This window comes from Cupriavidus sp. a3, from assembly GCF_051015765.1.
Taxonomy (GTDB): Bacteria; Pseudomonadota; Gammaproteobacteria; order Burkholderiales; family Burkholderiaceae; genus Cupriavidus; species Cupriavidus oxalaticus_A.
Genome location: NZ_CP170644.1, coordinates 790,740 through 848,410, shown reverse-complemented (window position 1 = coordinate 848,410; position 57,671 = coordinate 790,740). Strand labels below are relative to the sequence as shown.

39 protein-coding genes (2 of these 39 cut by a window edge) are annotated in these 57,671 nt (G+C 70.9%); 20 read left to right on the top strand and 19 right to left on the bottom strand.

The annotated features are described in order from the left end of the window. From ACAD63_RS25725 to ACAD63_RS25715, 3 genes are all read left to right on the top strand, one after another. On the top strand, positions 1-29 hold the 3' portion of the coding sequence (locus ACAD63_RS25725) for a Bug family tripartite tricarboxylate transporter substrate binding protein (RefSeq protein WP_133094446.1). The gene continues 1,006 nt to the left of window position 1, outside the view; the window shows 29 of its 1,035 coding nt (coding positions 1,007-1,035); its start codon lies beyond the left edge, outside the window; its stop codon occupies positions 27-29. A gap of 194 nt (positions 30-223) precedes the next feature. Beyond that, positions 224-1,123, top strand: coding sequence for an NAD(P)-dependent oxidoreductase (locus tag ACAD63_RS25720; protein WP_434034684.1), 900 nt, complete (start codon positions 224-226; stop codon positions 1,121-1,123). A gap of 144 nt (positions 1,124-1,267) precedes the next feature. Then, complete coding sequence (locus ACAD63_RS25715; protein WP_029046952.1) at positions 1,268-1,444, top strand: glycine zipper 2TM domain-containing protein; 177 nt, start codon at positions 1,268-1,270, stop codon at positions 1,442-1,444. A 121-nt stretch (positions 1,445-1,565) separates the two neighbouring features. Here the strand turns inward: ACAD63_RS25715 and ACAD63_RS25710 are convergent, their stop codons facing one another. Together ACAD63_RS25710 and ACAD63_RS25705 are read right to left on the bottom strand one after the other, a co-directional pair. Then, on the bottom strand, positions 1,566-2,396 hold the full coding sequence (locus ACAD63_RS25710) for a glycosyltransferase family 2 protein (RefSeq protein ID WP_135702877.1): 831 nt from the start codon (positions 2,394-2,396) through the stop codon (positions 1,566-1,568). Positions 2,397-2,424: 28 nt separating this feature from the next. Beyond that, the gene (locus ACAD63_RS25705) at positions 2,425-2,685 is read right to left on the bottom strand and encodes a phosphopantetheine-binding protein (protein ID WP_133094443.1); all 261 of its coding nucleotides are present in this window, start codon (positions 2,683-2,685) and stop codon (positions 2,425-2,427) included. Between the two features lie 477 nt (positions 2,686-3,162). On the opposite strand from ACAD63_RS25705, the gene ACAD63_RS25700 reads away from it, so the two are divergent. The 9 genes from ACAD63_RS25700 to ACAD63_RS25660 all read left to right on the top strand — a co-directional run bounded on the left by ACAD63_RS25700 (position 3,163) and on the right by ACAD63_RS25660 (position 13,082). Continuing rightward, positions 3,163-3,744, top strand: coding sequence for an acyl carrier protein (locus tag ACAD63_RS25700; RefSeq protein WP_255519724.1), 582 nt, complete (start codon positions 3,163-3,165; stop codon positions 3,742-3,744). Between the two features lie 22 nt (positions 3,745-3,766). Then, on the top strand, positions 3,767-5,482 hold the full coding sequence (locus ACAD63_RS25695) for an AMP-binding protein (protein ID WP_434034559.1): 1,716 nt from the start codon (positions 3,767-3,769) through the stop codon (positions 5,480-5,482). Continuing rightward, entirely contained in the window at positions 5,476-6,453 is a 978-nt protein-coding gene (locus ACAD63_RS25690) for an acyl-CoA synthetase (RefSeq protein ID WP_133094441.1), read from the top strand. Before ACAD63_RS25695 ends, ACAD63_RS25690 begins: the two co-directional genes overlap by 7 nt. A 116-nt stretch (positions 6,454-6,569) precedes the next feature. Next, on the top strand, positions 6,570-7,133 hold the full coding sequence (locus tag ACAD63_RS25685; RefSeq protein ID WP_434034683.1) for a LolA-related protein: 564 nt from the start codon (positions 6,570-6,572) through the stop codon (positions 7,131-7,133). A 14-nt stretch (positions 7,134-7,147) separates the two neighbouring features. Beyond that, positions 7,148-9,634 carry an MMPL family transporter gene (locus tag ACAD63_RS25680; RefSeq protein ID WP_434034558.1) on the top strand — a complete coding sequence of 829 codons (2,487 nt, stop codon included), beginning with the start codon at positions 7,148-7,150 and terminating at the stop codon, positions 9,632-9,634. After that, on the top strand, positions 9,631-10,515 hold the full coding sequence (locus tag ACAD63_RS25675) for a polysaccharide deacetylase family protein (RefSeq protein ID WP_434034557.1): 885 nt from the start codon (positions 9,631-9,633) through the stop codon (positions 10,513-10,515). Before ACAD63_RS25680 ends, ACAD63_RS25675 begins: the two co-directional genes overlap by 4 nt. Before the next feature lie 49 nt (positions 10,516-10,564). Beyond that, entirely contained in the window at positions 10,565-11,767 is a 1,203-nt protein-coding gene (locus tag ACAD63_RS25670; protein ID WP_135702881.1) for a beta-ketoacyl-[acyl-carrier-protein] synthase family protein, read from the top strand. Positions 11,768-11,776: 9 nt separating this feature from the next. Beyond that, positions 11,777-12,601, top strand: a complete 825-nt coding sequence (locus ACAD63_RS25665; RefSeq protein ID WP_434034556.1) for a beta-ketoacyl synthase chain length factor — start codon at positions 11,777-11,779, stop codon at positions 12,599-12,601. A 70-nt stretch (positions 12,602-12,671) separates the two neighbouring features. After that, complete coding sequence (locus ACAD63_RS25660) at positions 12,672-13,082, top strand: 3-hydroxylacyl-ACP dehydratase (protein WP_371704068.1); 411 nt, start codon at positions 12,672-12,674, stop codon at positions 13,080-13,082. Positions 13,083-13,100: 18 nt separating this feature from the next. On the opposite strand, the gene fahA is transcribed toward ACAD63_RS25660, so the two are convergent. The 4 genes from fahA to ACAD63_RS25640 form a co-directional block, all read right to left on the bottom strand. Then, a complete protein-coding gene (gene fahA, locus ACAD63_RS25655) occupies positions 13,101-14,381 on the bottom strand; it encodes a fumarylacetoacetase (RefSeq protein ID WP_434034555.1) in 1,281 nt (426 codons plus the stop codon). Positions 14,382-14,406: 25 nt separating this feature from the next. Beyond that, the gene (gene hmgA / locus ACAD63_RS25650; RefSeq protein WP_133094435.1) at positions 14,407-15,726 is read right to left on the bottom strand and encodes a homogentisate 1,2-dioxygenase; all 1,320 of its coding nucleotides are present in this window, start codon (positions 15,724-15,726) and stop codon (positions 14,407-14,409) included. Between the two features lie 42 nt (positions 15,727-15,768). Beyond that, positions 15,769-17,487 carry an FAD-dependent oxidoreductase gene (locus tag ACAD63_RS25645; RefSeq protein ID WP_434034554.1) on the bottom strand — a complete coding sequence of 573 codons (1,719 nt, stop codon included), beginning with the start codon at positions 17,485-17,487 and terminating at the stop codon, positions 15,769-15,771. 452 nt (positions 17,488-17,939) lie between these two features. Next, complete coding sequence (locus ACAD63_RS25640) at positions 17,940-18,326, bottom strand: helix-turn-helix domain-containing protein (protein WP_133094433.1); 387 nt, start codon at positions 18,324-18,326, stop codon at positions 17,940-17,942. Positions 18,327-18,663: 337 nt separating this feature from the next. Here ACAD63_RS25640 and ACAD63_RS25635 point away from each other — a divergent pair, with 337 nt between their 5' ends. From ACAD63_RS25635 to ACAD63_RS25625, 3 genes are all read left to right on the top strand, one after another. Continuing rightward, positions 18,664-19,269 carry a TetR/AcrR family transcriptional regulator gene (locus ACAD63_RS25635; protein ID WP_135702885.1) on the top strand — a complete coding sequence of 202 codons (606 nt, stop codon included), beginning with the start codon at positions 18,664-18,666 and terminating at the stop codon, positions 19,267-19,269. A gap of 187 nt (positions 19,270-19,456) precedes the next feature. Further along, positions 19,457-20,440: an alpha/beta fold hydrolase gene (locus ACAD63_RS25630; protein WP_135702886.1), complete on the top strand. Its 984-nt coding sequence runs from the start codon at positions 19,457-19,459 to the stop codon at positions 20,438-20,440. Between the two features lie 69 nt (positions 20,441-20,509). Beyond that, the gene (locus tag ACAD63_RS25625) at positions 20,510-20,779 is read left to right on the top strand and encodes a DUF2917 domain-containing protein (RefSeq protein WP_434034553.1); all 270 of its coding nucleotides are present in this window, start codon (positions 20,510-20,512) and stop codon (positions 20,777-20,779) included. 121 nt (positions 20,780-20,900) lie between these two features. On the opposite strand, the gene ACAD63_RS25620 is transcribed toward ACAD63_RS25625, so the two are convergent. The 8 genes from ACAD63_RS25620 to ACAD63_RS25585 all read right to left on the bottom strand — a co-directional run bounded on the left by ACAD63_RS25620 (position 20,901) and on the right by ACAD63_RS25585 (position 33,091). After that, a complete protein-coding gene (locus tag ACAD63_RS25620) occupies positions 20,901-21,242 on the bottom strand; it encodes a DUF3325 family protein (protein ID WP_135702887.1) in 342 nt (113 codons plus the stop codon). After that, positions 21,226-22,848, bottom strand: a complete 1,623-nt coding sequence (locus ACAD63_RS25615) for a PepSY-associated TM helix domain-containing protein (protein WP_434034552.1) — start codon at positions 22,846-22,848, stop codon at positions 21,226-21,228. The genes ACAD63_RS25620 and ACAD63_RS25615 overlap by 17 nt, the downstream gene beginning before the upstream one ends. Further along, positions 22,845-23,168: an iron uptake protein gene (locus ACAD63_RS25610; protein WP_135702889.1), complete on the bottom strand. Its 324-nt coding sequence runs from the start codon at positions 23,166-23,168 to the stop codon at positions 22,845-22,847. Before ACAD63_RS25610 ends, ACAD63_RS25615 begins: the two co-directional genes overlap by 4 nt. 69 nt (positions 23,169-23,237) lie before the next feature. Beyond that, on the bottom strand, positions 23,238-25,451 hold the full coding sequence (locus tag ACAD63_RS25605) for a TonB-dependent siderophore receptor (RefSeq protein ID WP_434034551.1): 2,214 nt from the start codon (positions 25,449-25,451) through the stop codon (positions 23,238-23,240). A gap of 161 nt (positions 25,452-25,612) precedes the next feature. Beyond that, positions 25,613-27,028 carry a lysine N(6)-hydroxylase/L-ornithine N(5)-oxygenase family protein gene (locus tag ACAD63_RS25600; RefSeq protein WP_434034550.1) on the bottom strand — a complete coding sequence of 472 codons (1,416 nt, stop codon included), beginning with the start codon at positions 27,026-27,028 and terminating at the stop codon, positions 25,613-25,615. A gap of 23 nt (positions 27,029-27,051) precedes the next feature. Further along, positions 27,052-28,134 carry a GNAT family N-acetyltransferase gene (locus ACAD63_RS25595; protein WP_434034549.1) on the bottom strand — a complete coding sequence of 361 codons (1,083 nt, stop codon included), beginning with the start codon at positions 28,132-28,134 and terminating at the stop codon, positions 27,052-27,054. Positions 28,135-28,187: 53 nt separating this feature from the next. Further along, entirely contained in the window at positions 28,188-29,867 is a 1,680-nt protein-coding gene (locus ACAD63_RS25590) for a cyclic peptide export ABC transporter (protein WP_133094424.1), read from the bottom strand. After that, a complete protein-coding gene (locus tag ACAD63_RS25585; protein WP_434034548.1) occupies positions 29,864-33,091 on the bottom strand; it encodes a non-ribosomal peptide synthetase in 3,228 nt (1,075 codons plus the stop codon). Before ACAD63_RS25585 ends, ACAD63_RS25590 begins: the two co-directional genes overlap by 4 nt. Positions 33,092-33,369: 278 nt before the next feature. Between ACAD63_RS25585 and fhuF the strand changes: the two genes are divergently transcribed. Continuing rightward, positions 33,370-34,104: a siderophore-iron reductase FhuF gene (gene fhuF / locus ACAD63_RS25580; RefSeq protein ID WP_434034547.1), complete on the top strand. Its 735-nt coding sequence runs from the start codon at positions 33,370-33,372 to the stop codon at positions 34,102-34,104. A 12-nt stretch (positions 34,105-34,116) separates the two neighbouring features. On the opposite strand, the gene ACAD63_RS25575 is transcribed toward fhuF, so the two are convergent. The 4 genes from ACAD63_RS25575 to ACAD63_RS25560 all read right to left on the bottom strand — a co-directional run bounded on the left by ACAD63_RS25575 (position 34,117) and on the right by ACAD63_RS25560 (position 53,736). Further along, positions 34,117-40,170: an amino acid adenylation domain-containing protein gene (locus tag ACAD63_RS25575; RefSeq protein WP_434034546.1), complete on the bottom strand. Its 6,054-nt coding sequence runs from the start codon at positions 40,168-40,170 to the stop codon at positions 34,117-34,119. A gap of 35 nt (positions 40,171-40,205) precedes the next feature. Further along, positions 40,206-43,286, bottom strand: coding sequence for an amino acid adenylation domain-containing protein (locus ACAD63_RS25570; RefSeq protein WP_434034545.1), 3,081 nt, complete (start codon positions 43,284-43,286; stop codon positions 40,206-40,208). After that, positions 43,279-52,536 (bottom strand): amino acid adenylation domain-containing protein, encoded by a 9,258-nt coding sequence (locus tag ACAD63_RS25565; protein ID WP_434034544.1) that lies wholly within the window; start codon positions 52,534-52,536, stop codon positions 43,279-43,281. Before ACAD63_RS25565 ends, ACAD63_RS25570 begins: the two co-directional genes overlap by 8 nt. 126 nt (positions 52,537-52,662) lie before the next feature. Beyond that, positions 52,663-53,736, bottom strand: coding sequence for a TauD/TfdA family dioxygenase (locus tag ACAD63_RS25560; RefSeq protein ID WP_135702898.1), 1,074 nt, complete (start codon positions 53,734-53,736; stop codon positions 52,663-52,665). 134 nt (positions 53,737-53,870) lie between these two features. On the opposite strand from ACAD63_RS25560, the gene ACAD63_RS25555 reads away from it, so the two are divergent. The 4 genes from ACAD63_RS25555 to ACAD63_RS25540 all read left to right on the top strand — a co-directional run bounded on the left by ACAD63_RS25555 (position 53,871) and on the right by ACAD63_RS25540 (position 57,240). Further along, positions 53,871-54,206 carry an MbtH family protein gene (locus ACAD63_RS25555; RefSeq protein WP_434034543.1) on the top strand — a complete coding sequence of 112 codons (336 nt, stop codon included), beginning with the start codon at positions 53,871-53,873 and terminating at the stop codon, positions 54,204-54,206. After that, entirely contained in the window at positions 54,203-55,027 is an 825-nt protein-coding gene (locus ACAD63_RS25550) for a thioesterase II family protein (RefSeq protein ID WP_434034542.1), read from the top strand. The genes ACAD63_RS25555 and ACAD63_RS25550 overlap by 4 nt, the downstream gene beginning before the upstream one ends. Beyond that, complete coding sequence (locus ACAD63_RS25545) at positions 55,014-55,751, top strand: 4'-phosphopantetheinyl transferase family protein (protein WP_167884546.1); 738 nt, start codon at positions 55,014-55,016, stop codon at positions 55,749-55,751. Before ACAD63_RS25550 ends, ACAD63_RS25545 begins: the two co-directional genes overlap by 14 nt. Before the next feature lie 64 nt (positions 55,752-55,815). Further along, positions 55,816-57,240 carry a diaminobutyrate--2-oxoglutarate transaminase gene (locus ACAD63_RS25540; protein WP_135702901.1) on the top strand — a complete coding sequence of 475 codons (1,425 nt, stop codon included), beginning with the start codon at positions 55,816-55,818 and terminating at the stop codon, positions 57,238-57,240. Between the two features lie 113 nt (positions 57,241-57,353). On the opposite strand, the gene aliA is transcribed toward ACAD63_RS25540, so the two are convergent. Next, positions 57,354-57,671, bottom strand: partial view of a cyclohexanecarboxylate-CoA ligase gene (gene aliA / locus ACAD63_RS25535; protein WP_133094413.1) — the end only. Its footprint extends 1,323 nt past the window's final position; 318 of the gene's 1,641 nt are visible here — the last part of the coding sequence; its start codon lies beyond the right edge, outside the window; it ends in the stop codon at positions 57,354-57,356.

Sequence of the window (57,671 nt, the reverse complement as noted above, 5' to 3'; positions counted from 1 at the left end):
TCCGGGAGGCGGGGGTGAAGCCGGAGTAGTCATTGGATGCAGTCCGAATACCCAGGACATGGGTTTTTCCGGGTTAGCAGTGACATGGGTATGAATGCCTCCCTCGTCACTCTGTTATGCCCCGCATTCCGCCCTGCTGTATCTGTGCCCCGCCTGCTCCCGCCCGTATACTCTGGGGGGCCGGGCGCGGCCCTAGCCCGCGCCTCACCGATTCCACAAACAGATCAAGCAACGGAGCAGCAGCATGCGTGTCGCATTTCTCGGCCTGGGCGTCATGGGTTTCCACATGGCCGGCCACCTCGCCGCCAAAGGGCACGAGGTCACGGTCTACAACCGCACCGCCGCCAGGGCGCAGGCCTGGGTCGGGAAGTTCGGCGGCAAGGCGGCAGCGACGCCGGCACTGGCGGTGCGCGACGCACAGGTGGTGTGCTCCTGCGTCGGCAATGACGACGACCTGCGCGCGGTGCTGACCGGCCCCGATGGCGCCTTCTTCGGCGCGCCGAGCGGCTGCATTTTCGTCGACCACACCACGGCCAGCGCCAATGTCGCGCGCGAGCTCTATGCCGCGGCCGGCGAGCGCGGCCTGCACTTTGTCGACGGCCCGGTCTCGGGCGGCGAAGTCGGCGCGGAAAAAGGCATCCTGACCATCATGTGCGGCGGCGATGCCGACGTCTACGCGCGCGCCGAGCCGGTCATCGCCGCCTATGCCCGTGCGGTGACCCGCATCGGCGAGGCCGGCGCCGGGCAACTGGCCAAGATGGTCAACCAGATCAGCATTGCCGGCCTGATCCAGGGCCTGTCAGAGGCCATCGCCTTCGGCGAGCGCGCCGGGCTGGACATGCGGCTGGTGCTGGATGTGATCAGCAAGGGCGCCGCCGGCTCCTGGCAGCTCGAAAACCGCGGCCCCACCATGATCGACAACAAGTTCGATTTCGGCTTCGCGGTGGACTGGATGCGCAAGGACCTGGGCCTGTGCCTGGACGAGTCGCGCCGCAACGGCGCCGCTCTGCCGGTGACGGCGCTGGTCGACCAGTTCTATGCCGACCTGCAGCAGATGGGATGCGGCCGCGCCGACACCTCGTCGCTGATCAAGCGCCTGCGCCAGCACGCGAAGGACGCCTGAGGTAGCGCCAGCACTACCTGCCGTCGTCCGATTCCTACAGCGATTTCGGCGCGTGCCTGAAAGGCCGCCGGCCGGACCGTGCCTAAGCTGGACGCATGGGCCGGTCCACCCGGGCCAGTCCGGCAATGATGCAGGAGACCCATCATGTGGAAACTCGCAGGCGCACTCCTGATAGGCGCAAGCATGGCGCTGGCTGGTTGTACCGCAGCGGGCGCAGTGGCCGGCGGCGTGGCCGGCCATGAACTGACCGACGGCAGCACGGCCGGTACCATCGGCGGTGCCGTGGTTGGCGGCGTGATCGGGCACGAACTGGGCAAGTAACTGGCCAAGTAATAGTCGCCAGTTTCGCGCGGATCGCTGATCGGACACGCGCAGGAACGGAAAGGCAGGAAGGCCGCATTGCGCGGCCTTCTTTGCTTTGGCCATTGGCCGGCGGCCGTGCTCAGCGCAGATGCCGGGGCGCCGCCTTGCCGGCAAGGCGCAAGCGCCGCCACAGCAGCACCGGCAGCCGCACCGCGCAACCCGCCAGCAGCCGCAGGTGCATCCCGGTCAGCAGCAGGTTGTCACGCAGGTAGCGGAAGTGCGAGACACCGCCTTCGCCCCGTGCAAAGTAGCGCACCGGTGCCGCCACATTGATGGGGCGCACACCGCGCCAGCACAGGCGGACCGCCGCTTCGGGATCGAAATCGAAGCGCCGCATCCAGCGCGTCTCGCGCATCACCGCGCGCAGCGGCGCGATCGGGTAGACGCGGAAGCCATAGAGGGAATCGCCGATCCCGGCCCAGAGGGTCTCGACATCGGCCCAGAAATTGGACATGCGCCGCCAGTAGACCCTTTCGCGGGGCGCGCTGGCGTCGAAAACCGGCCGGCCCAGCACCATCGCGTCCGGCTCGCGCTGCGACAGGGCCATGAACTCCGCAATCAGGTGGGCCGGATGCTGGCCGTCCGAATCCATGACCAGCACATGGGTGAAGCCCTCGGCCGCCGCGGCTTCGATGCCGTGCAGCACAGCAGCGCCCTTGCCCTGGTTGGTGGGCAGCGTCAGCACGCGCAGCGCCGGGTCGGTGGCGGCTTCGGCCCGCAGCCAGCGTTCGCTGCCATCGGTACTGCCGTCGACCACGACCCATACCGGCGCCCACGCCGCGCGCGCCGCCTGCAGCGTGCCGTGCAGGCGGGTGCCGGGGTTGTAGCTGGGGATCAGCACCAGGTGGGAACGGTGCGCTGCGTCGGCGCCCGGCGCGGGCGCAGGGAGTGGCGTGGCATGCTGGGGCATGTCGCGCTCCGGTTCCCGGGTGGCGGGGTTAGCTGGCGCGCTGCGCCGCGACGTAGCCGGCAAGGCTGCCGAGCGACGCGAAAATGGTCTTGTTGTCGGGGTTGTCCGAACGCAGTTCGACCCCGTACTTGCGCGACACCAGCAGGGCAATCTCCAGGATGTCGATGGAGTCCAGCCCGAAGCCTTCGCCGTACAGCGGCGTGTCGGCGGTGACCTCTTCCAGTCGCAGGTCTGCGATGTCGAGTTCGTCGATGATCAGGCGGGCGAGTTCGGTTTCAAGTTCGGTCATGTTGAAGCAGAGGGGGCCGCCGCGGCACGCAGCCGGTCCGGATCGTCCCGGCGCGCCGTGGGGGCCAGCCGATGCTACCAAAGGCCCCGATGGCGGGCTAGCCGAGAGAAGTTTGGTAACAACATCAACAGGGCTTTGGGGAATCCTGGCACCGCGTAGGGGGTCTTTTAAGGTATAAAGCGTTCGCTTCGCAGTCTGGCGCACACTCGCGGACTTTGGATTTCGCCGGTTTTCGGCCTCAGCCTGAAGCGCCGCTTGCTACACATGATAACGACACAAATGATGTCCTCGAGCCAATCGTCTTCCCTCCCCGCCCGTGCCCGGCCCGTCCAGGACGCACGGGTCGAATCCGCGAGTACGCCGCACGCCTCGGCCATCGGCGGCGGCCGTGGATGGCTCGTCGGGGTCGCCGGGTTCGTGATCTATGAATGCGCGCTGCATTATGCCGCGCATCGGCCGGGAGCAGAAGTCGTCGCATTGCTCCTGGGGATCCTCCCGTTCCTGGCGCTCGGTTTCCTGGCCGTGCTGCGCACCGCCGGACGCAAGCCGGCACTGTTCGCACTGGTCGCGGCATGCGTGGCGCTCTGGCTCTGGCGAGTGCCGCTGTCGCACCATTTTGGCTGGACATACCTGTTGCAGCACGCCGGCGTCAACGTGGCGCTTGGCGTGATGTTCGGCCTGACCTTGCGCGACGGCCACACCCCGCTGTGCGCACAGATCGCCACGGCCCTCCATGGCGAGCTGACGCCGGCGCACGCCCGCTATGCGCGGCGCGTGACGCAGGCCTGGACCCTGTTCTTCGCGGCCGTGGCCGGCGCCTCCACGCTGCTGTTCGTGCTGGCTCCAGTGGCGGCGTGGTCGAACTTCGCCAACCTCGCCACCCCTTTGCTGATCGCCGCGATGTTCGCTGCCGAAGCGGCATGCCGCCGCATCGCCTTCCCTGGCATGCGCCACGGAGGCCTGCTCGATGCGGTGCACGGTTACCGCGCCGTGATGGCTGCCCGGGCAGCCCGGGCCGCGCGCGCAGTGACGCCGGCCGCCACCGCCATGCCGCGCTGACGCGCGCCGCATCGCATCCGCCATGACTGCGATCCCGCTCGTCGCGCACGCCTCCCCTGCCGCCACCCTCGCGTGGGTGCAGGGCCGGCCGGTCACCGTAGGCAGGTTCCTGGCCGACGTGGCGCAGCTTGCCGCCGCGCTGCCGGCCGGCGGCCATGTCTTCAACGCCTGTACCGACCGCTATCGCTTCACCGTCGGGCTGTGCGCGGCGCTGCTGCGGGGCAAGGCTACACTTCTGCCGTCGTCGCAAACCCCCGAGACGGTGCGCCAGCTGTGCGCATTCGCACCCGATGCCTTCTGCCTGCAGGACCAGCCGGCCGCGCCGATGGCAATGCCGGTGTTCGACTACCACCAGGGCGTCGCTGCGGCCCCGGATGCGGCCGAATTCACCGACGTGCCGTCGCTTCCTGCCGACCGCGTGCTGGCCTACGTCTTCACCTCCGGTTCGACCGGCACCCCGGTGCCACACCGCAAGACCTGGGGCGCGATGGCCCGGGGAGCGCGCCACGCCGCGCAACGGCTGGGCCTGTGCGACGGGCGCGCATGGACGCTGGTCGGCACGGTGCCGCCGCAGCATATGTTCGGCCTGGAGGCCACCGTCATGCTGGCACTGCAGGGCGGCGCCGCTCTGGCGTCGGCACCGGCGTTCTACCCGGCCGACGTCCGCGACGCACTGGCCGGAGTGCCCGCGCCGCGCGCGCTGGTCAGCTCGCCGGTACACCTGCGCACGCTGGTGCACGCGGACATGGCCATGCCCGCCGCCGACCTGCTGTTGTGCGCCACTGCCCCGCTCGGCCGCGATCTGGCTGCTGCTGCGGAAGCGCTGTTCCACGGCCCGTTGCGTGAAATCTACGGCAGCACCGAGACCGGCCAGCTTGCCACCCGCCGCACCGCGCAGGAAGACATCTGGACGCTGGTGCCCGGCGTCCGGCTGCAGCCGCGTACGGCGGACGGCGCAGCAGACACCATGACCTGGGCCGAGGGCGGGCATATCGAGCAACCGGTGGCGCTCGGCGATGCCATCGAACCGCTGGATACGGGGCACTTCCTGCTGCACGGCCGCAAGGGCGACCTGCTCAATATCGCCGGCAAGCGCACCTCGCTGGCCTACCTTGACCACCAGCTCAATGCCATCGACGGCGTGCAGGACGGCGCCTTCTTCATGCCCGGCGACAGCCACGAAGGCGATGCACAGGGACACGTGGTGCGGCTGGTGGCAGTCGTCGTGGCGCCGGGCGTGACCCCGGCGGCGATCCTGCAGGCGCTGCGCGAGCGCATCGACCCCGCCTTCCTGCCGCGCCCGCTGCTGTTCGCCGAACGCCTGCCGCGCAATGCCGCCGGCAAGCTGCCGCGCGACACGCTGGCGGCGCTGGTGGCGCAGTTGTCCCGCGCGCGGGATGTCGCAGCGGCCCTGCCCGCCTTTGTCATCGACGCCGGCCACCCCGCCATGGCCGGCCATTTCCCCGGCAATCCGATCGTGCCCGGCGTAGTGCTGCTCGACCACGCCTTGCTCGCGCTCGGGTCCGCACTTGGGCGGCCGCTGGTGCCCACGCAGGCCGGGACGATCAAGTTCCTCAGCCCCGTGCGCCCCGGAGAACGGGTCGAAATCGAACACGACGCCGAGCCGGCCACGGACGGCAGCGAACGCTTGCGCATCACGCTGCGCAGCGCGGGACGCGAAGTGGCCAGCGGCACGCTGCAACTGCGCGCCGCTACTTCGGAGGGCGGGCCATGCTGACCTGGCTGTGGAAGCGGCAAGCGCCGGTGGAGGCCGCCGACTGGTCCCGGCACAAAGAGCGCAGCAACATCCCGCTGCTGCGCGTCATGACGTGGATCTCGCTGGCGCTGGGACGTCCGGCCGGGCGCGTGGTGCTGCGCCTGATCGCGGCCTATTTCACGCTGTTCTCGCCGGCGGCGCGCCATGCCTCGCGCGCCTACCTGGACCGCGCGCTGGGCCGCGAGGCCAACTGGATCGACGGCTACCGGCATGTGCTGACCTTTGCCTCGACCATCCACGACCGCATCTACCTGCTCAACGGCCGCTTCGACCTGTTCGACATCCGCCTCCACGGCGAAGACCTGCTCGAAGCCGCCATGGCGCGCGGCCGCGGCGCGATCCTGCTGGGCGCGCACCTGGGCAGCTTCGAGGTCGTGCGCGCGCTCGGCCGCCAGCATCCGGACATGGAAGTGGCCATCACCATGTACGAGGAAAACGCGCACAAGCTCAACGACGTGCTGCAGTCGATCAACCCCGCCATGCGCCAGGACGTGATCGCACTGGGCCGCTTCGATACCATGCTGCGCGTGCGCGACTACCTCGACCGCGGCTACATGATCGGCATGCTGGCCGACCGCACCCTGTCGCAGCGTGCCACCGATCCGGTGCAGCAATGCGATTTCCTCGGCGCGCCCACCGGGTTCCCGACCGGGCCGTTGCGCATGGCCGCCATGCTGCGCCGGCCGGTGTTCTTCATCACCGGGCTGTATCGCGGCGGCAACCGCTACGATGTCCATTTCGTGCCGCTGGCGGACTTCTCGCAGACCGCGCGCGGCCAGCGCGAAGCCGCGGTGCAGTCGGCACTGGACGGTTATGTGCGGCTGCTGGAGAAATTCAGCCGCAAGGCGCCGTACAACTGGTTCAACTTCTATGACTTCTGGCACGCCGGCCCGCCGCTCTCCGAGCAGCCGCCACCGGGCAACGAGCCATGAGCCATGACCTCCCGAGCGTTGTGAAAGCCTTCGACACTGATCCGATCTGTTCCGCCAGGCGCGTTGTCCGCCGGTTGCTGCCGCTGCTGCTGGCAGGCGTTGCGTTCGGCATCGCGATGCCAGGCAGCGCAGCCGCACCGCCCGCGCCTGCCGCGGCACAGGCCGCGCCCGCCTTCGGCGTCGACCAGCTGATGTCCACGCTGGCGCAGCGCAAGTCAGGCCGGGTCCGCTTCACCGAGACCAAGTACCTGGCGATGCTGGCCAAGCCGGTGCAGTCTTCCGGCGAACTGCTTTTCACCGCGCCCGACCACCTGGAGAAGCGCACCGTATCGCCCAAGGCAGAAAACATGGTGCTCGACGGCGACATGCTGACGGTGGAGCGCGACGGCAAGCGCTTTACCATGCCGCTGCAGAACTACCCCGAGCTGGCGGCCTTTATCGAAAGCATCCGCGGCACGCTCGCCGGCAACCGCCACACGCTGGAACGCTACTACAAGCTCGGCCTCGAAGGCCGCGCCAGCCGCTGGACGCTGACGCTGACGCCGGCGGACTCGCGCATGGCGGCAGTCGTCAGCCAGGTGCGCATCGACGGCAGCCAGGACGCACTGGACCGTGTCGAGATCCGCCAGGCCGACGGCGACCGCTCCGTCATGACGATCCGGCCCGCCGGCCGCCCATGAGCGCAGCCTCCGGCATGCCCCCCTCGTCCCCCACGCCACCCACGCCCCCCTCGGCCCCGCGGCGCTTCACGCTGCCCGGCGCGCGCCTGGCGCTGGCGCTGTGGCTGGTCGCGCTGCTGGCGTGCGCGGCGGTGGTCAGCCGCACCAGCTTCACCGCCGACCTGTCCGCCTTCCTGCCGCGGCTGCCGAGCGCCGAGCAGCAGTTGCTGGTCAGCCAGTTGCGCGACGGGCTGGTCTCGCGGCTGATCCTGGTCGGCATCGAAGGCGGCGACGCCGATGGCCGCGCGGCGGTCTCGCGCGCGATGGCGGCGCAGTTGCGGCGCGATCCGCGCTTCACCGCGATCCAGAACGGCGAGCCGTTGAACCAGGACGCCGACCGCAAATACGTCTACGAACACCGCTACCTGCTCAGCCCGACAGTCACGCCGGAGCGTTTCAGCGAGCACGGCCTGGCCCATGCCGTGAACGATTCGTTCGAGCTGCTGGCCTCGTCGGCCGGCCTCTTCACCAAGGCACTGCTGCCCCGCGACCCCACCGGCGAGGTCGCCGCGCTGCTGACTCAGCTCGACGCCGGCCAGCGCCCCCAGCTGCATGCCGGCGCCTGGACCTCGCGCGACGGCAAGCGCGCGGTGCTGCTGGCGCAGAGCGCGGCTTCGGGTTCGGATACGGACGCGCAGGCGCAGGCCATCGACGCAATCCGCGATGCCTTTGCCAAGGCCGCGGCAAACGGCCCCTATCAGCTCGCGATGACCGGCCCCGGAGTCTTCTCCGTCAAGTCGCGCGACACCATCCGGCACGACGTCGAGCGCCTGTCGACCATCGGCGTGGCCATCATCGTCACGCTGCTGCTGGCGGTCTACCGTTCGGTGCCGCTGCTGGTGCTGGGGCTGGTGCCGGTACTGAGCGGCGCGCTGGCCGGCATCGCGGCGGTGAGCCTGGGTTTTGGCGGCACCGTGCACGGGCTGACGCTGGGCTTCGGCACCACGCTGATCGGCGAGGCGGTCGACTATTCGATCTACCTGTTCGTGCAGTCGGCGCAATACACGCGCAACGGCCAGCGCGACAACCGCGCCTGGCTGGGCGGGTTCTGGCCCACGGTGCGGCTGGGCGTGCTGACCTCGGTGTGCGGTTTTGCCTCGCTGCTGCTGTCGGGCTTTCCGGGACTGGCGCAGCTTGGGCTGTATTCGATCGCAGGGCTCGCGACGGCGGCGCTGGTGACGCGCTTCGTGCTGCCGCAGCTGGTGCCCGCCACGCTGCACCTGCGCGACGTGACGCCGCTGGGACGCCGCCTGGCATGGCTGGCCGAGCGTGCCCACCGGCTGCGCTGGCTGGTGCTCGTACTGGTGGTCGCGGCAAGCACCGTGCTGGCGATGCATCGCGGCACGCTGTGGGGCCGCGAGCTGGCCGGGCTGAGCCCGGTGCCCGCGAGCGAACAGGCCCTCGACGCCTCGCTGCGCGCCGACCTGGGCGCGCCCGACGTGCGCTTCCTGGTGGTGCTGTCCGGGCCCGACCAGGAAAGCGTGCTGCAGGGCGCGGAGCGCGTGGCCCACGAACTCGACCCGCTGGTGGCGCAGAACTTCATCGGCGGCTATGAAAGCCCCGCGCGCTACCTGCCCAGCGACGCGACCCAGCGCGCGCGCCAGGCCAGCCTGCCGCCGCCCGCCGAGCTGGCGCAGCGGCTGCGCGCGGCCGTCGCCGGCCAGCCGGTGCGCGCCGACCTGTTCGCACCGTTCCTGGCCGAAGCCGAGCAAGCGCGCGCGGGCCCGCTGCTGCGGCGCGAAGACCTGCGCGGCACGTCGATGGCGCTGGCGGTCGATGCGCTGCTGACGCATCGCGACGGGCGCTGGAGCGCGACGCTGCCGCTGCGCGCCCCGGCCACGGCAAATGCCGCCAAGGGTAGCGGCGGCGGCGACGGCGTCGACAGTGCCGCGGTGCGCGCCGCCGTTGCCCGCGCCGACGTGCCCGATACGCTGTTCGTCGACCTCAAGGGCGAGTCCGACCGCCTCTACGCCGGCTACCTGCGCGAGGCGCTGCTGCTGTCGCTGGCGGGCCTGCTGGCGATCGTGGCGCTGCTGGCGATCGCGCTGCGCTCGCCGCGCCGCGTGGCGGCCACGGTACTGCCGCTGGCGGCCGCCGCGGTGGTCGTGCTGGGCGGGCTGGCCGCACTGGGCCAGCCGCTGACGCTGCTGCACCTGGTGGGCCTGTTGCTGCTGGTGGCAGTCGGCTCGAACTACGCGCTATTCTTCAATGGCGCTTCAGCGGGCCAGCCTGGCGCGGCCCATTCGCCGCACACGCTGGTCTCCCTGCTGCTCGCAAACCTGACGACGGTGTCCGCCTTCGGCCTGCTGGCGCTGTCGAGCCTGCCATTGCTGCGGGCGTTCGGCCTGACAGTCGGCCCCGGCGCCATCCTGGCGCTGTGGTTCTCGGCAATCCTGGCGCGGCCCGCCACCTCCGGCAATGCCGGAAATGCCGGGACCGGTCAGGCCGGGAGTACGACATGAACCGCTTTTCCGCATCCGGCGGCGCCTGGCACGACACGCCGCCAAGCCGCCCGTGGCGCCCCAGCCCGCTGCTGTATGGCGCAGCCGCGGTCCACGTGGCCGGCATCGGCGCCATGCTCACGCATCCCGGCAGCATCGTCCCCGCATTGGCAGGCATTGCCGCCACCCACGCGGCGATGTGCGCCGGCGGCTTGTGGCCGCGCAGCACGTGGCTGGGGCCAAACCTGCTGCGGCTGCCGCCGTCGGCACAGGATTGCGTAGCGCTGACCTTCGACGATGGTCCCAATCCGGCGCTGACGCCGCGCGTGCTCGACCTGCTCGACCAGCACGGCGCGCGCGCCACCTTCTTCTGCGTCGGCGAGCGCGCCGCGGCGCATCCGGCGCTGGTGCGCGAGATCGTGCGCCGCGGCCATGCGGTGGAAAACCACAGCATGCATCACCGCCTGCATTTCTCCGTTTTCGGACCGGGCCGGATGCTGCGCGACATCGGCGCGGCGCAGCAGGTGCTGGGCGACCTCACCGGGCAGGCGCCGCGCTTCTTCCGCGCGCCGGCCGGGCTGCGCAACCCGTTCCTGGAACCGGTGCTGTGCCGCCTCGGGCTCCAGCTGGCGGCGTGGACGCGACGCGGCTTCGATACCCGCTCCGGCGACATCGCGGCGCGCGTGGAACAACGCCTGACCGGCAAACTCGCGGGCCGCGACATCCTGCTGCTGCATGACGGCAATCCCGGCTTCGATCCGGCCGGCAATCCGCACTGCACGACGGTGCTGCCGCCCCTGCTTGCCGCCATCGACCGGGCGGGCCTGCGCTGCGTGACGCTGTGCGCAGCGATGGAATCAGGGCATGCCGACAGCGGTACCGGACAGTCGCCGACAAACTGACCGGCCCCGGCTTGTTACAATTAGACCACCCCCAAGATTCCGCAAAGCCTTGTCTCCGCTACTGTTTTCCCACTTCACGGCCACCAGCTGCATCGGTACCGGCGCAGACGCGACTTTGTCGGCACTGCGCGCGCGGCGTGGCGGCCTGGCTCCGTGCCAGTTTGGCGACGTGCGCCTGGACACCTATGTCGGTGAAGTACCCGGACTGGATGCGGTGACGCTGCCTGCGCACCTGTCGCACTTCGACTGCCGCAACAACCGCCTGGCATGGCTTGGGCTGGAAGCAGACCATTTCGCCGAACGCGTACGCGAGGCCGCGGCGCGCTATGGCGCGGACCGCATCGGTGTCTTTCTCGGCACCAGCACCGCCGGCGTGCTGCAGACGGAACTGGGCTATCGGCAGCGCGATCCAGATACCGGTGCGCTGCCGGCGGGCTTCCACTACGGCGGCACGCACAACCCCTATTCCCTGCCGGGCTTCGTGCGGGAGTATCTCGGCGTTGGCGGCCCGGCAGCGGCGGTTTCGTCGGCATGCTCGTCCGGCGCCAAGGTCTTCAGCTCGGCCCGGCGCATGATCGAAGCAGGATTGATCGACGCGGCCGTCGTCGGCGGCGTCGATTCGCTGTGCCACACCACGCTGTATGGCTTCAATTCGCTGGAGCTGCTGTCGGCGCAGCCGTGCCGCCCGTACGACGTCGCGCGCAACGGCATCTCGATTGGCGAGGGCGCGGCCTTCGGGCTGCTCGAGCGCGCCCCGGATGCGCCGGATGCCGATGCCATCCTGCTGGCCGGCATCGGCGAGTCGAGCGACGCCCACCATATGTCGACCCCGCACCCGGAAGGGCTCGGTGCCCGCCTGGCGATGGAACAGGCGCTGGCCAGCGCCGGCATCGCTGCCGCACAGGTCGGCTACGTCAACCTGCATGGCACCGCCACGCGCAGCAACGACGCCGCCGAGGCGCTGGCCATGGCCGCGGTGCTGCCCGGTACGCCATGCAGTTCGACCAAGGGCGCGACCGGCCATGCGCTTGGCGCCGCCGGCGCACTGGAGGCCGTGATCTGCGCCCTGGCATTGCGCCATGGCCTGCTGCCGGCCGGCATCAACACCACGCAGCCGGATCCGGCGCTGGGCGTGAACTACCAGCTTATGAGCCGCGACGCGCCGCTGCGCTATGCCATGAGCAATGCATTCGGCTTCGGCGGTTCCAACTGCAGCCTGCTGTTCGCGCGCGCGGACGCGGCGTTTCACTGAGCCAGCGCCATGCCGCAACCCGCTTTGCACCCCGTTTTTATCGAAAGCATCGGCCTGCTCGGCCCGGGCATGAGTGGCTGGGACGCAGCGCGCGAAGTGCTGGCGGGCCGCGCGTCCTACACGCACGCGCCGACCGAACTGCCGCCGCCCGCAGGGCTGCCGCCCGCGGAGCGCCGGCGCACCGGCCCGACCGTGCGCCTGGCGCTGGGCGTGGGCCAGCAGGCCGTCGCCGCCAGCGGCCTCGATGCCGCGCAGCTGCCGACGATCTTTACCTCGTCGAGCGCCGACGGCCACAATTTCCACGCGATCTGCGAAGCGCTGGCCGAGCCGGATCCGCTGATGTCGCCGACGCGCTTCCACAACTCCGTCCACAACGCCACCGCCGGCTACTGGGCGATCGCGGCCGGGGCGATGCGCACCTCCAACGCGCTGTGCGCGATGGACGGCAGCTTCGGCGCCGGCCTGCTCGAATGCGCGCTGCAGGTGGCGGGAGATGCCGAGCCCTGCCTGCTGATTGCCTACGACACCGGCTACCCCGAGCCGCTGCACAGCCATCGGCTCATCCCCGACCCGTTCGGTGTGGCGCTGCTGATGACGCCGCAGCCCACGCCGCAGACGCTGGCGCAGATCGAGGTCTCGCTGACGCAGGCCGGCGCCGATACGATGCCGGATGCCGCGCTGGAAGCGCTGCGCAAGTCGGCACCGGCCGCGCGCGCGCTGCCGCTGCTGGCCGCCATCGCACGCGGCGACACCGGCACGGTGGTGCTCGATTACCTCGACAGGCTGCAGATCCGGGCCAATGTGGCCAGCCTCGGCACCGTGACCAGGGCCTGACGCCGTGAAGCTGCCCGCCTTCGTGCGCGACCGCGACTGGATTGCGGCGCGCATTCCGCACCAGGGCACGATGTGCCTGCTCGACGGTGTGCTGGACTGGGATGAAAACGTGGTGCGCTGCGTGTCCGGCACGCATGCGCGGGCGGACAACCCGCTGCGGGCGCAGGGACGGCTCGCGGCGGTCTGCGGCATCGAATACGCGGCACAGGCGATGGCCGTGCACGGCGCGCTGCTGGCGGCGCAGGAAGACAGCCCTTCGCGCCCGCGCTCCGGCTACCTGGCGTCGGTGCGCAAGCTCGAACTGCTGGTGGAGAGGCTGGACGATATCGACGCGCCGCTGCTGGTCGAAGCGCGGCGCGTCAGCGGCGAAGGCGCCAGCGTGCTGTACGCCTTCACCGTCAGCGCGGACGGGCGGAGCTTGCTGTCAGGCCGGGCAGCGGTGATTCTCGATGCCGCCCGGCATGGCTCGCACGCCGGCTGAAGTGCCGGCAGACGACCCTTAGCGAGCGGGCAGGATCTTGCCCGAGACCGTGCCGAAGCCGACGCGGTAGCCCTCGCCCTGGCAGTAGCCGGTCATGATCACGCTGTCGCCGTCCTGCAGGAAGCCGCGCTGGCTGCCGTCGGCCAGCGTCACCGGCTCGGCGCCATTGCGGGTCAGCTCCAGCATGCTGCCGTAGGAGTCCGGCGTGGTACCCGAGATCGTGCCCGAGCCCATCAGGTCGCCCACGCGCACATTGCAGCCCGACACCGTGTGGTGCGCCAGCTGCTGTGCCATGGTCCAGTACATCGCCTTGAAGTTGGTGCGGCAGATCGTGCTCGGCGCGGGCGCTCCTTCCGGCTGCAGCGAGACTTCCAGCGCAATGTCATAGGCGTTCTTGTCCTGCTGCTGCAGGTACGCCAGCGGCTGCGGCGATTGCTCGGGATTGTCGCGGCGGAACGGTTCCAGCGCGTCCATCGTCACCACCCACGGCGAGATCGAAGTGCCGAAGCCCTTGCTGTTGAACGGCCCCAGCGGCACGTATTCCCACTGCTGGATATCGCGCGCGCTCCAGTCATTGAGCAGCACCATGCCGAACATATGCGCCGACGCGTCGGCCGTGCTGACGGGCTCGCCCAGCGCCGACTCCTTGCCGACGATAAAGCCCATCTCCAGTTCGAAATCCAGCTTGCGGCAGGCGCTGAACACCGGGCGCGCTTCGTTCGGCAGCTTGATCTGGCCGTTCGGGCGATGCAGCGGCGTGCCGCTCACCACCACCGAACTGGCGCGGCCGTTATAGCCGATGGGGATTTCCAGCCAGTTGGGCAGCAGCGCGTTGTCCGGGTCGCGGAACATGCGGCCGACGTTGGTGGCGTGTTCCTTCGACGAATAGAAGTCGGTGTAGCCGGGGATGTCGACCGGCAGGTGCAGCGCCGCGGCGGACATCGGCACCAGCGCCTTGTCGCGCAGCGCTGCGTTGTCGCGCAGCGCTGCGTTGTCGCGCAGCGCTGCGTCTTCGCCGGACAGCAGCGCGGTCAGGCGCTTGCGGGTTTCGGTCCAGGCGGGCTTGCCGAGGGCGATGAAGCGGTTCAGGGTCGTTCCGGCGAAAGCGCCCTTTGCTGCGGCGGGCAGAAGGCCGGCATCATCGAGCGCGGCCAGGTCAACGATCTGGTCGCCGATGGCGACGCCGACGCGCGGCGACTGGCCTTTGACGGAGAACACGCCGTAGGGCAGGTTCTGCAGCGGGAAGTGGGTCTGGCCGTCGTTGGCGCTGTCGATCCAGCTGGTTTGGGGGGCGGTCATTGGTTCACTCCAGGATTTGTCGGGTTCAGCGGACGTTCGGGTTGAAATGCTTCTTCAGGCCTTGCCAGCAGGTGTAGTACTCCTGCTGCAGCGAGGCCGACTGCGCCGCGTACGGCGTCGGGCGGATCACGCCCGGCGTCTCGAACATGAACGCCATGGTGTTCTCGATGTGGTGCGGCGTCGAGGTATCGGCGGCGCTGGCCTTCTCGAAGGTCTCGGCATCGGGCCCGTGGCCGCTCATGCAGTTGTGCAGGCTGGCGCCGCCCGGTGCGAAGCCCTCGGCCTTGGCGTCGTAGACGCCGGTGATCAGGCCCATGAATTCGCTGGCGATATTGCGGTGGAACCAGGGCGGGCGGAACGAATCCTGCATCGCCAGCCAGCGCGGCCCGAAGATGACAAAGTCGATGGTGTCCACGCCCGGGGTGTCCGACGGCGATTGCAGCACCAAAAAGATCGACGGGTCCGGGTGGTCGAAGCTGATCGAACCGATGGTGTTGAAGCGGCGCAGGTCGTACTTGTACGGCGCGTAGTTGCCGTGCCAGGCCACCACGTCCAGCGGCGAATGGCCGATCGCGGCGCGCCACAGGTTGCCCTGGAACTTCGCCACCAGCTCGAAATCGCCCTCGCGGTCTTCATAGCTGGCCACCGGCGACAGGAAGTCGCGCGGGTTGGCCAGGCCGTTGGAGCCGATCACGCCCAGGTCGGGCAGCTTGAACAGTGCGCCGTAGTTCTCGCAGATATAGCCGCGCGCCTCGCCATCCGGCAGCTCCACGCGGAAACGCACGCCGCGCGGGATCACGACGATCTCCTGCGGTTCCACTTCCAGGCGGCCCAGCTCGGTCACCATCAGCAGGCGCCCTTGCTGCGGCACGATCAGCATCTCGCCGTCGGCGTTGTAGAAGAAGCGGTCCTGCATCGACTGGTTGGCCAGGTACAGGTGGATGCCGCAGCCGCTCATCGCTTCCGGGCCGCCGTTGCCGGCCATGGTGACGATGCCGTCGACGAAGTCGGTCGGCACCGACGGCATCGCGGGCGGGCTCCAGCGCATCTGGTTGGGCGACGGCGGCACCTGGTCGAAACGGCTCAGGAAACGCGACTGCTCGACCAGCGTGAACGGCTGGTGCATCGACGCCGGGCGGATGCGGTACAGCCACGAGCGGCGGTTGTGCGCGCGCGGCGCGGTGAAGGCGCTGCCGGACAGCTGCTCGGCATAGAGGCCATAGGGCGCGCGCTGCGGCGAATTCTGGCCCACGGGCAGCGCACCGGGCAGCGCCTCGGTGGCGAATTCGTTGGCGAAGCCGGACATGTAGCCGTGCTCGGCGAGCTGGGTGTGCGTGAGGTTCATGGTGTCGTCAGCGTTGCGGTGTCGGTCGGGGTTCAGGGACTTCTAGTGCATCCGGCCGTTGGCTGGCAGGCAGAGGGCGCGCAACAGTGCGGCCTGCACGGCTTCGGCATCAAAGGTTCGCCAGCGGGCGCAGACGTGCTGGTCGGGACGGATCAGGTAGCAGGTGCCCGGGCGGCCGTCGTAGCGGCGCGCAGCCAGGCCTTCGGCGTCGCTCACATGGCGCGGGCCATCGGGCGGTGCAGCCGGCTGGCCCGGCGGCACCACGAACAGCAGGCGCATCGGCACCGCGGCCATTGCCAGCCGGCGGCGCGCATCGTCCGGGATCTCGCTGCCGTCGCCAAAGACCAGCAGCGTGAAGGCGTTGCCCAGTTCGCCCAGTTCGCCCAGTTCGCCGAGCAGCCAGCCCGGCTGCGCCTCGCCGTGGCGCCGCAGCGGCGCATCCGCGCACGGCGCACCGGGCACCATCGCGCCCGCGAACACATCGCGATCCGGCGTGTTGAGCGGCGAATCCGCCAGCACCGTGGGCAGCGACAGCCGGCCGCTATTGACCAGCTGGCGCGCAAACGCGTGGCGGCGCGCGAGGCGCAGCACGGCATCGCGGAAGGTGCGGCTCACGGCGCTCTTGGGCGTGATGAAATCGGTGGAACGCGTCGAGTGGCGGATGTTCTCGTCGGCGGCGGCCTCGCGCTCGCTGGCATAACTGTCGAGCAAGGCGTCGCCAGCGCGGCCGGCCAGCACCAGTGCCAGTTTCCACGCCAGGTTCTCGGCATCCTGAACGCCGCTGTTGGCGCCGCGCGCGCCGAACGGCGAGACGCGGTGCGCGGCATCGCCGGCGAACAGCACGCGGCCGTGGCGGAAGGCATCCATGCGCTGGCAGCAGAAGGTATAGACGCTGACCCATTCCAGCGTGAAGGCCACGCCATCGCCCAGCATGGCGCGGATGCGCGGGATCACGCGCCCGGGCTGCTTCTCGGTTTCGGGGTCGGCGTCCCAGCCCAGCTGGAAATCGAGCCGCCAGACATCGTCGGGCTGCCGGTGCAGCAGCGCGGAGCGGCCCGGGTTGAACGGCGGGTCGAACCAGAACCAGCGCTCGGCCGGGAACGGCGCCGCCATCTTCACATCGGCGATCAGGAAACGGTCGTGGAACACGCGGCCCTTGCTTTCCAGGCCAAGGCCCTGGCGCACCGCGCTGTGGGCGCCATCGGCGGCCACCACATAGCGCGCTTGCAGCACGTAGTCCCCATCAGGCGTCGAGACCGTCAGCGCGACGTTGTCCTGGGCTGGCGCAACGCCGGTGACGCGATGCCGCCAGCGGAGTTCAATGCCGGGCAGTTCGGCGGCGCGTTCGACCAGGAAGCTTTCCAGGTAGAACTGCTGCAGGTTGACGAAGGCCGGCCGGCGATGGCCGGCCTCTGGCAGCAGGTCGAAGCGGTACACCTGCTCGTCGCCGAAGAACACCTTGCCGACATGCCAGCTGACGCCCTTGGCCGCGACCCGTTCGCCGCAGCCGAGGCGGTCCAGGATATCCAGCGTGCGCTTGGCAAAGCAGATGGCGCGCGAGCCGGCGGCGAGCGTGTCGTCGTCATCCAGCACGACCACGGGAACGCCGCGCTGCGCCAGGTCGATCGCCGCGGTGAGTCCGACCGGCCCGGCGCCCACCACCGCCACGGGACGGATCGCATGCGCAGCCGCCGGCTGCGAGCGTTGCTCGGCGCCAGGCTGGTACGCGAAGGTGCGTTGCGGGTTGGTGGTGGTATCCACGGCGTCTCCATGCGGCGCTGCGCTGGCGCCCCGGGGACCCTTTGGCGGGCCCTGCCGGTCTGGGTGAGTTCGGTACGGAATTACGTAATCCGTAATTGATTTACCATATCGTAATCTCGCAAGACAGGCGTGTCAAACCCGTCTCGGCGAATGCGCAAGGTGGCGCACCCACTGGAGTTGTAGGCCGGAACCGGAAAAATGGAAAAGTGTGGCCTTCAACGCGCGTCAGGCTTGGACGCGGCAGTTAATGAAGTCGGGTAGAAAAATGCAGGCAATTACCGCGCGCAGGACCGCGGCGGCGTGATGGAGGCGCCGGGCGGCGCAAGCAGCGCCCGGTCGATGACAACCGGCGCGGAGCGAGGGCCGCGCCGCGCCGGTTGCGGGATGGTGGTCTGGAACGCCATCCGCCTGCGCCGGCCCGTGCAGACGTGGCCGGCCAGGCAGCGGCCGGTTCAGACCGGCTTGTGGCCTTCGCCCGTGCCGGAGCCGAAGCCGCCGCCCTGCGCCGGTGCCGCGGCGGGTGCCTGCGCACCGCCGGCGGCCGGCTGGCCGGCCATCGAGGCTGCCGTCACGCCGCCATTGCGGCTGGCGATAAAGGCGTTGACATCTGCTGCGAGATGCTGCGGGGCCAGCACCACTTCCAGGCCCAGCGCCTCGCAGGCAGCGAGGAATGTCGACATGCGGGGATCGGCTTGCCCCGATTCTGCCCGCAGGTAGGCTTCCCGCGAGATGCCCGCTTTTCGGGCGACGTCCTCTTGCTTGAGCTTGCGCGCGCGGCGCAGCGCCCGCAGTTGCCGGAACGGTTCGCTAGCGCCTCTTGGCACGGCTGTACTGTTCATGTCGGTCTCCAGTCACCAGTGAAAAAAAGTGCGCGGACGTGCATTCGAGTATAGAGCACGCAAAGCGTTCCGTATGTAACCGCCGAAACACTTTGTGCAGATTTCTTCCAAGTCCGCAATTCGCCTCTTGCCCCGGCCGGCAAACGGAAGGCAAAAGGCCGCATCCTGCACAACATCGTCGCAACGCAGGGAGACTAACGACCCTTGGCGGTTTGCGTTGACGTCACACGCTCTGTGTACGACGTTATGGCCTTCGCTGCACAACTTCGCAAGTCGGGGCAACTACCATGCATCCGGTTTCGTTGACAAACCGACCGGTCGTGCTATTCTCCACTGCATGCAAAAGGGACAACTCACCCGCCACGCCATCATCCAGCAGGCGCTCGATACCGCAACCAAGGTCGGCTTCGAGCAGCTCTCGCTGGCCACGCTTGCCGCGGACACCAATATGTCCAAGAGCGGCCTGTATGCGCACTTCAAGTCCAAGGAGGCGTTGCAGCAGGCGGTGCTGGACCTCGCCATCGAACGCTTCGGCGAAATCGTGGTGCGGCCGGCAATGCGCCACCCGCGCGGCATGCCGCGGCTGCAGGCCATGTTCGAGGGCTACCTGGAGTGGCTGGGCGGGACGGTGACGCAGGGCCGCTGCCTGTTCATGGCGCTGGGGCAGGAATACCGCGACCGGCCGGGCACGATCCGGGACCTGGTGGTGCAATCGCTGAAAGACTGGCACAGCACCGTGGCACGCATGGCGGCCGATGCGGTCGACGAAGGCCAGTTCGGCACGAGCGTGGAGCCGCGGCAATTTGCCTTCGAACTGTCCGGCATCGGCATGGCGTTCCAGCAGTCGTTCAAGCTGCTCGGCCGCGCCGACGCCGAAGCCATGGCGCGGCGTGCGTTTGGCGCCCTGGTGGCACGCGCCACCGAGGGCGCGACGCAGGTCTGAACGGAAACACCACGAAACAACATTGGCGCCGGCACTATCCAGCCGGCGGGCAACAACCTTCCGGCCGCTTTTTTTATACCAAAAAAAGCACGACTGGTCGGTCCTAAAAATGCGCGCGGAAAGCCGCCGGCTGGCACCGGCTCCGATGATGCCGCGCCAATCCAGCAACCGATTGGAGGTGCAGGTCGTGACGCAAGCAGTCTCTTCCCCTTCCCCGGCGACTTCCGCCGCCGCTGCCCCCAATGCCAGGCCAGCGGGTAACGTACCCGCCGCTCTACCCGGCTGGCAGCGGCTGCGCTGGCAGGCGGGCAGCCTGGTATCGCCATCCGCGACCGCGCGTGCGCTCGAGCGCCTCTGGTTCTCGCCGCCGCGCGCCGCCCTGACGTCGGCGGCCCGCCGCTTCCTGGACAGCGCCCGCAGCGACTGGGCCCTGGTGACCGGTCACGGGCCCAGCCGCAGGGTGCGCGTCTACCGCTGGGGCGACTCCGGTCCGGTGGTATTGCTCGCCCACGGCTGGGGCGGCCATGCCGGGCAATGGCATGCGGTGGCCGACAGCCTGGTCGCAGCCGGAATGCGCGTGGTGGCCTTCGATGCGCTGTCGCATGGCGCTTCCGATGCGGGCACGCGCGGCGCGGCGCAGACCTCGGTGCTGGAAATGTCGCGTTCGTTGCTTGCCGCCGCCTGGCATGCCGGGCCGGTTCACGCCGTGGTGGCGCATTCGCTCGGCGGCGCGGCCACGGCGCTGGCGCTGCGCGAGGGCCTGCCGGCACGCGCGGCGGTGCTGGTCGGTTCGCCCGCCGATATGCACGCCGCGTGCGCGGCGCTGGCCTGGCAGCTCGGCATTGCGCCAGCGGTCCTGGCACGCATGCAGCGGCAGAGCGAGCGCTGGCTCGGCATGCCGTGGTCGGCGTTCAACGTACCGGAGATCGGGCGTTCGCGACCGGTGCCGCCGACGCTGGTGATCCACGACCGCGGCGACAAGGAGGTGCGCTGGGAAGACGGGGCCGCAATCGCCGGCGCCTGGCCCGGCGCCGAGCTGGTCACCACCGACGGGCTCGGCCATCGCCGCATCCTGCAGGACTCCGCCGTGATCGACCGGATCGCCGCCTTTGTCCGGCCCAGGGCCGCGGGCACAGTGACAGCCCCGGCGGCCGCCCTCGCAGTGAACTGAATCCGGAGGACATCATGTTCCTGGTAAGCAACGATATGACCGCCACCCGCACGCAGTTCGCTGCGGCTGGTGGCCGATCCGGGCGAGCACGTCGCGGTGCGCTGCACCGAGGGCGAGCTATGGCTGATCCGTGACGGCGATCCGAAAGACACTTCCCTCGCCGCCAGCGAATCGTTTACGGTGCCGGAGGCTGGCACCGTAGATCTCTACGCCATCACCCGGGCCAGCGTGCGTGTCACGCGCTGCAGGACGGGAGCGGCCGGTGCGCGCGGCTGGCGGCACTGGCTTGCTCGTTTCCTGCCGATGCAACGTACCGCCTATTCGGGTACACACCGCTGAGCCCTGGACCATTCGTTGCCGGCAGGCACGCGCTTGCGCGCTGGCGGATGGTACGGATTTCAGGCGGTTAATTGCATTATTACCGACGGGTGACGTAGCGCCGCCCGCATCCAGCCCCGGCTCAGATCCGCAGCCTTGCCAGCACCGCGCGCGCGACCGGCTGCAGCCAGCCGCGCCGCCACGTGAGCGTGAAAGCGACCGCCATCGCACCGGCCATCATCGCCAGCGCCCACAGCAGCACGCCAAAGCCTGCGCCGTTGGCCGGCAGCGCGGCCGCGGCGCCCAGGGCCACCAGCGCCCAGGCCGCGCCGCGCAGGCGCCGGCGCGACCGATCCGGCAAATCGCCGCCCTGCCCCGACAGCTCGTTCCAGTGCCGCTCGGTGGCGCAGGCAAACAGCACGAAGGCGCCATACGCGCACAGCGCCAGTGCGATCAGCAACAGGTGGTCAAGCGCGTTCGGCATGCTCTGCCTCCTTCAGGTCTGATGCAGCCGCCGACCGGGCCGCTTCCACTTGCCCGACGCGGCGTGCCGTCGTCAGGGCGAGCGCGCCGGTCAGCAGCAGCGCGATATCGACACCCGCCACGGCAAACTGCCCGCGGGCCAGCGCCAGCGGCAGCCAGTCGCCGGTGGTCAGGCCGTTGCACACCGGCGCCGCCAGCGCCAGCACGGCGATCGCCAGGCATTGCTGCCGCCACGGCACCAGCGTGCGGCTGCCTGGCCGCATCGCCACGCGCGCGTGGATGGCCGTGGCCAGCCAGACCAGGAAGAACAACCCCGCCTCGATGAACTCGCGCGACGGCAGCGTCATCGGCAGCAGGCGATTGGCCACCATCATCGCCAGCATCGCGATCACCAGCCCGGTCGTCATGGCCGCGGTGACCGCGGCGGCCAGGCGCACGCCGCGCTCGCCATGGCGCGCATGGCGCTTGTCGAGCCAGTACAGCTGCCCCGTGCCAATCAGCACGCAACCGGCCAGACCGCCAAGGAAATACAGCCAGCGCAGCGGCCAGTGGTCGAAGGCGATAAAGTGCATGCCGGTCAGGAAGCGCTGCGTAGTCGCCGCGGGCTGCAGCGGCACGTGGTGCAGCAGCGCCCCGCTGGCGCCGTCGAAGTAGGCGGCGTCGTCCGCCAGGCTGACGCGGTCGCCCACCGAGCGGCTGACCTTGACCACCGCGTTGGCGTCGCCCGGGTTCCAGACGCGGATCGCCGCCGGCGCCGCCCCGCCCCAGCGCGCTCGCGCGGCCTCGACCATCGGCCCGAGCGGCGCCAGCGGCGCGGCCACGCCCGCAGCCGGTCGCGAATAGCCCGATACGGCCTGTTCGTAGAAGGCATTGGGCTGCTGGTACAGCGCGTCGATGCCGGCCGGGATCAGGATCATGTAGACGATGCAGATGCCGGAGAAGGAAATCACCGCATGGAACGGCAGCGCCAGCACGCCGGTCAGGTTGTGCAGGTCGAGCAGGCTGCGCTGCAATTGCTTGCGCGGCCGGAAGGTGAAGAAATCGCGGAAGATGCGCACATGCACGATCACGCCGGACACAATCGCCGCCAGCATCGCCATCGCCGCCAGCCCCACCAGCCAATAGCCGATGTTCCACACGCGCAGGTGCAGGTTGTAGTGCAGCGGATAGAAGAAGGACGATGCCCCCAGCGTGCCGACATCCGGCAGCAGCGCGCCGGTGCGCGGGTCGGCCAGGCGGATCTGCCCGCCGGCCGCGGCATAGCGCACGCGCGCGATCATCACCGGCGTGCGCGCCTCGGGCAGCGTCACGGCCCATTCGCGCAGCGGCTTGCCCGCAGCCAGCGCGTCCACGGCGCGCGGCACCACGGTGTCGATATCGATGACGGGCGGCGCGGCCTCGATGCGCGTGGCCGGCATCATCCAGCGGTCGATTTCCCGGTCGAATACCGCGACCGACCCCATAAAAAAGGCCACCATCAGCACGCCGCCGAGCAGCACGCCGATCCAGGTATGCGCCCAGGTCATCGCCTGGCGCAGCCCGCCTTCGTGGGCGGCGGTCTTGTTCGCCGCGGCGCGGCCATTGTTCTTGCGTAGGGTCTTGCTCACGCGAGCCGCTCCCCGAGCCATTGCGCCACGCCCGCGCCGATGCCCGCGCCCGCCAGCAGCACCAGCCACGTGCGCCACAGCCGCCGCGTCACCAGCGCCCACAGCGACATCATCGGGAACAGCAGGAAGGCGAACATCGAAAACCAGAGCACCGCTTCGCTGCGCGCCAAACCGAGGCGCCAGCCAAGCACGGCGCCACCGGCGGTGACGCCCCAGGTAAATGCGTAGCTGCCGGCCAGCGCGGCCAGCGCGCGGGCGGTCATCGCCAGCGCCGGGACCATGGCGCCGCGCGACGGCAGGGATGAGGGACTATTGGTCATTGGAATATCCTGCAACACGCGGCCGGCGTAGGGGTGCGGGCCTGCCGCAACGCCACGCCGGCATTGCGCTTACATCTTCATGCGCACGGTGAACATCGCCGCGCGCGGCTGGCCCCAGATGTTGCCTTCGCGCGGGTTGTTGATCCGCGCGTAGTAGCTGCGGTCGAACAGGTTGGTCAGGTTCAGATCGGCCGAGACATGCTTGTTGAAGTCATAGCCGATTGCCGCATCGAAGGTCGCATAGCCGCCACGGCGCAGCGTGACCGCGCCGATCGGTGCCGGGAACAGCGCGGTGTTCTGCACGTGGCTGACCGCGGTCATGCCGCCGCCGATGCGCCAGCGCTTGAAGTCGCCAGGCAGGCGGTACTGCGTCCACAGCTTGAACAGGTGCTTGGGCGCGATCGCCGAGAACGCCGTGTTGAGCTGGCCGGTGCGGTCCTGCAGGTCGGTCGTGACGTTGAAGGTATAGCCGGCGTAGACGGTCCAGTTCGGCGTGATGCGGCCGCTGGCCTCCAGCTCGAAGCCCTGGCTCTTGGTCTCGCCCTGCGAAACGTAGAACGGGTTGCTCGGGTTGGTGGTGTTGACGTAGTCGACCGTGGCGCGGCCGGTCTCGCGCACCTGGAACAGCGCCACCGAGGTGTTCAGCGCGCCTTCGAAGAACTCGCCCTTCAGGCCCACTTCATACTGCTTGCCCTTGATCGGATTGACCAGGTTGCCGCTGGCGGTGAAATACTCGTCCTGCGGCTGGAAGATCTCGGCGTAGCTCGCGTAGGCCGACCAGTGCTCGGTAAAGTCGTAGATCAGCCCGGCGAACGGGGTGAACTTGGCGTTGATGTTGTCTTGCTTGGTCACGCTGGCGGTCGGCGTGTACTGGCGCGCATTGATATCCCACCAGCTCAGGCGCCCGCCCAGCACCAGCGTCACCGGATCCAGCAGCGAGAAGCGGGCGTCGCCGTAGACGCCATATTGCCGGGTGCTGGTCGTGGTGCCCGAGCCATTGGGCGTGAAGACCGGCTTGGCGAAGTCGCTGCGCGGGCTGAAGATGTTCACGACCTGCGAGAACGGTGTCGACGAGTACCGCGGGTCGCGCCGCTCCGAATCCGAGAAATTGAAGCCGATCAGCGCCTTGTGCCGGCGCCCGAACAGCGAGAACGGACCGTTGGCATAGACGTCGAAGCTGGTCTGCTCCTGCGTATAGGTCTGCTTGGCCGCGAACAGCGTGGTGGTGTTCACGCCCGGGATGACCGGCGCGTACGCATACGCCTGCTCGCGATGCATCTGGTTGTTGAGGTAGCGCAGCGCGCCCTTGACCTGCCAGCCGCTGTCGAACTTATGCTCCAGCTCGGCAAAGGCCGAGGTGGTATAGAAGTGGTCGCTGTTCCAGTCGGCACCGAGGTAGGTCGAGCGCGGCACGTCGAGCAGGCTCGCCTGGCGCGTGACCGGGTTGTAGTAGGCCGGCAGCGTCCAAGGCTGCCGGCCTTCCGAGTCCTGGTAGTTCGCGCCCACCGTCACCATGGTGCTGGGCGTGATGTCGTATTCGACCACGCCATAGAGCGCGCCGGTGCGCATATTGGCCTTGTCGATGAACGAGTCCTTGTCCTGGAACGCGCCGGTCAGGCGCGCGCGCAGCGTGCCGTCGGCGTTCAGCGCACCACCGGCGTCGATCTCGGCGCGGTAGTTGTTCCACGACCCCACCGACAGCGCGCCCTGCACCTGCGTCTCGCGCGTGGGCTTCTTGCGCACCAGGTTGATCGCGCCGCCGGTCTTGCCGGCGCCGGACAGCAGGCCGGACGGTCCCTTCAGCACTTCGACGCGGTCGATCATCGACAGGTCGGGCTGCACGGTGTTGCGCCAGTCATACTTGGTCGGCACGCCGTCCAGCAGGAAGGTGTCGATCTCCAGGCCGCGCGAATAGTAGATGGTGCGTTCCTGGTCGCGCTTCTCCACGAACACGCCGGTGGCCTGCGCCAGCGCATCTTCCAGCGTCACCAGGTTCTGTTCCCGGATGCGCTCGCTGTTGACCACGGTCACCGACTGCGGGACTTCGCGGGCGGTCAGCGGCACCTTGCTGCCGGCCGTGGTCGGCGGGTTGATCGGGTTTTCGCGCGCGCCGTTGACTGTCACCGCGGGCAGTGCGGGCTCTACCGGGCGTGCGGCGCTGCCCGTGGCGGCAGCGGCGGTGGCGGGCGTGGTCCCCGTGGTGGCTTCCTGCCCCAAAGCCGATGCGCTGAAGACCAGGCCGACCGCGGCCGGGATCCAGCGCATGGCGGTGCGGCACGACATTGCGGCCCCGTTCCGTGCTGCCCGCGCGCGTGCGTTCGCGCGTCTGTTGCTGTGTTTCATGCCCTTCTTACTCCCCTGCTCTGTTGTGTTAAAGAAACTGGCCATGCGCACCGGCCGGCGGACGAATGGCCCGCCGCCGCTGCGCGCTCTTGTTCTTGTATTCAGTGCGCGCCGGCGTGCGCCACCCGCGCGGGGCGGCTTCGCGGCGGCTCCGGCGCCATCACGCGTGCTTCGCCCTCGCCAGTGCCGAGCACCGCCGCGGCAATCTCCTGCGCGCGCACGGCCAGCACCGACAGCAGCGTGTCCGACAGCCCGTGCGTGGCTTCGCAGCAGCCCTGCAGGAACACGCCGGCCTGGCAGCCCGGCGCCATCTGCAGCCGGTAGTCGCGGTCGGCCTGGAAGCCCCTGGCGTCGTCCAGGTAAGACGCCAGCGGCGCCAGCAGCGACTGGTGCAGCTCGCGCCGGTAGCCCGTGGCGAGGATCACCGCGTCATAGCGCTGCAGCTGGTGCGCGCCGTCGTCGCGGCGCGCGATGTCGAGCCGCACGCCGTCGGCGTCGGCCTCGGCGTGGCGCGCCTCGCAGCCGGCCAGCAGGCGGTGGCGCACCTTGCCGGTGACCTTCTGCTGGTACAGCACTTCATAGATGGCTTCAATCAGGTCGGTATCGACCACCGCGTAGTTGGTGTTGCCGAATTCGTTCAGCAGCTGCTCGCGCTCGTTGGGCGCGCGCGAGAACAGGTAGTCGATATAGCGCGGGTTGAAGATCTCGTTGACGAACGGGCTGTCATCGGCCGGCTTGAGCGCCGGCGCCCGGCTGACCAGGTCGACCTCGATACTGCCTTCGCGGCCGTGCAGGTCGAGGAAGATCTCGGCGGCGCTCTGCCCCGAGCCGATCACCGCGACCCGCCGCACCGGTCCCGACTGCCCGAGCCGCTCCAGCGACTCCAGGTAGTTCGACGAATGGAACACACGCGCATGCCCGCGCAGCGGCACGAAGGTATCGGGAATGCTGGGCGCGCCGCCCACGCTGACCACCACGTTGCGCGCGCGGCGCACCGTCAGCGCGCCGTCCGCCGCGCGAGAGGTCACGCGCAGGCATGCCAGTGCGCCATTGCCGCTATTCGCGCCGGCGCTCTCGGGCTCGACCGACACCACTTCCTCGCCATAGTGGCAGCTGTCGGCAAAGTCAGCCGCCACCCACGACAGGTAGTCGTTGAACTCGTAGCGGCTCGGGTAGAAGGTGCGCGTGTTGATAAAATCCAGCAGCCGCTCGCGCTCGTGCAGGTAGTTGATGAAGGTGTAGCGGCTGGCCGGGTTGCGCATCGTGACCAGGTCCTTCAGGAACGAGATCTGCATGCGGCTGTTGTCGAGCAGCATGTTGCCGTGCCAGACAAAGCCGGGCTTCTTCTCGATAAAGCCGAAGCGGAACGGCGCCTGCTGCGGCAGCATCTCGCGCAGCGCAACGGCCAGCGCCAGGTTGGACGGGCCGAAGCCGATGCCGAGCAGGTCGAGCACAGGCGGTGTGCCGGTATCCACGCGGGCACCGTTCGCGGCGAAGGTCGAAGCTGGGTAGAGCATTGGGGTCTCCTTGCGCGGCGGGTTCAGGCAGCCAGTGCTGCAAGTGCTGCGCAGGCTTGCGCCGGCGCCTCTTCCTGCGGCACCCACAGGCGCTCGCCGAAGAAGCGTTCGCGCAGCAGCATCACCAGCATGGCGCGCTTGTGCGGGAAGTCGAAGGCCTTGACCTTGGCAAAGCCGGAGCGGTCCAGGTTGCGGATCTGCTGCACATGGTCGATGCGCGGCTCGCCGACGATGCGCTGCGTGCGCGGATCGTCGAGGAAGATGTAGTGCATCAGCGACGGCAGCCAGGCGCTGATATACGCCTTGCCGCGGATCGCGCCGTCGCCGATCAGCACGTGCCAGCCGCGGTCGAAGTCGTCGGCGTCGTAGTAAGGGCCGATGCGGTTTTCGCGGGCCCAGTACACCTCGAAGTAGGCGAAGGGCTTGCCGTCCAGGCAGCCGATCAGCGGGATGGTGTGCGGGTCGTCGAGCTGCGCCTGCAGGTAGCCGCGATGCCTGGCGAGGTCGCCCGCCTCCTGCCAGAACACCGCCACGCGCGGGTCGTTCATCCAGCCATGGAAGCACTGCAGGTCGGCATCGAGGTCGGCTACCCGCATCGAGAACACCTGGTTTAGCCAGGGAATATGGCGCGCATAGACCTGGCCGCCCGGCTTGGGCGCGCGCAGCGGATGGCGCTTGCCCGCGCTCATGGCGTACTGCAGCGGGAAATCGCGGCCCGAGGTGCCGGTGTGCCACAGCGCCGGCAGCTGCCACAACTGCTCGACGCGCGAAACCAGCTGGCCGTTGGCATCGCGTACGGCGCTGCCTTCGCGCAGCATCGCGGCGGCCAGGGCGTCGGGTACGTCCAGCGCGATCGCTTCGGCGGCAGGCGTGCGCGCCAGCGCTGCTTCGCAGGCGGCGAAGGTGGCGGCGCGTGCCAGGGGGTGGTCCGGCGCGGTGCCGGCAAGCGCGATGCGGGGCTGCGCGCCCGGCGTGAACTGCCACGCCTGCAGCGGCGCGCCGTGCAGGCTGAGCTGTAGCGTCGCACCGTCCCAGCGGCTTTGCAGGATGGCGGAGGCTGCTGTGGAATCGGACGACCACGGCTGGCCGGCGACGGCGTGGGTCATCGAAGACGCGTTGCTTTGCATTTGAGCTGACTCCCTCTGAATGTTGGCGCGCGTCATGCGGCGGCCTGTTGTTGGTTGTTGCCGGCGTCGATGCCGGCGCTGGCGCTGTCGGCGCGGATCACGCCGCTGTCGCAGCGGATCACGCGGTCGGCCACGTGGAAATAGCGGTCGTCGTGGCTGACCGCGACGATGGTCTTGCCGCTGCGCTTGAGTTCCGGCAGCAGCGATTCATAGAAGTAGGCGCGGAATACCGGGTCCTGGTCGGCGGCCCATTCGTCCAGCAGCAGCACCGGCCGTGCCTCGACGTAGGCCGCCAGCAGCGCCAGCCGCTTGCGCTGGCCCTGCGACAGCTGCGTGGTCGACAGCAGGTCGTCGCGGATCGCGACCTTGTGGTCCATGTGCAGCCGCTTCAGGAAGGCATTGGCCACCGCGGCATCGAACTTGCCGTCCGGACCCACCAGCCGCGCGAACAGGTGCGCGTTGGAGAACACCGTGGCGAAATGGCTGCGATACCAGGGCAGTTGCGCCGCACCCACTGCCGCGCCGGCCAGCGAGACACTGCCGTCCGTGGGCTGGTACAGGCCCGCCAGCAGCTTCATCAGCGTCGATTTGCCGCTGCCGTTGCCGCCGACGATGAACACGGTCTCGCCGGCGGCCAGCGTCAGCGACACCGGGCCCAGCCGGAAGCCGCGCTCGTCGCCTTGCCCGGGGTAGTCGTAGCGCACGTCCTGCAGCGCCAGCAGCGGCATGCCCGGAGCCGGCACCGTCGCGTTGTGGCTGGCATGCAGCAGCGCGAAGTCTTCCGTGTACGGCGCCAGCCGCAGCGTGTCGATCTTGCGCAGCGCGACGTTGCCGGTCATCAGGATCGGCAGCGTGCCGACGAGGTCATTCAGCGGCATGCGCAGGAACATCAGCACCAGCACGAAGGCGGTGATGCGCTCGCGGGCAATGCCCAGCGCATCGCCCGCGATAAAGATCGCGCAGGCCAGACCCAGGATCAGCGCCGCGGTGAACGACAGGCTCAGCACCCAGTAGCGGTCGGCGCGCACTTCATGCGCGCGCGCAAACTCGGCGGCGGGCTCGAAGTCGCGCTGGTAGAAGCCCTGCTTGCGCCAGGCATTCAGCGCAAGTTCATAGCGGCCGTCGATGGCGCCCTGGTAGCCGGCGTAGAGGCGGTCGTCGGTGTCGCGCACGGCCTTCATCAGGCCGCGCATGCGCAGCACCCAGCGCTGCGCCAGCAGCACGCCGCCGCCCAGCACCGCGGCGCCGAGCACGAACAGTTGCCACGACAGCCACCCCAGGTACAGCAGCCCGCCCGCCACCAGCACGCCGTTGTAGAACACGAACGGCACGCGATTGAAGGCCATGCCGATCGAGGCGATGTCCTTGGTCAGCGTGGCATAGACGGTGGGGCCGCCGATCGCTTCCAGGCGCTCGACATCGGTATCGAGCACGCGCTTGAGCATGCGCATGCGCATGTCGTAGACCACGCGGTGGCCCAGCGCGGTCAGCAGCGCCTGCGAGCCGAAGCCGCAGCCGAACAGCACCGCCAGCAGGCCGAGCAGGATGCCGATGCGGCCGGCCTCCATGACTTCCAGCCCTGCCGGCGCGGCAATCATGCGGTTGATCCCGGCGATCAGCGCGATGCCGGCGAGCGCGCTGCAGGTACCCGCGGCCAGCGCCAGCAACAGCAGGCCGCCGAAGCGGCGGCGCAATGACAGGAACAGGTTCACAAGGTCTCCAGCAGGTCGTTCATGAAGGCCAGGTCGGCATCGGCATCGCGCCGGCCGGCCTGGTCGATCGCCGCGGCCATGTCGCGCAGCGCCGGCGCGGCGAACAGCGCCGGCAGCGCCAGCTCGCACGCCATCTGCTCGCGGATGTGGGTCTGCAGCCGCACCAGCAGCAGCGAGTGGCCGCCCAGCCGGAAGAAGTCGTCATCGGCGCCGGCTTCGGTCACGCCCAGCACCGCGCACCACAGCCCGGCCAGCGCGTGCTCGGTCGGCGTCGACAGCGCGGCCGCGGCGCGCGGCGCTGCCGGCTCCGGCAGCGCCTGGCGGTCGACCTTGCCGTTGGCGTTGAGCGGCAGCGCGTCGAGGCGCGTCAGGCTGGACGGCACCATGTAGCCGGGCAGTTGCTCGCGCAGGCGGGCCAGGATGGCGTCGTCGGTCGCGTGCGCCCCCGCCACGTAGTAGGCGCACAGCCGCGCCATGCCATCGGGGCCGGGGCGGGCCACGCACACGGCGTGCCGCACGCCCGGGCAGGCGGCCAGCACCGCCTCGACCTCGCCTGGCTCGACGCGGAAGCCGCGCACCTTGACCTGGTGGTCGCGGCGGCCGAGGAACTCGACGATGCCGTCGGCACGCTTGCGCGCCAGGTCGCCGGTGCGGTAGAGGCGGTCGCCCGCCATGGCGCCGGGCGAGCCTTGATGGAACGGGTTGGGCACGAACGCCGCGGCGGTGCGCGACGGATCGGCGGCATAGCCGCGCGCCAGCCCGGCGCCGCCGATGTAGAGCTCGCCGGCCACGCCTGCGGGCACCGGCTCCAGGCGCGCGTCCAGCACGTAAAGCTGGTTGTTGGCGATCGGATGCCCGACCGGCGCCACCGCCCACGCGGGCATGCCTGCGCCCTCGCCCGCCAGCGCATGCGCGGCGGACCAGACCGTGGTCTCGGTCGGGCCGTAGACGTTGCAGACCTCGGCGCCGCGCGCCAGCAGCGCAGTCGCCAGCTCGCGCCCCAGCGCCTCGCCGCCGCACAGCACGCGCAGGCCCTGCCACGCGGGCGTGGCCTGCGTGACCAGCATCTGCCAGGTGGCGGGCGTGGCCTGCATCACGGTGATGCCATAGGCGGACATCAGCGCCGCCAGCCGCGCCGGATCGCGCGCGTCGTCGCGCGTGGCGATTACCACGCGGGCGCCGCTGGCCAGCGGCAGGAACAGTTCCAGCCCCGCGATATCGAAGCCCAGCGTGGTCACCGCCAGCAGGCGGTCGTTGCCGTCCATCGGCACCACCGGCGTCATCGCGCGCAGGAAGTTGGCAAAGGCCGCGCGCGAGATCTGCACGCCCTTGGGCGTGCCGGTCGAACCGGAGGTGTAGAGCGTGTAGGCGAGCTGCGCCGGATGGCAATCCAGCGCCGGGGCGATTGCAGGCGCCGCATGCCACGGCGGCGTGTCGCCGTCGACCAGCACCACGCCGGCACTGTCGCCCAGCGCGGCACGCGTGCCTGCCGCCGCCAGGATCAGGCGCGGGCTGGCGTGGCGCAGGATGTGGGCGTTCCGCGCGGGCGGATGATGCGCGTCGATCGGCAGGTAGGCGGCGCCCGCCCTGAGGATGCCGAGCAGCACCGCCACCAGCGCCGGCGTGCGCGGCAGGCAGACGCCGACCAGGGTATCTGTGCGCACCTGCTGCCCGGCAAGCCAGTGCGCGATGCAGTTGGCGCCGGCTTCCAGCTCCGCATAGGTCAGGCTGGCACTGCCGTCGGTGATGGCGATGGCATCCGGCGTGGCCGCGGCGGCGCGGGCGATGCGGGCCACCACGTCGTCGGCGGCGTCGAGGGCCAGGCCAGTGTCGTTGGCGCTAGCCAGCGTCCGGGCGCGCTCGCCTGCGTCCATCAGCGGCAGCGCGCCGAGCGGCACGTCGGGAGCCGCCAGCATCGCGCCGAGCAGCTGCTCGTAGTGCCGGGCCATGCGTTGCGCCGTCGCTTCGGCGAACAGCTCGGCATCGAATTCGAGCGTGGCCAGCACGCGCGTCGCGCTGGCCTGCAGGTCGAGCGTAACGTCGAACTTGGCGCTGTCGTCGGGCACCGGCAGTGCGCTCGCCTGCAGGCCGGGCAGCGCAAGCGACGCGGCTTCGCCCATCTGCAGGTTGAACAGCGCCTGGAATACCGGCGTGCGGCTGGGGTCGCGCGCCGGTGCGAGCTTGTCGACCAGCAATTCGAACGGCAGGTCGGCATGGTCGAGCGCGGCGCGGGCGTCGTCGCGCACCTGCTGGCACAGCGCGCGGCCGGTCAGGCCAGGCGCCAGCCGCGCGCGATAGACCTGGGTGTTGATAAAGCAGCCGACCAGTTCGTCGAGTTCTTCGTGGGTGCGCGCGGCGTTGGGCACGCCGACCGCGAAATCGGACTGGCCGCTGTAGCGCGCCAGCAGCGCTTGCCAGGCCGCCAGCAGCACGGCGAACGGCGTGGTGCGGCCGCCGCCGGCGGTGCCGCTGCAGTAGTCCCGCAGCGCCGCCGCCACGCCATCCGACAGCGTCCAGCGGATGCGCCCGCCCTTGCCGGCCGGGCGCGCCGGACGCGGCGCGTCGAGCGGCAGTTCCAGCGCGGGAATGGCCGTGCCCAGCCGCTGCGCGCAGCGAGCCAGCGCGGCGTCGAGCGCGGGGCCGGCCAGGCGCTCGCGCTGCCAGGCGGCATAGTCCGCGTATTGCACGGGCAACGGTGTCCAGCCCGGGTCGGTGCCATCCAGCGCGGCGCCATAAGCGCATGCCAGGTCGCGCGCCAGGATCGGATTGGACCAGCCGTCGGAAACGATGTGGTGCATGGCCATGACCAGCACATGGGCGCCGTCATCCAGCCGGGCCACGGTGACCCGGAAAGGCGCGGCGGCGTGCAGGTCGAACACGCGCGCGGCTTCACTGCGCAGCAGCGCGTCGACCTCGCCTGCCGGCAGGTCGAGCCACTGCACGGGTGGCGCCATATTCGCCATATCGCTGACCAGCTGGCACGGCTCGCCGTCGCCGGACGAGAATCGGGTACGCAGCACGGCGTGGCGCGACGTCACCAGCGCCAGCGCCCGCTCCAGCGCCGGCGCCGATAGAGGCCCGTGCAGGCGCCACGCGCGCACCAGGTTGTAGGCGGTGCTGTCCGGCGCGTAGCGCTGCAGGAACCACAGCCGCTGCTGGGCGAAGGAGAGCGGCGCCGGGCCGTGCGCGGCGCGCGCTCGAATCGTCAAATCGGGCTGCGTCATCGGGTCTTCTCCGGAGCGGCGATGCAGGCGCCGGTGGCCTGGCTGCCTCGACCCGCGCTGGCCCGCCGTGGACCCGGCATGGCCGCAAGCGCTTCGCCACCGCCGCGCTGCCACGGCTGCCGGTCAGGAAAGCGCCCGGGTACGGGGTTGTCTCTACAAATGCAATTGCGAATATACCTGATAATCATTCTCATCTTCAACTTGAAAGATGGCGTTGGATGCACAAATACAACGCCGTTCAGGGCTGCCTCTTGTCTGCTCTACTACCGCTACCGCTGTTGCTTGAACTGTTTCCGGGGCCGTTGCGGCAATACGCCGAAGCCGTGGCGGCCGGCCCGCCCGCGCCTGCGGACATCGCCATTGCCGCGCTCGGCTCCTCGCCCGCTGGCCCCCTCGCGCGTGCGCTGCAGCTCAGCGCCGCGCACCACGGCAGCATCGACTCGCGCGTGACCGGCTCGGTCTGGGCGCGGCATGGCTTCTCGTCGCTGCTGCCCGGCGTGGTGGCCGCCGCCGCGCTGGCGCACCACGTGCTGCCGCTGCGCGACGCCGCGATCCGGGCCGACCGGCGCGGCCGCGCCGTGACGCTGTTGTTGCCGCATGGCGGCGAGGCGCTGCACCGGGCGCCGCCGCACCAGCGCTACGGCCCGCTGCTGGACGACCTGCTGGCGCCGCTGGTGCAGGCGCTCGCCGCGGCCAGCGGCGCGTCGCCGCGGCTGCTGTGGGCCAATGCCGGTGCCGTCGTCGCCGAGGTGTTCCGCCACGCGCCCGCCCTGCTGCAGCCGGGCCTGCCGGCCACCGAGGCGACGCTGGCGCAAGATGCCGCGTGGCTGATGGACACCCGCACGCGCCCCGACGGCCGCGACAACCCGCTGCATGCGCCGATGCGCGCGCACCGCGTCACCCGCGACGGCACCACCACCACGCTGTGGCTGCGCCGGCTGTGCTGCCTGCGCTACCGGCTGCACGGCTTCCCGCTGTGCGGGGACTGCCCGCGCCGCCTGCTGCCGAGCTGAAACCATCTCCGCCTATGCAGCCAGTGCACTCGCCCCGCCCTCGCTGGCGCTGGCTACGCGTGCCGGCAGTTCGGCCAGCGTGGCATCGGCCAGTGCGGGCAGCGCGAGCAGCAGCGCCCGGCAATGCCGCGCGAACTCCCGCGCCGCGGCGTCGTCAAGCGCGGCCGTGTCGTATTCCACGCGCAATGTCAGCGTTTCGCGGGGGATCACGATGGCGGTCACCGGATAGCTCATCTGGCCGCGGTTGCCCACGTCGCTGAAGCGCAGCGCGCCGCGCTCGGTTTGGCGCAGCGTGCTGTCGACCGGGTAGTTCTCGTAGATCAGCATGGTGTCGAACGGCGCCTGCGCCGTGTCGTCGCTGCCGGCCGCCCAGGACTGCAGCCACGCCGGCGGCGCGTGCTCGGTTTCGCGCAGGGCCAGGTTGTCCGCCTGCAGCGCCGGTAGCCAGTCGGCCACTCGCAGCGTGTCGGGCAGGTCCTGCACCAGCGGCAGCGTGCTGGCCAGCAGGCCCATGATGTCTTCGATGCCGGGCAGCTCCGCCGAGCGCCCCGAACCGACCACCGCCATGCCGACGGTGCGGGCACCGGTGGCCTGGCGCAGTGCCAGCAGCCAGGCGGCCTGCACCAGCGTGTTGACAGTGACATGCTGGCGGCTGGCAAAGGCGGCCAGCGTGCGCAGCGCGCCGGCTTGCACCACATGCTCGACGGCGCCCATATGTTGGCCGCGCTGGCCGCGCTGCGCCGGCGCGATCTCGCGCGTGATCCGTACCGGCTGACGCTGCAGCGGCGCGAGCCGCGTTTGCCAATGCTCGTCCGCGCCGGGCTGCGCCTGCTGCCACGCCACGTAGCGGCGCAGCGACGATGCCGCCTGGGCGGGCAGTTCCCCGTCGTAGCCACGCAGCACTTCACCCAGCAGCCGCGACATGCTCCAGCCATCGAGCAGCAAGTGGTGCCAGGTCCAGAGGAAGCGCCAGGCATCGTCGGCGATGCGCACCAGCGTCAGCCGCATCAGCGGTGCGCGGCACAGGTCGAACGGTTGGCGGAATTCAGCCTCGCACAGCGCCTGCCATTCCATATCGTCGGCGGCGGACTGCGCCGGGCTGCTGCGGCCGCGCCAGTCATGGCGGGTGACAGGCAGTTGCGCCTGCGCCGGCACCACCAGCAGGGGCTCGGCCTCGCCGGGCGTTGGCAGCCAGGCCACGCGCGCGCGCAGCACCGGATGGCGCCGCAGCGCGGCCCGCCATGCCGCGATCATGCGCTCGGCGTCGAGCCCGTCCATGGTCGCCTGCACCTGCACCATGTACGCCGGCGAGCCCGGATGGCGCGTGCCATGGCGCACCATGCCGCGCTGCATCGGCGTCGGCCGCCAGATGTCCTCGATCTCGTCTGCGGACAGCGCCAGCGCGTCCAGCTGCGCCTGCGACAGGCCGCTGGCCGGCATGTCCGACGGCGTCAGCCGCACGGCGGATTGCGCCACGCAATGCGATGCCACGTCGCGAAGGGCCTGGGCGATGCGCGCCAGCAGCGCCTCGATGGTGGCCTCGCGGAACTGGCCGCCGCGATACGTGCAGCGGAATTGCAGGCAGCCATGCTGGACCCGGCCGTCGAAGGCCAGCGGTGCCGGCAACGGGATCGCGGCGGACACGCCGCTGCCGGTGTCCTCCGCCGCCACCTGCCAGCCGCCCGCCCCGGCGCGCAGGCTGCCGTCGAACTGGCCCAGGTAGTTGAACAGCACCTGCGGCGCCGCCACGGCGGTCCCGAGCACGCCATAGCCCAGTCCTCGCCGCGGCACCGCGCGCAGGGCTTCCTTGACGCCGGCGATGGTGTCGCCAAGGTTATCGACGCTGGCCAGGCGCACCGGCCAGATGCTGGTGAACCACCCCACCGTGCGGCTGAGGTCTAGCGCCGTGCCGGCTACCTCGGCTTCGCGCCCGTGCCCTTCGACATGGATGCGGATCTCGTCGCAGCCGGTGAAAGCGCACAACGCGCGCGCAAAAGCTGTCAGCAGCAGGTCGTTGACGCCGGTGCGGTAGGCAGCGTGGGCGCGCCGCAGCAATGCGTCGGTAGTGGCCGCGTCGAGGGCGAAACTGGCCGTGCAGGCGCCATCCGGGCGAGGCTCCGAAGCGTCGAACACATCGCCCGGCAGATCCAGGCCGCCTTCAGCCACTGCCTGCCAGTAGGCGCCTTCGCCGGCAAACACGGCGCGCGCCGGGCCAGCCAGCGTGCGGCTCCATGCGGCATAGCTGGCGCCCACCGGTGCCAGCGCCGGCGCCTGCCCGGCCAGCCGCGCGGCATATGCCGCCTGCAGGTCTTCCAGCACGATGCGCCACGACACGCCATCCACCACCAGGTGATGGCAGACCAGGAACAGGCGCTCGCTGCCATCCGCGACGCGTAGCTGAAGTGCGCGCAGCAGCGGGCCCTGCTCGATATCCAGCTTTCCCTGCTCGGCGTCGCACGCAGCGGTGATGGCCGCTGCATCGGGCGCTTCGGCCGTCGTCAACACGAACGCGTCGGCGGCCTTCACAACGGCCTGCTGGTGCCAGCCGTCATCGGCATGGCTGAAGCGGAAGCGCAGCGCTGCGTGGTGGCCAACCACGTCCGCCAGCGCGGCTGTCAACGCCGCCGTGTCGATGGCCGAACCGGACCGCAACAGTACCGACTGGTTGAAGCGGTTGCGCGCGGCCGCGGCCAGCGGTTGGCCAAGGAAAGCCCGCTGCACCGGCGTCAGCGGCGCCGCGCCATGTTCCGCCGCGTCATTGGCGGCATCCTCCGCCGCCACGTCCACGCGCTGTGCCACCTGCGCCAGCGCGGCCACGGTCTGGTGCTCGAACACCTGCCGCGGCGTCAGCCGCCAGCCCTGCAGGCGGGCACGCGCGACGATCTGCAGGCTGAGGATCGAGTCGCCGCCGAGCGCGAAGAAGTTGTCGTGCAAGCCCACCTGCGCGATGCCGAGCACGTCGGCCCACACCGCCGCCAGCATCCGCTCCGGCGCCGACACCGGCGCGGCGTAGGCGGCCTCGGCCTGCCACTGCGGCTCGGGCAGCGCGCGCCGGTCGAGCTTGCCGTTGGGCGTGACCGGCAGGCTGTCGAGGCGCAGGACCGCGGCCGGCACCATGTAGTCGGGCAAGGCCGCGGCGAGCGCGCTGCGCAGCGCTTCGGCGTGCACGGTGGCCGGCGCGGCCACGTAGCCAACCAGCCGCGTGCCGGCCGGCGTCTCGTGCGGCAGCACCACCGCCTGGCGCACGCCGGGCTGGGCCAGCAGGTGCGCCTCGATCTCGCCCAGTTCGATGCGGAAGCCGCGGATCTTGACCTGGTGGTCCTGCCGGCCGAGATATTCGATGCAGCCATCCGGGCGCCAGCGCACCAGGTCGCCGGTACGATACAGGCGCGCGCCGGGCGCGCCGAAGGGATCCGGAATGAAGCGGTCGGCGGTCATGCCGGCGCGGCCGAGGTAGCCGCGCGCCAGCCCTTCGCCGCCGAGGTACAGCTCGCCCGGCACGCCGACGGGCACCGGCTCGAGCCGGCTGTCCAGCACGTGCGCGCTGCGCGTGCCGACCGGCCTGCCGATCGGCGCATAGGCGCCGCTCACCTGCGCGGCGGCTTCGTCCGCTGCGGCCTTCCACACCAGCGGCGTCACCACGGTTTCGGTCGGGCCATAGCCGTTGATGATGTGCTGCGGCCGCAGCGCCTGCGTCAGCCGTTCCACGCCCGCGCGCGGCATGGCCTCGCCGCCGAAGGAGTAGAGCCACAGTGGCGGCGGGTCGCCTTGCGCCTCGGCCCACGCGGCCAGCTGGTGCAGGTAGCGCGGCGGAAAGCCCGCGTGCGTGACGGCGTGGCGGCGCAGCGCGGCGTAGGTCTGCTCGACGCTCCACAGCGTGTCGTCGCGCAGCACGATGCTGGCGCCGCTGGCGAGCGGCACCATCCAGCGCTCATGCGCGCCGTCAAAGCTGAACGAGAGGAAATGGAGTTCGCGGCTGGCCGCGGTGATGTCGTAGCACGCGGCGGTGGTGACCACGTGCATCGCCAGCGGCCCGTGTGCCACGGCCACGCCCTTGGGCCGGCCGGTCGAGCCGGAGGTGTAGATCACGTAGGCCAGCTGCCCGGCATGGATCGTCACGGCTGGGTCGTGGTCGGGCCACGAGGCATCGTCGCCGTCGTCCAAGAGCAGCACTGGCAGGTCCGGCGCGACCGGGAAGGCATTGCGCAGCGCGCGCTCGGTCAGCAGCAGCCGCGGCGCAGCGTCTTGCTGCATGTCGAGCAGGCGCCGTGCCGGATAGGCGGGATCGAACGGCACGAAGCAGGCGCCGGCCTTGAGCACCGCCATCAGCGCCACCAGCATGCGCGGTGAACGGTTCAGCGCCACGCCGACGCGGCATTCGGCACCGATGCCTTGCGCGATCAGCCGGTGCGCAAGCCGGTTTGCCTGGCGTTCAAGCTCGCCATAAGTCAGGACGTCGTCGCCATACAGCACTGCTGGCGCAGCGGGCGCGCGGCGCGCGTGCGCGGCCACCTGCGCATGCACGGCCACGAACGGCGTTGCCGGGCAGTCGGGCTGGCTCCAGCGTGCCAGCGCGGCGCGCTCGGCGTCGGCGAGCAGCACCGCGGTGCCGGGCGTGGTCGCAGGATCGGCCGCGAAGGCCTGCAGCAGGCGCACATAATGCCCCGCCATGCGCGCGACCGTGGCGGCATCGAACAGGTCGGCGGCGTAGGCGATGCGGCCGCACAGGCTGCCATCGGCCAGCTCGGCCGTGGCCAGGCTCAGCTCGAAGCGCGCGGTGGTGACCGGCAGTTCCAGCGGCGTCACGCGCAGCCCCGCCAGTTGCGGCAGAGCCGCCGCGCTGGCGGTGCGATGGTCGAAGGTGACGTTGAACAATGCGGGCTGGCCGAGACTGCGGTCGGGCTGCAGCGCCTCGACCAGCAGGTCGAACGGCAGCGACTGGTGCTCCTGGTCCGCGGCGGCCTGCGCGGCGAGCCGCGCCAGCAGGTCGGCGAACGGCTGCTCCGGGTCGACCTCCGCCCGCATCACCTGCATGTTGACGAAGCAGCCGATCAGCGCCCCGGTCTCGCTGCGCTGGCGGTTCGCCACCGGCACGCCGATGCGCAGGTCGGACTGGCCGGTATAGCGGCCCAGCAGCACCGCGTAGGCGGCCAGCAGGGCCATGTTCAGCGTTGCATGGCGCGAGGCGGCAAGCGCGCGCAACGTTGCGGCCACAGCGGCGGGGATGGTGAACACGTGCTCGGCGCCCTCGCCGCTGCGCGCGGCGCGGCGCGGGCGGTCGGCGGGCAGGTCGAGCGCCGCGCCCGCGCTGTCGCCCAGGCGTTCGCGCCAGTAGCCGAGCAGGCGCTCGGCCTCGCCGGCCTCCATCCAGTTGCGCTGCCAGGCGGCATAGTCGGCGTACTGGACCGGCAATGGCGGCAGGCCGGCTTGCGTGCCGGCTTGCGTGCCGGCATAGCAGGCGGCCAGTTCGGCGACGAGGCGGACGATCGACGCGCCGTCGGCGACGATATGGTGCAGCACCACCACCAGCACGTGCGACTGCGCGCTCTCGCGGATCAGCGCGACACGCCACAGCGGTCCGGCGGCGAGATCGAACGGCTCATGGACTACGCGCGCGACGGTGGCGTCGAGGCCGTCCGGATCGGCGTCGATGGCGTTGATGGCATCAAAGGCCGGTGGCAGGTCTTCATGCACCTGCTGGCAGGCGACACCGGCAGCATCGATCGGATACGTGGTGCGCAGCACTTCATGGCGCGCGCCGACCTGCGCGAACGCGCGGCGCAGCGCCGCGGCGTCGAGCGGACCTTCGAGCCGGTACACCCCCGGCATGTGATAGGCGGTGCTGGCGGGCTCCAGCTGCTGCAGGAACCACAGGCGCTGCTGCGCGTACGACAGCGGCAGCGCGCCAGTGCGCGGCGCGGGCACGATGGGCAGCGTGGAAAACGCCACGCCTTTGCCGTGCAGCGCGGCCAGGAAGGCGGCGCGCTGCGCCGGCTCCAGCCGGGCGAAGCGCTCGGCGACTTGCGCGGCGACTTGCGCGTGCGCGGTACTCAATGCGTCTGACATGGGGGCGGGACCTGTCAATGGATTTCAGGGAGCGATTACGCCGGCACCACGGCCTGCGCATGCGGTGCAGCAGCGGCCAGTGCCATGTGCGCCAGCTTGTCGAGGTCATCGTCCGCAGCTTCCTGCCTGACGGCAGCGGCCAGCGCATGCGCGGTCGGATGGTCGAACAACAGGCCGGGGGCAATCTCCACCTGCAGCCGGCGGCGCAGCCGCGCGACCAGCTTGATCACCAGCAGCGAATGGCCGCCGAGGGCAAAGAAATCGGCATGCGGGTCGACCTGGCCCTGTTCCAGCAACCCGGCCATCAACGCGCACACCAGGGCTTCCACCGCGTCCGATGCCGGCGCTGCGACGGGAGCTGGCGCACTGTCGGCGGGAACCAGTCCGCGCAGCGCGACGCGGTCGGTCTTGCCATTGGGCAGGCGCGGCAGCGCGGGCAGCGGGACGAAGCGCGCCGGCACCATCGCGTCAGGCAGCATCGCGGCCAGCGTGTGGCGCAGCGCGGCGGCGTCGATGCCGCTGCCGGCTGCCGGCACGAGGAAGGCACACAGCACAGCCTCGCCGCCGGGTCCCGCCACTGCGCACACCGCTGCCTGCGCGACCGCCGGCTGCGCCAGCAGCGCGGCTTCGACCTCCGCGGGCTCGACGCGGATGCCGCGGATCTTGACCTGCTGGTCGGCGCGGCCCAGCAGTTGCAGCCCGGCGGGCGTGGCGCGCGCGAGATCGCCGGTGCGGTACAGCCGTTCGCCGGCAACGAAGGGATCGTCGACGAACGCCGCCGCATCGAGGTCCGCCCGGCCCAAGTAGCCGTGTGCGAGTTGCGGGCCGCCGACGTAAAGCTGCCCGGCTACACCGGCCGGCACCGGCCGCAGCGCATCGTCGAGCAGGCGCACGCGGGTCGCACCCAGCGCGCGGCTAAGCGGTGCGTTGCCGCCTGCCCAAGCCGGCATGTCTGCGCCCAGCGCATGGACCATCACGCCGATGGTGGTTTCGGTCGGGCCGTAGTGGTTGAAGATGCGGCAGCCGGGCGCGTGGCGGCGCAGCGTGCCGACCAGGCTGGCCGGCAGCGGCTCGCCGCCAAGGATGACGGTGGCCGGCACCGCGGGCGCTTCCGTTTCCAGCAGCGCCGCCAGGTGCGACGGCACGATCTTGATGGCATCGACCGCGCGGCCGCGCAGGTAGCGGGCAAAGGCCGCGGGGTGGGCCATGTCGTCATCGCCGGCCACCACCAGGCAGCGCCCCTGCCACAGCGCGGCGAACAGCGTGGTGTTGCCGAGGTCCGCGGCTACCGACGACGTCAGGCCGAAGCGCTGGCACGACGACAGCGACAGCGCATCGCAAGCCGCCGCGGTGTAGTGGCTGATCTGCGCGTGGCCAATCACCACGCCCTTGGGTTCGCCGGTGGAGCCGGAAGTGAACAGCACGTAGGCGGCGGCACCAGGATCGACAGTGACCGCAGCCTCTGCTGCTGACGCCGCCGTGGCCAGCAACGCATCGGCACTGACCACGGTCTCGTCGTCCGCCGACGCCTGCTGCGCGATCGTCAGCACCGGCGCTGCCTGCGCCAGCACGCTGCGGCGCCGCGCCTGCGGCCAGGCCGGATCGAGCGGTACATAGGCGCCGCCGGCGGCCCATACCGCCAGCAGGCTGGCCACCAGCGCGCCACTGCGCGGCAATGCCAGCGCCACGCGCGTGCCGGGGCCGACGCCGAGCGCGCGCAGCCGTTGCGCGGCGGCGTGCACCGTGCGCTGCAGGCCGGCATAGTCGAGTGCGAGATCGGCGGCATCCAGCGCGGGCGCCGCCGGCGTGTTGCGTGCATGCTCTGCGATGCGGTGCAGCAGCGAGTCGCCCGCCGCTGCCGGCATGTCGCCGGTCCAGCATTGCGGCACGCGCAAGGTATCGTCGGACGGCCACCACAGCGACGGCAGCGGCGCATCCAGTGCGGCGGGCAGCGCGCCGATCAACGCGGCGAGATGGGACAGCAGCCATGGCGCCACGCGCGGATGCAGCGCGCCGGCTTGCGCATGCAGCGCCAGCGCGGCCATGCCCTGACCGTCGTCCAGTGCCTCGCACACCAAATCGAAGCCCGGCCACGCCGGACTGGCCAGCGCGATCCCGTCGGCGGGCAATGGCGATACCGCAAACCCGATGCGCGGGCCGGCATCACCGGGCAGCCACGCTTCCTGCCACGCGGCGTGGCCATCCAGCGTCGACAGCCACGCCTGCCAGTGGCTGCGCAGGCTGGCTTCGTCATCCCATTGCACGCCAAGCGGCAGCGCCTTGACGAACACGCCGGCGGCGCCGGCCATCACGCCGTAATCGCGGCGGCAGTCGTGCAGCCATGTGGCGCTGAATGCCGGCTGCGCGCACAGGCGCGCCAGCATGCTCCACCATGCGGCGTGCAGCACGCGCTCGGGCGTGCTGCCGAGCTGGCGCGCGGTCGCGTCCAGCGCCTGGCGGTGCGCGGCGTGCAGCGTGTGGCGCCAGCTTTCGGCGGGCGTGGCTGAGGCAGCAGCGAGCGCGTCGGGCAAGCGCAGCGGCGCGGGCAGCCCGGCCGCCTGAGCTTGCCAGTAGCGGCGGCCGGCGTCGCCGGTACCGTCCTCGCCCAGGCACGCGCCCGCCTGCCAGTCGGCATACTGGGCGTATTGCAGCGGCGGCTCGGCGTCGTCCGCGGCGGTGGTTTCCAGGGCGGCGCGCAGGGCTTCGGCGAGGCGCAGCACGCTGCTTCGGTCTGCCGCCAGCGGGCTGGCCAGCAGCCACAGCGTGGCACCGCCGCTGGCCAGCGGGCACAGGCAGGCGCGCAGCACGTCGCCCCGCGCCGGATCGAGCGCCGGCAGCGCCAGCGCGTCGCCGTCCGCGACGATGATGGTGGCCGCGCCGTTGGCGCCCTGCGGCACGCATGCCACCGGCTGGCTGCCATCGTCGATATAAGCCATGCACAGCACGTCATGGCGTTTGCGCAGCACGGCCAGCGCGGCGTCCACCGCGGCTGGCTCTGGCTGGCAAGCCAGCGCGATGCGCGCCACGTGCGCGTGCGGCGCGGGCGCATTGCGCCATTGCCGCCAGGCGGCCTGTTGTTCGGGAGTCGGACTCCAGGCGTCGTGCATCTCAGGCATCCACGTTCTCCTGCGGGCGCGCGGCGACAAGCTGGGCGTCCGGCTGCTTGCGGTCGAACATGTCGCCCATCGCCACCACGATCTTGCGCGGGCCTTCATAGGGATCGCGCGCATGCGCGGCCAGCATGTTGTCAAGCATCACCACATCGCCGCGCTGCCAGTCGAAGCGCACGGCGCAGGCTTCATACAGCTCGCCGATCAGCGCCATGGCCTCGTCGGGAATCGGCGTGCCGTCGCCGAACATCACGTGGCGCGGCATGCGCTCCAGGCCGACCATCTCGAGCAGGTCTTCGCGCACGTCGGCCTCCAGGCACGAGACGTGGTGCAGTTGCACCTGGTTGAAGAAGCTGCGCTCGCCGGTGACCGGGTGGCTGACGATGGCCGGGCATACGGTGCGCGTCTGCAACACGTCGCCGTCCAGCCAGCGGCAGTCGATGCCGGCGGCGCGGCAGCGCGCCTCGACCTCGGCGCGGTCCCCGGTCTTGTAGAAGTCGCGCCAGTCCACGTCCAGCCGCGGCGTGAAGGTGCGCACGTACATCAGCTGCTTGCTGGCGAACTCCTCGGCCAGCGCGGGCGGCAGGCGGCGCAGCAGTTCGCGGCAGTCGACGATCGGCGTGGCGCCGCCCACGGCAGAGGGCAGCTCGCAGAAGAACCACTGCTTGCGCGGCCAGCGCTCGAGGTGCGCGCTTTCGTTGTGGTACAGGATCATCTGGCGCTCGGGGTAAGGCGTGGAGCGGTAGGTGTTGCGCCCGCCCTCCTTCTTGGGCAGGTCGCCGTAGCTGCCATACAGGCCCGGGTGCATGGCTTCGGCGAAGGCTTCGAAGGCCTGCGGGTTGGGCAGGTCGAAGCCGCGGAAGACAATGCCGGCGTGCCGGTGCAGCGTCGCGCCGACCAGCTCGCGCGAGCGCGCGGCCCACGCCACCGGGTCCAGGCCCGGCACTACCGGCTCGATCACGATGGGGAAGACTTCGCCTGCGCGCAGCGGGCGCAGCCGCACCTGGCTGGCGGGGTCGGCAACGGCCGCCTCTGGCACAGCGGCCGCGGCCGGGCGCGGCCGGGCCAGCGACTTGAGCTGGTCGAGCTTGGCCGCCATGCGTTGGCTGGTTTCCATGGTTCGGGACTCCTCGGGTTTCGGTTGGGACGGGCGCGCGGCGCCCGGGGCGTCTGCGGTGACGCGGTCGGCGGGCTGGTCCGGCGCGCGCAGCAGCGCTGCCAGCGTGGCCAGCCATTCGGCGGCAAAGCGCGCCACGGTGGCGGATTCGAACAGCGCGCTGGCAAAGACCCAGTCGCCGCGCAGCGGCGCCGCTTCCTGTTCGCTCTCGGGCTCCAGGAACAGCGCCATGTCGAACTTCGACGTGCGCTCGATGGGCGGCAGCATGCCGGCCTCCACGCCAGGCATGCCCAACTGTCCGGCCGGCGTGTTCTGCAGCACAAACAGCGCCTGCACCAGCGGGTTGCGGCTGCGGTCGCGCGGCACGCCCGCCGCCTCGACGATGCGGTCGAACGGCAAGCCCTCATGCTCGAACGCGGCCAGCACGTCGCGCCGGCATGCCGCCAGCACGTCGCGGAAGCTGGCGCCGGCGATGCGGCGCGAGCGCAGCGGCAGCACGTTGACGAAGAAGCCGATCAGCGGCTCGAGCGCGGCGTCGTGCCGGCCGGCGACGTCGGTGCCGAGCAACAGGTCGTCCATGCCGGTCGCGCGGTGCAGCCAGCACTGGAAGCTCGCCAGCAGCACGATGAAAGGCGTGACCTGCTCGGCGCGCGCCAGCGCATGCACCTGCGCCATGCGCTCGCCGTCGATCCGCAGCGCGACGGCGTCGCCTTCCATGCGCGCCACTGGCGGGCGGGCGTGGTCGGCCGGCAATGCCAGCGCCGCCGGTGCGCCGGCAAGCGCGCCGCGCCAGTAAGCGGTGAGCCGCTCCAGCGCGGCGCCGCGCAGCCAGTCGCGTTGCCACGCGGCATAGTCGGCGTATTGCAGCGCCAGCGGCGGCAGCGGCGCGAGCTGTTCCGGCGCCAGCGCGTGCCGGTAGCCGCGGGTGATCTCGTTGACCAGCAGGCCGACCGACCAGCCGTCCGACACCAGATGGTGCATGGCGACCAGCAGCACGTGTTCCCGCGGCGCGCAGCGCAGCAGCGTGGTGCGCCACAGCGGCGCGTGGCCGAGGTCGAACGGGCGCGCTGCGTGCTCCCGCATGGCCTCGCGCAGTGCCGCTTCGCGCGCTTCGGGCGCAAGCGCCTGCAGGTCGATCAGGGGCAGGCCGATGTCGGCGGCGGCATCGATGCGTGCGTAGGGCTCGCCATCGTCGTCGGGATAGGCGGTGCGCAGGATCTCGTGGCGCGCCGCCACCGCTGCCAGCGCCTGGCGCAGCGCGGCCAGGTCCAGCGGCCCGCGCAGGCGCAGCGCCCCGGCCATGTTGTAGGCCGCTGCGGCGTTGCCCTGCAGGCGTTCGACCAGCCACAGCCGCTGCTGCGCCAGCGATACCGGCATGCGCGCGGAGCGCGGTACTGGAACCAGCGCGGGCATCACCACCGCTGGCGTGGCGCCATCCAGCCGTGCGGCGAAGTCGCGCAGCACCGGCGCCTCGAAGACATCGCGCAGCGTGGCCTGCGCATGGCCGGCGGCGCGCAGCCGCGCCACCACGCGCGTGGCGATCAGCGAATGGCCGCCCAGGCGGAAGAAATCGCTGTCGCGGCCGACGCGCGCGCCCGGCAGCAGCGCTTCCCAGATGCCGGCGACGGTTTGCTCGGCGGGCGTGGCAGGCGGTGCGCCCTCCTGCGCCACGACCTGCGGCGCGGGCAGCGCCTTGCGGTCGATCTTGCCGTTCGCATTGAGCGGCCACGACGGCATGCACACCCATGCGGACGGCACCATGTACGCGGGCAACCGCGCGGCGACGCTGGCAGACAACTCGGCTTCCAGGACGCCATGCGCGGACTGCGCGCGGCCGGCTTGGGGCTGCCAGTACGCGGTCAGCCATTCGGTGCCGGCGGCACGGTGCACCGTCACCAGCGCGTGGCGCACCGCCAGATGCGCGGCGAGCACGGCTTCGATCTCCCCCAGCTCGATGCGGTAGCCGCGCAGCTTGACCTGGAAGTCCTTGCGGCCGATGTATTCGAGCACGCCGTCTTCGCGCCAGCGGCCGAGGTCGCCGGTCAGGTAGCGGCGGCTGCCCGGCGCGCCGGTCGGATCGGGCACAAAGGCCGCCGCGGTGCGGCGCGGGTCGGCCAGATAGCCGCGGCCGACGCCGGCACCGGCCACCGCGATCTCGCCCACCATGCCGGGCGCGGCAAGATTGCCGTCGGCATCGAGCACCTGCAGCACGGCATTGGCGGTGGGGCGGCCGATCGGCACGGTATCGGTGGCTTGTGCCGCCTGCGCCAGCGCGCCGGCGCGCAGGGGGTGGAACGCCACGTCATCCGAGCATTCCGCCGGCCCGTAGGCGTTCATCATCGGCACGCCCGGATAGCGGCGCAGCCAGGCAAGCGCGGTGGCAGGCGGCAGCGCCTCGCCGGTAGGCAACACCCAGCGCAGCGCGGGCAGCGGCGCCGCGCGGCCCTCGGCGTCCTGGCAGTCGAGCATGGCCTGCAGTAGCGACGGCACCGGCTCGAACAGCGTCACGCCACGCTGCGCCAGCAGTGCGGTGAGTGCGGCCGGATCGCGCACCACGTCGTCGCCGATGATCTCCACGCCTGCGCCGAACACCGGCGCGGCCAGCGCCTGCCAGACCGAGATGTCGAAGCAAGGCGGCGCGGTCTGGGCGATCACGTCGCCCTCGCCCAGCCCCAGCGGCACGGCCTTGGCCAGCATGTTGTTGAGCATGCCGGTGCGCGTGACCATCGCGCCCTTGGGCACGCCGGTCGAGCCGGAGGTGAACAGCACGTACGCGAGCTGCGCGGGATGCGCGGGCAGGTCGGGCGCAGGCGCCGCCCCGGCTTCCAATGCGGGCAGCGTCGTGGCGCCGGCAATGCCGGCGGCGGCCAGCGCGGCCACGCCGGATGCATCCGTCAGGACCTGTGCTGCCTTGGCCTGCGCCAGCACCTGCTGCCAGCGTGCCGCGGGATGGCTGACATCGAGCGGCACCCACGCCGCGCCGGCGCGCAGGATGCCGGCCAGCGCGACCAGCCAGTCCAGCCCGCGCGGCAGCAGCACCGCGATGAGATCGTCCGGGCGCACGCCGGCGGCGCGCAGGCCGCTGGCGACGCGGCCGGCGCGCTCCCACCAGTCGCCATAGGTCAGCGTCCCGGCGCCGCAGCGGGCCAGCACACGCCGCGGATGCGCAGCCACCTGGCGCGCGACCCGCCGCACGTAGTCGTCCTGCAAGGCGGCAAGCGTCACGCTGGTGTCGTCGCTCGCGCTCCATGCCTGCAGCCTGGCGCGCGTGGCGCCATCGAGCATGTCGGCGGCGCCCACGTGCGCGATGCCGGCGGCCAGCGACGCCAGCACGGCGGCGTAGGCGTCCATCCATTGCGCCAGCCGGTGCGCCTGCACACGCGAGGCATCGCAGGTGAAGCGGATGGTGAAGCGGCTGTCGGGCATGACCTCCAGCGTCAGGCCGTAGTGGGTCTGCTCGATGTTGTCATGCTGGCGCAGGCGCAGGCCGGCCACCTCGCGCGCGCGGTCGCCCAGGTCGGGCAGGTTCTGGAACACCATCAGCGTATCGAACAGGGCTCCGCCGATGCCGGACTCAGCCTGGATCTCCGCGAGCGCGGCGTGCTCGAACTCGCGCATCGCCACGGCGGCGTGCTGGGTCGCCTGCAGGTAGTCCGCCACCGCCAGCGCGCCTTGCGGACGCAGCCGCAACGGCAGCGTGTTGATGAACACGCCCAGCATGCGCTCGGCGCCTTCCAGGCCCGCGGGGCGGCCGGCCGAGGTCACGCCGAAGACGATATCGTCGCTGCCGGCGTGGCGCGACAGCACGATGCCCCACGCGGCCTGCATCACGGTGTTGAGCGTGACGCGGTGCGCCGCGGCCAGCGCGCGCAGGCTGGCGTCGAGGCCGGCCGGCAGGACCAGGTCACGGCAAAGCGGCGCGGTTTTCCCGTGGGCGCTGGCGGGTGCGATGCCCGGCAGCACTGTCGGGCCGGCCAGGCCGGCGAATGCAGCGCGCCAGAAGGCCTGCCGCGCGGATGCGGGCTGTGCCGCGAGCCAGGCGATGTAGTCGCGGTACGGCCGGCGCGGCGTCGGGGCATGTGCCGGATCGGCATAGCGGGCCAGCGCCTCGTCGAGCAACTGCACCGAGCCCCAGCCGTCGACGATCAGGTGGTGCCGGCTCCAGACCAACCACCAGCCCGCGTCGCCGGTGCGCAGCAGCGCCAGCCGCATCAGCGGCAGCTCGGCGGGATCGAAGCCGCGCGAGCGGTCGGCATGGCACCACTCCGCCAGCCGCGCCGCCTGCGCGCCGGCCCCGCGCCAGTCTTCCACTGTCACGGGTAGCTTTGCGCGCGCATGCACGCATTGCAGCGCGCGGTCGCCGCCCGCTTCGCCTGCCGCGGCAAAGGTGGTACGCAAGATCGGGTGGTCGTCCAGCAGCGCCTGCCAGGCGGCGGCCATGCGTTCGGTGTCGAGCGGACCCTCGACCTGCAGCACCAGCTGGTTGACGTAGGCACCGTTGCCGCCATCGCGCAGGTGGTGGAACAGCAGGCCTTCCTGCAGGGGCGACAGCGGATAGGCATCTTCGATGTCGCCCGCTCGGCTGCGCAGACGCTCCAGCGCCTGCGTGTCGCAGCCGCTCAGCGCAAAGGGCTGCGCAGCCGCTGGCGTTGCGGCTGCGCTGGCAGTTTTCTCGCGCGCGGCGAGATGGACCGCCAGGCGTGCCAGCGTCGGGTGCGCGAACAGGTCCTTGGGCGCGAGCACCAGCTGCTGCGCGCGCGCCCTGGCGACGATCTGCAGCGCCAGGATGGAATCGCCGCCGAGCGCGAAGAAATCCGCATCGCGGTCGATCTGCTCGCGTTGCAGGATTTCGCGCCACAATCCCGCCAGCATCTGTTCGATGGCGGCCGCCTGTGCGGCGGCTGGCGCCGCGTTCGCACGCAGCACGGCAGCCAGCGCCGCCGGCGTGGGATGCGCGAACAGCAGCCTGGGCGTCAGAGGCAGGCCCGCCTTGCGCGCCTGCGCGACCAGTTGCAGTCCAAGAATGGAATCGCCGCCGAGCGCGAAGAAGTTGCCGTCGGCGCCCACGCTTTCGCGTCCGAGCACGCCTGCCCACAGGCGCGCCAGCGTCGCCTCGGTCTCGTCGCCCGGTGCCGGTTGCGCCGGTGCCGCGGCCTCGCCGGGCACGGGCGGCAGCGCCTTGCGATCGACCTTGCCGTTGCGCAGCCGCGCGAAGGCGTCGCACGCAACGAACGCGGCAGGCAGCATCGGCGCCGGCAACGCGGCGGACATGGTGGTGCGCAGGGTATCGAGATCCAGGCCGGCGTCGGCCACCAGGTAGGCGACCAGCCGCAGCCCTTCGCCCGCCGGCGACGGCAGCGCCAGCACCACGGCATCGCGCACGCCCGGCGCCTGGCGCAGCCAGGCTTCGACTTCGCCCGGCTCGACGCGGAAGCCGCGGATCTTGACCTGTGCGTCGGCGCGGCCGAGGAAGACGATGGCGCCGTCTTCGTCCATGCGTACGCGGTCGCCGGTCCGGTACAAGCGGCCGCCCGGCTGGAACGGGTCCGGCACAAAACGCTCGGCGGTCAGCGCGGGGCGGCGCAGGTAGCCGCTGGCGACGCCGGCGCCGCCGATATAGAGCTCGCCCACCGCGCCACGCGGCACGCGGTTCAGGTGGCGGTCGAGCACGCAGGCGCTGACGCCGGCAAGCGGCTGGCCGACGGGAATTGGACCCGCCACAGCGGCGTCAGGCACCGCATGCGTCAGGCACCCCACCGTGGCTTCTGTGGGGCCGTAGTGATTGACCACGCGGCATGCCGGGCGCAGCGCCTGCACGCGCGCCAACAGCGCCGCGTCGAGCGCCTCGCCGCCGAACACCAGGCACTGGCGCGGCACCAGCCGCACGGGATCGGCCACCGCCAGCAGCGCGCGCAGGTGCGACGGGACGATCTTCAGGCAATCGACCGGCCGCGCTGCCAGGGCTTCGGCAAGCGCTTCGGGGTCTTCCGCCAGCGCGTCGTCCAGCACGCGCAGCGTGTGGCCGCCGAGCAGCGCGCCGAACCATGCGGTGTGGCCGAGGTCGGCCGTCACCGAGGACAGCGACGCCAGCGACGACCCTGCCGGCAGCGCCAGCGCGCGCAGCACGCCGGCGGCGTAATGCGCGAGGTTGCCTTGCGTGACCACCACGGCCTTGGGCGTGCCGGTCGAGCCGGAGGTGTAGATCAGGTAGGCGGGCTGTGCCGGAGCGGCGGCGGGCCATGCGGCAGCGCCGGTTGTGTCCTCGCTCGCGAGCGAGGCGACATGCCAGGCTGCGCCCGGCGTGGATTGCGCCAGCCACTGCGGCCGCTCGCCCTCGCCCACCACGGCGGCAAGGCACGCATCGGCGGCCAGTTGCGCCAGCCGCGCGGCGGGCATGCCGGCGTCCAGGCACAGGAAGGCGGCGCCGGCCTTCCATGCGCCAAGCATGGCGGCAGCCATGCGCGCGCCGCGCGGCAGCAGCAGGCCGACCACATCGCCGGGCCGGACGCCACCGTCGCGCAGGCTTGCGGCGAGCGCGGTCGCGGCGCGATCGAGCGCGGCGTAGCTGCATTGCGCATCGGCGGCATCGACGGCGAGCCGCCCGGGATGCGCGCGCACGCCGGCCTCGAAGGCCGCCAGCGCGGTGGCGTGCCGCTCGATGCGGCCAGCGCGCATATCGGAGAGCACCGCCGCCTCATACAGCGGCAGGTCCCCGACACGCGCGTCGGCGTTGTCGAGCACAGCATCCACCGCAGCGCGCAGCGTGGCGATCAGGCGCTGGACGGACTGCGCGTCGAACCGGTCGGCGTCATAGCGCCATTGCCCGCGCAGGCGATCGCCCTCGTCCTGCCAGCGCAGGTTCATGTCGTTGGCTGCGCCGCGCTGGGTGGCGAGGTATTCGCGCACCAGGTAGCGGCCCAGCACGTTGCGCGGCCCCACCGGCACGAAGGTGGTCATATGCCGGAACAGCGGCCCCTCCCCGCCCATGCGCGCCAGCGGATATTGCTGGTGGCGCAGCGCGCCGCGCATCTGCCGGGCGCAGTCGCGCACCACCGCGGCAAAGGCCGGATTGGCGGAGAAGTCTGCGCGCAGCGGCACCGTGTTCAGCGTAAAGCCGATCAGGTCGGCGGACTGTGCGCCTGATCGCCCCGCCGTCGGCGTGCCGATCAGGAAATCGTCCTCGCCACTGGCGCGGTGCACGACCGTCTTGAACAGCGCCAGCATCACCACGAAGAGGCTGACTTCCAGCTGCGTTGCCAGCTCGCGCAGGCCTGCCGTCTGCTGCGGCGTGAGGCGGAATTCGAGTTCGGCGCCGCGGTGGCGCGATTCCGCGTCCAGCGTGCCGGGCATCGCCGGCGCCGCGGGCGCGTCTTCAAGCACGCCTTCCCAGTACGCGCGCAGCGAAGCGCCGCGCGGGCCTGCCAGCAGTTGCCGCTGGCGCGCAAGCCAGTCGCGGTAGCGGCCGCTTTGCGACGCCATCGGCGCTGCGCCGGCGCACAGCGCCTCGTAGGTGGCGAAGATCTGGTCGCAGACCAGCTCGAACCCGAGGTAGTCGCCGGCGATATGGTGCATGCCCGCGCACATCCACATGCGGTCGGCGCCGCCCGGCTGGCGCGAGACGAGGAAGCGGAAACGGCAGACCTGCCCCGCATCGGGGTCGAACGGTTCGTCGGCTTCGCGCTCGAACCAGGCGTGCAGGCCCGCTTCATCGAGGCCGTCGGCACGCGTCAGCGACACCTCCGCGGCAAAGCCCGCGGGGCGTGCCATCACGATCTCGCCGTCTTCCTCGATAAAGCCGCTATGCAGCGCCTCATGGCAGTCCACCACGTGGCGCACCGCCTGTTCGAGCAGCTCAAAGCGCAGGCCAGCCGGCACCTCGATCGCGAACACCATGTTGTAGGCGGCGCTGTGCGGATGGCGGCGATGAAACGCCAGCAGCGCGAGCTGGCCGGGGCCGGCGGGATAGCGGTCGAAGTAGCCGGGATGCGCGGCCAGCCACGCATCGGCCTCGGCGGCGCGGGTTGCCAGCAGCCCGGCCGCGGCCTGCTGCGCATCGGTGCCGGCCGCGCTGTCGCCAGCCACGCGCCAGCGCCCGTCATGCAGGCGCAGGCGCACGCCTTCGGCGCGCAGGGTTCGCATCAGGGCGCCAGTTTCGGCCGGCAAGGGAGCTTCGGAAGACGACATGGCGAAAGCGTTGGAGATGACAGGTCCCCGCCGGGCAGGCGCAGCCAGCCCGGCCAGGAGTGATCAGACGGGAAGCGCGCCTCAGCCCAGTCCGGGCGGCGCGGGCTCGGCCATGGCGACGATCACGCGGCGCGCGCCGGTGAAGGTGCCGCGCCCGTGGGCGGCGAGCATGTTGTCGAGCATCAGCACGTCGCCCTGCTGCCAGGGAAAGCGCACCGTGCATTGGTCCAGCGTGGCGCGGATCGAGGCCAGCGCATCGTCTTCCAGCGGTGCGCCGTCGCCGTAGACGACGTTGCGCGGCAGTTCGTCGACGCTGCCGACCACGTCCAGCAAGGTCTCGCGCACGTGCGGCGCCAGGTTGGACACATGGAACAGGTGGGCCTGGTTGAACCACACCATCTCGCCGGTCACGGGATGGCGCGCGACCGCCTGGCACAGCTGGCGCGTGCGCAGCTCGCCGTCGGGCTTCCATTCGAACTCGATCCGCTGCGCGCGGCAGAAGCGCTCCACCTGCGCGCGGTCTTCGGTGTTGAAGGCGCGCTGCCAGCTCAGGTCGAGGCCGTTGCCGTAGTTGCGCACGTACATCAGCCGGCGTTGCGCAAAGCGCTCGCGGATGGCTGGGTCGAGGCGCTGGTAGACCAGGCGGCTGTCGGCGATCGGCGTTTCGCCGCCGGATTCGCTCGGCTGCACGCAGTGGAACCAGATCTTCATCGGCCACTGCAGCGTGTACGACTGCTCGTTATGCAGCGGGATCACCTGGTGCGCCGGGTATTCGGTCGAGGTGTAGACGCCCTCCCTGACCTGCGAGCGCGGCGTGGAGCCGAACTCGTAGCTCAGCAGCGGATGGCCGAAGGCGCTGGCGAAGGCGCGGAACGCGGTGTCGTCATCGAAATGAAAGCCACGGAACAGCACGCCGCCGACGCGCGGCAACTGCTCGGCGGCAATCGCCGCCATGGCATGGAACTGGCCGCGCCAGTCGGTGCCGCCGTCCGGCTTGACCACCAGCGGCAGCGCGCCTTGCGCGGACAGCGGGGCGATACGCAGTCCGCCTGCCCCGGCGTTGCTTGCCGAGGTGGCTGAGGTTGCGGCGGTAGCCACGCCGGCAGCGGCGCGGTGGTCCGCCCTGAGGTCGGCGATGGTACTGGTCGTGTCCATATCCCTGTTGCCTCTACGGGTGCGTTCGCGAGGCCGGTTGCGGCCTGGGAGTCAATGGAGGCCAACGGGGGCAGCCTCGCGAACCATGTCTGCACATTGAAAGTGTGAAGCGAGTGTAGCGGAATAATTTACGAATGGAAATACAAATCATTATCATTTACGATATTGACCGACGAATCATCGCGACCGTTCGCGACGCCATCGCGGCGGACTTGCTTGCCTGCGCCGCGATGGCGTTTCCACACCACCAGAGGAGCATTGCCATGAGCTGGGACCACCCCGACACGCGTTTCCACGTCGTCCGCAATGAAGAAGGCCAGTACTCGATCTGGCCCGACTACAAGCCCGTCCCGGCAGGATGGAAAAGCACCGGATTCCAGGGCAATCGCGACGAGTGCCTGACCCATATCGACACGGTCTGGACCGACATGCGCCCGCTCAGCCTGCAGCGCGCGCTGGCTGGCGCATGAGCGCGCCGCAGCCTGGGCGCGAGCGCTGGTTTGCCGTGATGCCCGGACGGGCAGGCGATGCCACGAATGCAGAGGCTACGCGCGTGCGCCTGTACTGCCTGCCCTATGCGGGCGCCGGCCATACCGCGTACCACGGGTGGCGCGACGCGCTGCCCGCGCAGGTGGAGCTGGCGCCGGTATGCCTGCCCGGACGCGGCATGCGCACGGCCGAGGCGCATGCGGCTTCGATCGAGGAACTGGCCGCGGCGCTGGCGGCGGCGATCGCACGCGCGGCGCGCACCAAGGCGCCGCGCTTTGCGCTGTTCGGGCACAGCATGGGCGCCCTGCTCGGCTTCGAGACCGCGCGCGTGCTCGAGACCGTGCACGGCCTTGCGCCCACGGCGCTGGTTGTGTCCGGACGAGGCGCGCCGGCGCTGCCGTCGGCGCGGCCGCCGTTCAGCACGCTGCCTGACGGCGCCTTCGCCGACGTCATCGCGGGGATGGGCGGCATGCCGGCCGAGATCCGCGAAACCCCGGAAGCACTGGCGTTCTTCCTGCCGGTGCTGCGTGCCGACATCGCGCTGTGCGAGCGCTGGCGCTACGTCCGCGGCCCGCGCCTGGGCTGCCCGATCACCGTGCTGGGCGGCCAGGACGATGTCCACGCGCCGCCCGCCACGCTGGCAGCCTGGCGCGACGAAACCCTGCACGATTGCCGCCAGCAGGTCTTCGCGGGTGGGCACTTCTTCCTGCACGAAGCGGCGCCCGCGGTGCTGGATGCCGTTGCTCAGGCAGTGCTTGGCACCGCGCCGCTCAGCGGAGAAGCCGGCCATGCGCTTGCCTGACTTCGCCGCACCGTCGCACGGCGACATCCACGTGTGGCACGTGGCGGCCGATGCGCCGGTGGATCCCACCGTGCTTTCTGCTGACGAGCACGCCCGCGCCGCCGCGTTTCGCCAGGCCGCCGACCGCAACCGCTTTACCGCGGCGCGCGCGGCCTTGCGCACGCTGCTGGGCGGCTGCCTGGCCCTGCCGCCCGCCGCCGTCCCGCTGGCCGCCAACGCCTTCGGCAAGCCCGTGCTGGCCACGGCCCCGGAGAACCCGCCCCTGCACTTCAACGTCAGCCACAGCGGCGCGCGCGCGGTGATCGCGCTGTCGCGCGCGCCGGTCGGCATCGACATCGAAGCCTGGCGTGCCGGCATGGCCTGGGCGGACTGGCGCGACAGCGCCGCCGTCGCCTGCGCGCCCGATGAAATGCACTGGCTTGCCGGGCTGGCGCAGCGGCAGCCGGAGCACGCCATGCTCGGCTTCCTGCGGCTCTGGACCGCCAAGGAAGCGTGCAGCAAGGCGCTCGGCACCGGCCTGTCGGCGTCGCCGCAAGCGGTGCGCGTGGCGCCGCCCGGCAGCGCCGGATGCGTGCCGCCGCTGGCGCGCGCCGGCGCGGGTGTCTGGTATCTGCACGATGCCGGCGGCGGTTCGCGCTATGTGGCATGCCTGGCCACGCCGCTCGCGGCGGTGCGCGTCGTGCAACGGCAATACCCGCCGCGGTGCGCCAGCGCCAACCCTTGATCCAGTCCTTGCAGTCAACGCCCCCAACGCCCCTGTATCAACGCCCTCCGCTAGGAACGACACCATGACGCCTCCCTCGCTCGCCACGCTCGCCCATGGCCAACCCGCGCCGTTCTCGGCCGGCGCCTTTGCCCGGCAAGCGCCGATCCGGCTCGACGACAATGCCTACCTGCAGCGCCAGTGCGCCCGCGAATCCAACGCCCGCTCGTATCCGCGCCGCATCCCGCTGGCGCTGGAACAGGGCTACGGCGTGTACCTGCGCGACACCAGCGGCCAGCTCTTCATCGACTGCCTGGCGGGTGCCGGCACGCTCGCGCTCGGCCACAACCACCCGGCGGTGGTGCGCGCGCTGCGCGACACGCTCGACAGCGGCCTGCCGCTGCATACGCTGGACCTGGCCACGCCGGTCAAGGACCGCTTTATCGACGACCTGTTCGGCCTGCTGCCGGACGAGTTCGCCGCGCGCGCGCGCATCCAGTTCTGCGGCCCGACCGGTGCCGACGGCATCGAAGCCGCGCTCAAGCTGGCCAAGACCGCCACCGGCCGCCACACCGTGCTGAGCTTCGCCGGCGGCTACCATGGCATGACCCACGGCACGCTGGCGCTGATGGGCAACCTGGGGCCCAAGGCGCCGCTGGGCGCGCTCGGCGCCAGCGTGCAGTTCCTGCCTTATCCGTATGACTACCGCTGCCCCTTCGGCCTGCGCGGCGAAGCCGGCATCGATGCCGGGCTGCGCTATATCGGGCAGATGCTGTCCGATCCCGAGTCCGGCGTGTTGCCGCCGGCAGCGGTGGTGGTAGAAGCGGTGCAAGGCGAAGGCGGCGTGATTCCCGCGCCGGCACGCTGGCTGCGCGAACTGCGCCGCATCACGCGCGAGCGAGGCATCGCGCTGGTGCTGGACGAAGTGCAGACCGGGCTGGGCCGCACCGGGCACACCTTCGCGTTCGAGCATGCCGGCATCGTGCCGGACGTGCTGGTGCTGTCCAAGGCGATCGGCGGCGGGCTGCCGATGTCGGTGGTGATCTACGACGGCGCGCTCGACGCCTGGCAGCCGGGCGCGCATGCCGGGACCTTCCGCGGCAACCAGCTGGCGATGGCGGCGGGCTCGGCCACCATCCGCACTATCGCTGCGCAAGGGCTGGTGGCGCATGCCGAGGGCATGGGGCAGCGGCTCGCGACACGGTTGCGCGAGCTGCAGTCGGACTTCGCCGCAATTGGCGAGGTGCGTGGGCGCGGGCTGATGCTTGGGGTGGAGCTGGTGGATGAGCGTGCCGACCCTGACGTGGTCGGCGCGTACCCCGCCGATGGCGACTTCGCGCGTACCATGCAGCGCGAATGCCTGCAGCGCGGGCTGATCGTCGAGCTGGGCGGGCGCCATGGGGCGACGGTGCGGTTCCTGCCGCCGCTGGTCATTGACGAGGCTGAGGTGGATCTGGTGGGTGAGTTGTTTGGCGAGGCGCTTGGCGCGGCAACGCGGGAGTTACGGTAAGCGCGCTTGACACGCGCCGGCCCTCTCCCCCGGCCCCTCTCCCCCGGCCCCTCTCCCCCGGCCCCTCTCCCGCAAGCGGGAAAGGGGAGCAAACCAACGGTTAGCGCATCGTGCTACAGCGCATCCCGCAACAGATCGCGCAGCCTGAATTTCTGGATCTTCCCCGCCGGCGTCGCCGGCAACGCATCGCGCACGACAAGCTTTTCCGGGATGTACTGCAGCGCCATCTTCTGCCCCTTGAGCCATTCCACCATCGCCGCGTGATCGAAGTCATGCCCGGCGCGCGGCACCACGAAGGCACAGGCACGCTCGCCCAGCCGTTCGTCGGGATAGGCGACGATCGCCACCTGCGCCACCGCGGGATGGCGGTACAGCAAGGTCTCGACCTCCAGCACGGGGATGTTCTCGCCGCCGCGGATGATCACGTCCTT

Coding starts and splice junctions, on each gene's coding strand:
- ACAD63_RS25715 (WP_029046952.1), top strand. CDS start 1,268: ATGTGGAAACTCGCAGGCGCACTCCTGATAGGCGCAAGCATGGCGCTG.
- ACAD63_RS25710 (WP_135702877.1), bottom strand. CDS start 2,396: ATGCCCCAGCATGCCACGCCACTCCCTGCGCCCGCGCCGGGCGCCGAC.
- ACAD63_RS25705 (WP_133094443.1), bottom strand. CDS start 2,685: ATGACCGAACTTGAAACCGAACTCGCCCGCCTGATCATCGACGAACTC.
- ACAD63_RS25695 (WP_434034559.1), top strand. CDS start 3,767: ATGACTGCGATCCCGCTCGTCGCGCACGCCTCCCCTGCCGCCACCCTC.
- ACAD63_RS25690 (WP_133094441.1), top strand. CDS start 5,476: ATGCTGACCTGGCTGTGGAAGCGGCAAGCGCCGGTGGAGGCCGCCGAC.
- ACAD63_RS25685 (WP_434034683.1), top strand. CDS start 6,570: ATGCCAGGCAGCGCAGCCGCACCGCCCGCGCCTGCCGCGGCACAGGCC.
- ACAD63_RS25680 (WP_434034558.1), top strand. CDS start 7,148: ATGCCCCCCTCGTCCCCCACGCCACCCACGCCCCCCTCGGCCCCGCGG.
- ACAD63_RS25675 (WP_434034557.1), top strand. CDS start 9,631: ATGAACCGCTTTTCCGCATCCGGCGGCGCCTGGCACGACACGCCGCCA.
- ACAD63_RS25665 (WP_434034556.1), top strand. CDS start 11,777: ATGCCGCAACCCGCTTTGCACCCCGTTTTTATCGAAAGCATCGGCCTG.
- ACAD63_RS25660 (WP_371704068.1), top strand. CDS start 12,672: ATGTGCCTGCTCGACGGTGTGCTGGACTGGGATGAAAACGTGGTGCGC.
- fahA (WP_434034555.1), bottom strand. CDS start 14,381: ATGACCGCCCCCCAAACCAGCTGGATCGACAGCGCCAACGACGGCCAG.
- hmgA (WP_133094435.1), bottom strand. CDS start 15,726: ATGAACCTCACGCACACCCAGCTCGCCGAGCACGGCTACATGTCCGGC.
- ACAD63_RS25640 (WP_133094433.1), bottom strand. CDS start 18,326: ATGAACAGTACAGCCGTGCCAAGAGGCGCTAGCGAACCGTTCCGGCAA.
- ACAD63_RS25635 (WP_135702885.1), top strand. CDS start 18,664: ATGCAAAAGGGACAACTCACCCGCCACGCCATCATCCAGCAGGCGCTC.
- ACAD63_RS25620 (WP_135702887.1), bottom strand. CDS start 21,242: ATGCCGAACGCGCTTGACCACCTGTTGCTGATCGCACTGGCGCTGTGC.
- ACAD63_RS25610 (WP_135702889.1), bottom strand. CDS start 23,168: ATGACCAATAGTCCCTCATCCCTGCCGTCGCGCGGCGCCATGGTCCCG.
- ACAD63_RS25605 (WP_434034551.1), bottom strand. CDS start 25,451: ATGTCGTGCCGCACCGCCATGCGCTGGATCCCGGCCGCGGTCGGCCTG.
- ACAD63_RS25600 (WP_434034550.1), bottom strand. CDS start 27,028: ATGCTCTACCCAGCTTCGACCTTCGCCGCGAACGGTGCCCGCGTGGAT.
- ACAD63_RS25595 (WP_434034549.1), bottom strand. CDS start 28,134: ATGACCCACGCCGTCGCCGGCCAGCCGTGGTCGTCCGATTCCACAGCA.
- ACAD63_RS25585 (WP_434034548.1), bottom strand. CDS start 33,091: ATGACGCAGCCCGATTTGACGATTCGAGCGCGCGCCGCGCACGGCCCG.
- ACAD63_RS25575 (WP_434034546.1), bottom strand. CDS start 40,170: ATGTCAGACGCATTGAGTACCGCGCACGCGCAAGTCGCCGCGCAAGTC.
- ACAD63_RS25570 (WP_434034545.1), bottom strand. CDS start 43,286: ATGCCTGAGATGCACGACGCCTGGAGTCCGACTCCCGAACAACAGGCC.
- ACAD63_RS25565 (WP_434034544.1), bottom strand. CDS start 52,536: ATGCGAACCCTGCGCGCCGAAGGCGTGCGCCTGCGCCTGCATGACGGG.
- ACAD63_RS25560 (WP_135702898.1), bottom strand. CDS start 53,736: ATGGACACGACCAGTACCATCGCCGACCTCAGGGCGGACCACCGCGCC.
- ACAD63_RS25555 (WP_434034543.1), top strand. CDS start 53,871: ATGGAAATACAAATCATTATCATTTACGATATTGACCGACGAATCATC.
- ACAD63_RS25550 (WP_434034542.1), top strand. CDS start 54,203: ATGAGCGCGCCGCAGCCTGGGCGCGAGCGCTGGTTTGCCGTGATGCCC.
- ACAD63_RS25545 (WP_167884546.1), top strand. CDS start 55,014: ATGCGCTTGCCTGACTTCGCCGCACCGTCGCACGGCGACATCCACGTG.
- ACAD63_RS25540 (WP_135702901.1), top strand. CDS start 55,816: ATGACGCCTCCCTCGCTCGCCACGCTCGCCCATGGCCAACCCGCGCCG.